This is a genomic window from Erythrobacter sanguineus, assembly GCF_900143235.1.
Classification (GTDB): Bacteria; Pseudomonadota; Alphaproteobacteria; order Sphingomonadales; family Sphingomonadaceae; genus Erythrobacter; species Erythrobacter sanguineus.
On sequence record NZ_FRDF01000005.1, the window covers coordinates 115,344 to 173,014 of the forward strand.

Here is a 57,671-nt window from a genome sequence, read left to right on the forward strand (position 1 = left end):
GGCAGCACATTGGTGACGCGCTCATCTTCGCCCAGCGGCAACAGGTTGACCATCGGGCGTCCCTTGGTCTGCGGGCCGCCGACGGGAAGCTTCCACACCTTCAGGCGATAGACGCGTCCGGTATTGGTGAAGAACAGCACCGGGTTGTGGGTGCTGGTGACGAACAGTTCGACCACCGCGTCCTCATCCTTGGTCGCCATGCCGCTGCGGCCCTTGCCGCCGCGTGCCTGCGCGCGGAAGGTGTTGAGATTGGTGCGTTTGATGTAACCGTCATGCGTGACCGTGACGACCATATCCTCGCGCTCGATCAGGTCCTCATCGTCCAGACCATCCCATGCAGGCGCAATTTCGGACAGGCGCGGCGTGGCATAGGTGGCACGGATTTCCGCCAGCTCGTCACGCATCACCCCATACAGCATGACCCGATCAGCCAGAATCGCGAGATATTCCGAAATGGCGGAGGCCAGTTCCTTCAGCTCCTCGCCGATTTCGTCGCGGCCCAGCGCGGTCAGGCGGTGGAGGCGCAATTCGAGGATCGCCCTCACTTGCCGTTCCGACAGGCGGTAGGTCCCGCCTTCTTGCTCGGCATCGGGCTCGATCGCTTCGACCAGGCGGATATATTGCGCGATTTCGCCAATCGGCCATTCCTTGGCCAGCAGGCGCGCGCGCGCTTCGGCGGGGTTGGGGGCGGTGCGGATCATCACCACCACCTCATCAAGGTTGGAGACCGCGACCACGAGACCCAGCAAGATATGCGCCCGTTCACGCGCCTTGGCGAGTTCGTACTTGGTGCGCCGGGTAATCACTTCTTCGCGGAAGGAAATGAAGGCCGCGATGAAATCGCGCAGCACCAGCGTTTCCGGGCGCCCGCCGCGGATCGCCAGCATGTTGGCCGGGAACGAGGATTGCGCCGGGGTGTGCCGCCAGATCTGGTTGAGCACCACCTCGGCCGTGGCATCACGCTTGAGATCGATGACCACGCGCACGCCTTCGCGCGAGGATTCGTCGCGGATGTCGGAAATACCCTCGATCCGCTTTTCCTTGGCGGCATCGGCGATTTTCTCGACGAGGTTCGATTTGCCCACCTGATAGGGAATCGAGGTGAAGACGATGCTTTCACGTCCTTCGCTCTTGGCGCCGCGGGTCGATTCGACCTCGTGGCGGCAACGCATCAGGATCGATCCGCGCCCGGTGGTATAGGCCGAGCGTGCGCCGTGCGTGCCGAGGATCAGGGGCGCCGTGGGGAAATCCGGGCCGGGGATGTATTCGATCAGCTCTTCCGAGGTGATCGCCGGGTTATCCATATAGGCAAAACAGGCGTCGATCACTTCGCCAAGGTTATGCGGCGGCACGTTGGTCGCCATGCCGACCGCGATCCCGCCCGCGCCGTTGACAAGCAGGTTGGGGAAGCGCGCCGGCAGCACCGTCGGCTCCTTGCGGCTGCCGTCATAGTTCTCGGTAAAATCGACCGTATCCTTGTCGAGATCGTCGAGCAGCGAATTCGCCACCCGCGCCAACCGCGCTTCGGTGTAACGCATCGATGCCGGGGGATCGGGGTCCATCGAGCCGAAATTGCCCTGACCATCGATCAGCGGCACCCGCATCGACCACGGCTGCGTCATCCGGGCGAGCGCATCATAGATCGCGCTGTCGCCGTGAGGGTGATAATTACCCATCACGTCGCCAACGATCTTGGCGCTCTTGCGGTAAGGCTTCCCGGCGACAAACCCGCCTTCCTGGCTGGCAAACAGGATGCGGCGGTGCACCGGCTTCAACCCGTCGCGCACATCGGGTAGCGCGCGGCTCACGATCACGCTCATGGCGTAATCGAGATAGCTCGTCTTCATCTCGTCCACGATGTCGATGCGGTCGAAGCCGCCCATCGGCGAAGGCGGAGGGGAATCGAGAATTTCGCTGTCGTCGCTCAAGGCTCGGGCCGTTTCTGTTAGTGTTTATCGGGCCCCGCGCGTGGGGGCGGCGACCATTATGGCCGATCGTTCCATGCATGTAGGCTTCCCGCTGGCGTTTCGCCACCTATGCAGGAGAACGCAGCATGAACAGCAGTGGTTTTTCCACATTTCACGCGCGGCCGTCGCAAGTCCGCCGGACGCCATTCAATAGCCGTTCAGCCCGGCTCGCCTAGCGACAATTGCAAATTCGTCGCAAGCCGTTCAAAGGCTGCAACACGTTTCATCCGCTCCCGGCATGCATGTGTCGCGGATTGCGGCAATTTCTGGAGGAAGAATTGACCGATCTGTCTTCGATCCGCCGGCGCTCGCTTGGCCTGACGCGCCAGCTTGCCCTGGCGCTGGCACTGGCTGGCGGGACTGCAATCCTTGCGGTGCCGGGCTTTGCCGATGCCGCCCACGCGCAGAAGCGCGACAAGAAGAAAGACAAGAAGGGCGAAGCCAAGCCGCAATATTCTTCGGAATTTGTTGCGGCCTATCAACCCGCCAACGAGGCGGTGCTCGCGGAGGGTGCGGATATCAATGCCGTAAAGCCCCAGCTGGCATCGCTTGCGGCAATGGCCGTATCGCCCGACGAACTGGCAGCCACTGGTGGGCTGATCCTGAATGCCGGGATCAAATCAAAGGACCCCGCACTGCAAATTCAGGGCGTGGAAATGGTGCTTTCGAGTGGCAAGCTCCAGCCTGAAGAAGTGGGCCGCTACAACTTCGTGGCCTATCAGATTTCCAACAATCTCGCCGATTATGGCAAGGCAGAGACCTATCTTCAGCGGGCGATTGATGGCGGCTTCACCACGGAAGGTGTGACCACCAACGACCTCAAACTGAATATGTCCGAACTGTTCTTTTCGCAGCAACAGTACCAGCGCGGTCTGGATTATCTGCTCGAAACGATCAGAGCCCGCAAGGCGGCGGGCGAAACCATCGAAGAGGCATGGTATCGCCGCGGGATCAGCTTCGGGTACAACTACGAGATTGTCCCGCAGACCTATGACTTCGCGATGAGTTGGGTGAACGATTATCCCTCGAGCGACAATTGGCGTGATGCGATCAACCTCACGCGCAATCTCAACGAGTTCGAGCCCGATGTGCTGATCGATGTGCTGCGGCTCAGCAAGCTTGTCGGAGGCTTGCGCGACAAGCAGGACTACGTTCAGTATGTCGAGGCCGCAGATCGCGGGATCGTTGGCAACGGGGCGCTGCTGATGCCGCAGGAACTGAAGGGCCTGATCGAGGAAGCCTACGACAGAGGCGTGATCGGCAAGGATGACACATTTATTGCCGACACTCTGGCTTCGGCCAAACGGCGCATCGCCGCCGACGTTGCGGAACTGCCTTCATTCGAAAAGGACGCCGATGCGGCAAACGCACGGGTGCGCACCGTCACTGCCGCAGCCAACACCTTCCTGAGCTATGGTGAATGGGCCAAGGCCGCGCGCTTTTACGAAAAGAGCCTCGGCATGGACGGCGTTGACCGTGATCAGGCGCTTGTGCGGCTTGGCATCGCCCAGACGAACATGGGCGATTACGCCGCTGCTGAGGCGACCTTTGCCAAGGTCACCGGCCAGCGTGCGCCGATTGCGCGGCTGTGGGCGACCTATGCCGCCCAGAAGGCGCAAGGCAGCGCGACTGCCGCCAGCTGATCTGTCAGGGTCGTTACAGGAGGGGCGGCGGATGATGATCCGCCGCCCCTTTTTTTTGTTTTCGGCCAGCGATGCATTCAGCGCAGACGCTTGACCCAGATCTGGTTGTCAGCGCGCCGTTCCAGCTTGAAATTGGCGAGCGATTCGAACAATTCCGACAGGCTCTTGAAGCCGTAATTGCGCACATCGAAACTCGATCGATTGCCTGCAATCTGACCGACCTGATGCAATCTGGCAAACCCCTCTTCGTCGCGCTTCGCCTCCCGGTAGGCGGCGAGGATCAGGTCTTCGAGGTCTGCCATTTGCGCTGTGGACTCCAGCTTGGCAGCCGGTGCCTCGTCCCTTGTGCTGGCGATCAGTTCGTCGATGTAGAGAAACCGGGTGCAGACAGCCTGAAACGCCTCCGGGGTCTTTTTCTCGCCGAACCCATAGACAAGGATCCCGTCCTGCCGCAGCCGGGTGACGAGCGGGGTGAAATCACTGTCCGAGGTCATGAGCCCGAATCCATCGACCTTGCCCTGATACAGCAGATCGATGGCATCGATCGTCATCGCCATGTCGGTGGCGTTCTTGCCCTTGGAGATGTCGAACTGCTGCTGCGGGCGGATACCGAACTTGTTGGTGATCTTGTCCCAGCGCGAAAGATTGTCCTTGGCAAAATTGCCATAGGCACGGCGGATATTGACCTGTCCAAGCTCTGCCATGACAGTCAGCACCGGGTCGATGGCCTGCGGTGAGGTGTTATCCGCATCGATCAGCAGGGCGATGTTGTTGAGCGTGGTTTCAGCCATGGGCATGTTATGCAGCGCGCTGCCGGCGCGGACAAGCGCGCTATTGATATGGTGATGCCCGACGTGCTTGCGGGAGCGGGTTTGCACCCCTAAATGGCAGGACATGAACGATCTCGCCAGCACGCCGCAACCCGACCAGCCCAAACAGCGCCCCGCTCGCCAGCGCAAGCCAGACTGGATCCGCGTGCGCGCGCCGGTGAGCGAGGGCTATCACGAAACCCGCCGCCTGATGCGCGAGCTCAATCTCAACACCGTGTGCGAGGAAGCTGCCTGCCCCAATATCGGCGAGTGCTGGACCAAGAAGCACGCGACGGTGATGATCCTCGGCGATGTCTGCACGCGGGCCTGTGCGTTCTGCAACGTCAAGACCGGGATGCCGCGCGCCGTCGATCCGATGGAGCCGGAAAACACCGCCATTGCCGCTGCCAAGATGGGGCTTGAACACATCGTTATTACCAGCGTCGATCGCGATGACTTGCCCGATGGCGGGGCGATGCAGTTCGTCAAGGTGATCGAGGCCCTGCGCCGCAACACGCCCAGCACCACCATCGAGATCCTCACGCCCGATTTTCGCGGCAAGATGCGCCGTGCGGTGGAAATGATCTGCGAAGCCGGGCCGGATGTTTACAACCACAATCTCGAAACCGTGCCGCGGCTCTATCCCACGATCCGCCCCGGCGCGCGGTACTATGCCTCGCTGCGGTTGCTCGAAGAAGTGAAGGCGCACAACCCGCTGATCTTCACCAAGTCGGGCATCATGCTGGGTCTGGGTGAACAGCGGCTCGAAGTGCATCAGGTGATGGACGACATGCGCTCGGCCGAGGTCGATTTCATCACCATGGGGCAATATCTGCAACCGACGCCCAAGCACGCGAATGTCGAGGAATTCGTCACCCCCAAGGCCTTTACAGCCTATGGCGCGATCGCGCGGGCCAAGGGCTTTCTGCAGGTCGCTTCCAGCCCGCTCACCCGTTCAAGTTACCACGCGGGCGATGATTTCGCGGTGATGCGCGCCGCCCGCGAGGAAAAGCTGGCACGCGTGAACAAAGCGTCGCGGGAGCGGGCGGGCGACTGATGCCGGGCATCCGCGAAACCCGGCGCCTGCCCTATAGTGCCGAACAGATGTATGATCTTGTTGCCGACGTGGGACGCTATGGCGAGTTTCTGCCATGGGTTATTGCCACCCGTGTTCGTTCCGACAGCGAAACCGAAATGATCGCCGACATGGTGGTGGGCTTCAAGTCCCTGCGTGAAAGCTTCACGTCGCGCGTCGCCAAGGAACGTCCGCGCATGATCGATGTCCACTATCTCGATGGCCCCTTGAGCGATCTCGACAATGTCTGGACCTTCCGGGCGATTGACGAGTCCACCTGTGAAATCGATTTCCTGGTCGAATTCACCTTCAAGAACCGCTTGTTCGAAAAGATCGCTGGCCAGTATTTCGACAAGGCCTTCCGCAAGATGGTCGAAGCCTTTGAAAAGCGCGCGGCGGATCTTTACGGCAGTAGCAATTCAAGCGCGCAGAGCGTCGCCTGACGCCGGATTTCGGCGCGGCCATCGGGGCCGTCGCCACCTTCGAAAAACTTGAGTTCGCCTTCTGGCTCAGCAGTGGCATCGCGCACCACCCGGGCAAATACCACCGTGCCGACCGGTTTCAATGCCGTACCGCCGCCCGGTCCGGCCACGCCGCTGATTGCCACTGCAACATCGGCCCCCGACCGTTCCAGCGCGCCCTTGGCCATCGACCATGCACAGGCAATCGATACCGCGCCGAAGGTTTCGACAATATCCTGTGCAACGCCAAGCATCTCCATCTTGGCTTCGTTGGAATAGCTCACGAACCCGCGGTCGAGGACAGCGGAAGATCCGGCAATCTCGGTCAGCGCGCCTGCCACAAGACCCCCGGTACAGCTTTCAGCGAGTGCGATCTTGCGCCCGGCTGCGACATTTTCGGCCACGACCCGGGCGGCGAGTGCTGTGATGTCATCGGGGAGGAGATATCCGGGCATGGGACAGCTAGTTCTTTGCCGCTGCCGGATCGGCGGAACAGATCGACGGGTTCTTGATATCGGCTATTTCGGCGATGAAGGCCATCAGACCGGCCAGATTATCGGCAGGCAAGGGGCTCAGCAATTCCATCCCGCGCTCGATCTTGCCGCAGCTGTCGGGTTTGATTTCCTTGGCGATCATCTGGCCGACCAACCCGTCGACAAAGGGACGCAGGTTTTCTTCCGGAAGCGCGGAAAGCAGGGCTGTCATATCAGCATCGCTCTTGCCTTTTTCGGCATTGTTCTGCGCCATGAAAGTCTTGAGCAGACGAAAGGCTCCGGGCCAGGCACTGTCCTGACGCGCGCGGAAATTGTTGATGAAGGCGCCACCATCGCGGGCGATGAAACCATCGGCCTTGAGCTGCCTTGCACAAGTCGTGCTGACCGCATCATAGGCAATCGGCATGGCATAAAGCACCGTATCGCCAAGATCGGCTGATCCCACGCAGTCCTGCTGCTGGGCATGGGCCGCGTTTGCAGTGGCAAGCGCAACGATGGCGAGGGCAGGGGCAACAACACGCTTGGTCATGGATGGCGTCCTTTCATGCAAGGATAAGCGCAATGATGGCTTGTGCGGCGATCCCTTCGCCGCGGCCGGTGAAACCGAGTCTTTCGGTGGTGGTGGCCTTGATGCTTACCGCGCTTTCGTCAAGTCCGGTGATCCGGGCCACTTCGGCGCGCATGGCCGGACGATGCGGGCCGATCTTCGGTGCCTCGCAGATCAGGGTGAGATCGATATTGGCGATCCCATAACCGGCCGCGCGGGCAAGGCCGACCGCATGTTCGAGAAACCGGCCCGAACGCGCGCCGCGCCACTGCGGATCGCTTGGCGGGAAATGGGTGCCGATATCCCCGGCGCCGATCGCACCAAGCACCGCGTCGGTAATGGCATGGAGCGCGACATCGGCATCCGAATGGCCTGAAAGCCCTTTGTCGTGCGGAATCTGCACGCCGCACAGCCACAATTCCTCGCCCGGTTCAAGCCGGTGGACATCATATCCCTGTCCGACCCGAAAGACGGGGGTTGGCCTGCTCTCCACCAAGTCCTCCGCAAAGGTGATCTTCTTCAATCGCTCGTCCCCATCGACCAGCGCGGCTGAACCTGAGCTTGCCATGAGCACTTGCGCATCGTCGCCAGCATCGCTCGCGCCCTGCCACGCCTGATGCGCGGCGAGGATATCGGCAAAGCGGAAAGCCTGCGGGGTCTGGACCCGGCGCAATGTCTCGCGCGCGGCCTTGCCGGTCATGATGCCCTGTTCGCCCGCGATGGCAATGCTGTCGACCACTGGCAGCACAGGTATCGCGCCGGGGTGGGCGGCGAGCGCGGCAAGCAGACGCGCGATCACGGCGCGGGGCAGATCCGGGCGGGCGGCATCGTGGATCAGCACCCGTGCCGGCGCATCATCGGCAAGCGATTGCAATCCGTTGCGGACTGAATCCTGTCGGCTGGCACCGCCGGTCACAAAACGGACCCCGCCAATCCCTTTGAGCGCTGTTTCGGCATCGGAGCGTGCATCAGCGCCGATCACGACCACCAGTGGATCGGCCCCGCCGTCAAGCAAAGCTTCCACCGAATGTCGCAGCAGCGGCTTGCCGCGCCAGTTGCGGAACTGCTTGGGCACCTCGCCGCCAACGCGCAGCCCCTTGCCTGCGGCAACCACAATCGCCGCAAAGGAGGGAAGGGGGAGCTCGCTCGCCATTGCGGGCAAGCGCTTAAGGTCTGGACGGGCTTTCGGCAATCCACTATGCGACTGCCCAATTATTAGGCACACCGGCACCATGAGCATGCTTCCCACCCCTCCGGCCCTTAAGCCGATCGCCATCGGCCCTGTCACAGTGGCCGAACCGGTGGTGCTTGCGCCAATGACCGGGGTGACCGACATGCCGTTCCGTACGCTGGTGCGGCGCTATGGCTCGGGCCTCAACGTCACCGAAATGGTGGCAAGCGAGGCGGCGATCCGTGAAACCCGCCAGTCGGTGCAGAAAACCGCGTGGGACCGGATCGAGGAGCCGGTTTCGATGCAGCTGGTCGGTTGCGATCCCGCCAGCATGGCTGAAGCCGCCAGATTGCAGGAAGGCAATGGCGCGGCGATCATCGATATCAATTTCGGCTGCCCGGTGCGCAAGGTCGTGGGCCAGCTCGCCGGCAGCGCGCTGATGCGCGAAGTGCCGCTGGCGGTGCGGCTGATGGAAGCGACCGTCAAGGCAGTGAAGGTGCCGGTTACGGTTAAGATGCGGATGGGCTGGTGTCACGATAGCCTCAACGCCCCGGAACTCGCCCGCATGGCCGAAGATATCGGGGTGCAGATGGTCACCGTCCACGGAAGGACCCGCAACCAGATGTACAAGGGCAGCGCCGACTGGAGTTTCGTGCGCAAGGTCAAGGATGCAGTGAACATTCCAGTGATCGTCAACGGCGATATCTGCGCCATCGAGGACGCAGCCAGGGCGCTCGCGCAATCGGGCGCAGACGGATTGATGATCGGGCGGGGCGCTTATGGCAAACCGTGGCTGCTGGGGCAGGTGATGCATTGGTGGCGCACCGGCGAGGCCTTACCCACGCCGGGCATGGACGAACAATACGCCGTATTGGTCGAACATTATAACCGGATGCTGGATCATTACGGGCGCGATACGGGGGTCAAGATGGCGCGAAAGCACCTTGGTTGGTATACTAAGGGGCTGCATGGATCGGCTGAATTCCGCAACCAGGCCAACTTCATCGACGATCCCGAACAGGTGCTGGGCGAGATTGAACGGTTCTATGAACCTTTTCGCCTGCAGCAGGCGGCCTGACCTGTGGCAGCCAGCATCCCCGCCCGGGAGGGCGGCCCTTCCGGACCTGCCGATCCGACCCTGATCGATGCTTATCCCGATGCGCGGGCGCAGATCGCCGGCATGATCTTTGCCGTTTTGCTGATCGACGGATCGGGACGGATCGTGGAAGTGAACCATGCAGCCGAAAACCTGCTCGGCACCAGCGCAAGCCGCCTTGTCGGCACTCTGCTTTCGGAGCGCATCGGCCCGCTTGATCCGCGGGTTGAAACGCGCCTTTCGCTTGTCGACGAGGCGCTTGTTGCACGTGAACTTGCGATCACGGTGGGTAACACGGTCATCCGGGCAAACCTGACGGTCTCGCCGCTTGGAAGTTTCCCCGGGTGGCGGGTGGTCACTCTGTCGGAGATGGGCCATGAGGATGTCGTGCAGAACCAGGGAGGGGAGACAATGCTTGCCGCTCCCGCGGTGCTGGCGCACGAGATCAAGAACCCGCTCTCCGCCATTCGCGGCGCTGGTCAGCTGATTGCGCGCAAGCTTCCTCCAGCCGACAAGAAGCTGGCCCGCATGATCACCGACGAGGTTGATCGGATCGCGCGGCTGATCGACCGGATGCAGGAACTCGGCAGCACCCGCACCGGGCCGGTCGATGCGTGCAACCCGCATGAAGCCATCCGTGCGGCAGTAGCAACCATACGCGTGGCCGGAGCGAACCGGGGCGGGGTTGATATCCGCGAGGAGTTTGATCCTTCGCTGCCGCCTGTCCTTGTTAACCGCGATGGGTTTGAGCAGGTGCTGATAAACCTGCTTTCGAATGCCGGTGATGCCGCGCGCGCAGGGGATAACGAGCCCAAGATCGTGGTCCAGACCCGCTTTGCCAGCGGCCTTGCTTTCAGCGCGGTTCGCCATGGGCGCCCGGTTCCTCTCCCGATCGAGATCACCATTACCGATAACGGGCCGGGCATTCCGCCTGATCTGCGCGATCACGTGTTCGAGCCGTTCGTCTCGTCCAAGCCATCAGGGCAGGGCCTCGGCCTGTCGCTGGTGCGCAAACTGGTGCGCGACATGGACGGCAATATCAGCCACGAGCGCGACCAGCGCAGCGGGCTCACGCACTTCCGCCTGCATCTCCCGCAAGCTCCGCGCGGGCGCTAGACCATGTCCGGAAACACCATGAAGACCGTTCTGCTGGTCGAAGATGACACCGCCATCGCCACGGTCATCATGGCCGCGCTGGAGGACGAAGGCTTTGCGATACAGCATTGCACCAGCATCGCCGCGCGCGATCGGCTGCTGGCTGAAAGGCGCTATGCGGTCATGCTGACCGATGTCATGCTTGAAGATGGCGATGGGCTGGCGAGCCTTGAGGCGGTGCGCGAACGCGCAGCCGACATGCCGATTATCGTGCTTTCAGCCCAGAACACGCTCGATACCGCAGTGCGCGCGAGCGAGAGCGAGGCTTTCGAATATTTTCCCAAGCCGTTCGATCTTGATGAACTGGTCCATGCCGTTCGTCAGGCGGCGGGCCAGAGGGCGGCCGGCGAACCGGGGACGGACAGCGGCCTGCCCGAAGGCGATAGCGACAGCGCGCGGATGCCGCTGGTCGGGCGCAGCCCCGCAATGCAGAGCGTCTATCGCATGATTACCCGCGTGCTGCGCAATGATCTAACGGTGCTCATCACCGGCGAAAGCGGTACGGGCAAGGAACTTGTCGCCGAGGCGATCCATCAGCTTGGCAGCCGCCGGACGGGGCCGTTCGTGGCGGTCAACACTGCGGCAATTCCGGCTGATCTTGTCGAAAGTGAACTGTTCGGCCACGAAAAGGGCGCCTTTACCGGGGCCATCGCCCAGGCAATGGGCAAGTTTGAACAGGCCAATGGCGGAACGCTTTTCCTCGACGAGATCGGCGACATGCCGGCTGAAGCCCAGACCCGGTTGCTGCGGGCGTTGCAATCGGGACGTATCCGGCGGGTCGGAGGCCGGCAGGAGATCGCGGTCGATGTCCGCATCATTGCCGCCACGAATCGCGACCTTGGGCCAATGATCACCGCTGGCACCTTCCGCGAAGACCTGTTCTATCGCCTCAATGTGGTGCCGATCGTGCTGCCGCCTTTGCGTGAGCGGCGCGAGGATATCGGCGCGCTTGCGCAGCATTTCCTGATCCTTGCTGCCGAGGATGGCTTGCCGCGGCGATCGCTTGCGCCCGAGGCGATTGGCCGGCTTGAACAACGCAATTGGCGCGGCAATGTCCGCGAACTGCGCAACGTCGTCTATCGCCTTGCGCTGATGGCGCGTGAGGATCGGATCGATGCCGAGAGCCTTGCCGACATCATTGGCGAAGAGATCGCACCCGGTGCTGGCCCAGGCCGTGACGCACAGGGTGGCTTTGCGCCCGCGTTGGCGGCGTGGCTGGCAAACGAGGTGCCGCCGCCGGGAACGCTCTATCATCGCGCGCTGGCGGCCTTCGAAAAGCCGTTGATTGAACATGCGCTCGGGCGGACCGGAGGCAATCAGCTGCGTGCGGCCCAGCTATTGGGGATAAACCGCAACACCTTGCGCAAGCGGATTGGTGAACTCGGGCTGGAGCCAGACCGCTTTTCGCAGCCTTCCTGACACGGTTGGGCGAACCTTCCGCAGTTTCGGCTTGCACATTTGCCACACCATTGTTGTAAAGGAGCAACGATGGATGTGCCCATGTCACGCTTGCCGAGCTTTTCACCGAGGCAATCCCCGCGTTGGTGGCGGCGTTTCATCGTCGCTTCGCGGCGTGCGAACATCTTCCTCTGGCTCGAAATCCTGTCGGCCCTCGCGCTGCTTGCGGCAATCGCAGCGACCTATCTTACCTATTCACGCGTAACTGCGCCGGACGATCTGCTGCCAACGATGAAGGTTTCGGTGTTACTGATGGCAACGCTCGTACCGGCGATGGCGCTGCTGGTGCTGATCGGTCGCCGGGTCGCGCTGCGCCGGGCGGCGGGCAGCACGGCGCGGCTGCACGTGCGGCTTGTGTTTTTCTTCTCGATGGTTGCTGCGCTGCCGACATTGCTGGTGGCAGGCTTTGCCGCCTTCCTGTTCCAGACCGGGGTCGATTTCTGGTTTTCCGACGATTCGCGCGGCCTGATGGAAAATGCCAATGCGCTGGCGCAGAACTACTACGATGCCAACCAGCGCGATGTGCAGCAGGAAACCCTCGCCATGGCCAGCGACATGCGCTTCATCCTTGAACGGGTCGCGATCACCGATGGCAATTTTCCCGATTTCTACGCGCTCCAGGCGCAGGGCCGGAAAATCTCGGAAAGCGCCATCCTCCAGCGCATGCCCGATGGGAGCCTGCGAACGGCTGCCATCCTCAACCTTACCGAGGACAACAGCCCGTCAGACTTTGTTGACGATGCGCTGCCGCGGCTCGAGCAAGGCGAATTCGTGGTCGTGTTCGGCAGCCCGGAGCGGATCGAGGCGCTTTCGCCGATCGATCCCGACAGCGGCATCTATCTCTACAACGCCCGCACCACCGAAGAAACGATGTTCAATTCGTGGGAGAAGGCGCAATCGATCGTCACCGCCTATGACCGGCTGACCGGCAGTGCGCGGATGTTGCAGCTGCGCTTTAATATTGCGCTGGTGGCGGCCAGCCTGCTGTTGGTGGGCGTGGCGATCTGGTTTGCGCTGCGGTTTGCCGATCGGCAGGTGAAGCCGCTGACCGATCTGGTCGGTGCGGCGCGCAAGGTGGGGCAGGGCAATTTTGCGCTGCGTCTCGAAGGGCGCACCGGCGCCGATGAAATCGGTCTGCTCAATCGTGCGTTCAACCGCATGACCGCCCAGCTTGAAAAACAGACCCGCGCTTTGGTGCGGGCCAACCGGCAAATCGATGACCGCCGCGCCTTCATGGAGGCAGTGCTCGAGTCGGTGACAGCGGGGGTGATCTCGGTTGACGAAAAGAACCACGTCACGCTGATGAATTCCTCTGCCCAGTCATTGCTGGCTCAGTCGAATGTCGAAGGCGCAAGCATGGCCGGCCACGCGCTTGAGGACATGGCACCTGAATTGTGCCGGATGATCGCGGAAGGCAAGGAGCGGGCGATCATCACCCATGCCAAGGGTGCCGAGTTGCTGACGCTCGCCGTCAAGGTGGCGCCGGGGACCAGCGGGCATGTCATCACCTTTGAGGATATCACCCGCCAACTGCTTGATCAGCGTCAGGCTGCATGGTCGGATGTCGCGCGCCGGATCGCGCACGAAATCAAGAATCCGCTAACCCCGATCCAGCTGGCGACCGAGCGGTTGAAGCGGCGCTACCGCACGCAGGTCGGGGACGAGGATCGTGTGCTGTTTGACGAGCTTACCAGCACGATCGTTCGGCAGGTGGGTGACCTCAGGAAAATGGTCGACGAGTTTTCGTCCTTCGCGCGCCTGCCCAAGCCGGTTTTCCGTGATGAGGATGCACTCGATCTTGTGCGGCAATCGGTGTTCCTGCAGGAAGTCGCGCATTCCGGCATTGCCTTCAGCGTTTCATCCGTTGACCTGCTGGACCGCGAGGTGCGCTGCGACCGGCATCAGTTCGGCCAGGCAATGACCAACGTGCTGAAGAATGCTGTCGAGGCGGTCGAGGCCCGTGCCAGCGAGGGCCGCGGCGAATATGCGGGAGAGATCGCCGTTGCCATCAAGGATGCCGGCGAGGCCATCATGGTCACGATCGAGGATAATGGGGTCGGGCTTCCTGCCGACCGCGAGCGTCTGGCCGAACCCTATGTCACCACCCGCGACAAAGGCACCGGGCTTGGCCTTGCCATCGTCAACAAGATCGTCGACGAACACGGCGGCGACATGAGCTTTGCCAGCACATCCAGCGGGGGAACCCGCGTCAACTTGCGATTTGCCCGTAATCCGCAACCGGTCGGGGGCAATCCTGTCTGATGCCCCGCACGCCACGCCACATCATGAACCGTAAGCCAAGGGACTCTGCCGATGGCGCTTGAAATCCTGATCGTCGATGACGAACGCGATATCCGCGAACTGGTTGCGGGGGTGTTGGGTGATGAGGGCTATCTCTGCCGCACCGCTGCCGACAGCACCGAGGCGCTGGCCGCCATTGACGAGCGCCGCCCGAGCCTTGTGCTGCTGGACGTGTGGCTGCACGGCAGCCAGATGGACGGGCTTGAACTCCTCGATGCGATCAAGGCGCGCGAGCCGGGCCTTCCGGTGATCATCTTTTCGGGCCACGGCAATATCGATACTGCAGTGGCTGCCGTGGGCCGCGGGGCGATGGACTTCATCGAAAAGCCGTTCGAGGCCGAGCGCCTGCTGCTGCTGGTCGAGCGCGCGACCGAGACCGAACGGCTGCGGCGCGAGAATTCGCGCCTGCGCGAAGGCAGTTGGGGCAGCGCCGAATTTACCGGCAATTCCCCGGCCATCAATGCGGTGCGCGCCACACTCAAACGCGTGGCCAATACGGGGAGCAGGGTGCTTATCTCCGGCCCTCCGGGCGCGGGGAAGGAAGTGGCGGCGCGATTGCTGCACGCGTGGAGCGGCCGGGCAGAAGGCGCTTTTGTACTGGTCAATTCGGCCCGGATCACGCCCGAACGCTTTGAGCAGGAACTGTTCGGCGAGGAAGCCAATGGCAAGCAGGTGCGTCCGGGCCTGCTCGAACTTGCCGATGGCGGCACGCTCTATCTCGATGAGATCGCCGACATGCCCCTGTCCACGCAGGCGCGCATTCTGCGGGTGCTGACCGAGCAGAGCTTCGTGCGGGTGGGCGGCACGCGGCAGATCGGGGTGGACGTAAGGGTCGTTTCGTCAACCACGCGCGATCTGACCGTCGAGATGGCGGAAAAACGGTTCCGCGAGGATCTGTTCTACCGCCTCAACGTGGTGCCGGTGGTGCTCCCGTCGCTGGCCCAGCGGCGCGAAGACATCCCGGTTCTGGCCGAGCACTTTTTCACGCGTTACTCGAATGATCAGGGCGTGCTTCCACCGGAGCTTTCGTCGGAAGCCATGGCTGCGTTGCAGGCCTATGACTGGCCCGGCAACGTCCGCCAGCTCAGGAACGTGGTCGAACGCACCATCATCATGACGCCGCGGGAAAGGCTGAATACGGTCGAAACGGACATGCTGCCGCCCGAAATCACCGGGGGACAGCTGGGCGCGGCGGGGGAAAACCTGTCGGCGATCATGGGCGTGCCCCTGCGCGAGGCGCGTGAAAGCTTCGAACGCGAATATCTCTCGATCCAGATCCGCCGGTTCTCGGGCAATATCTCGAAGACCGCGAGCTTTATCGGGATGGAACGATCAGCCCTGCATCGCAAGCTCAAGCTGCTTGGCATGGCGGATCGGCGCGACGAAGCGGATAAGGAATAGCGAACCGAAACCCGGGCCAAATCAGCCCTTGTCGCTTCGGGCAGCAATCGCCATTATGTACCAAGGAAGCAAGTCGCTCGGTGAAGTGGCGGGCCTACCGACCCTGCGGACCGCAATATCGGCCGCCAATAACAGGAGCCAAGACCATGTCGAACGGGCGAACGCTCTCACCCCGTCCTGTAACACGCGCCGCCGCGTCCGCAGATCAGCCCGGCGTCGACGCGGCCCCTTCCGCAGTACGTCAGGGCAACCTGCAGGATGCGTTCCTCAACCTGCTGCGCAAAAGCAAGATTCCCGTCACCATGTTTCTGGTCAAGGGCGTGAAGTTGCAGGGGATTGTTACCTGGTTCGACAATTTCTCGATCCTGCTGCGCCGCGATGGTCAATCGCAGCTGGTCTACAAGCACGCGATTTCCACCATCATGCCCGGCCAGTCGCTCGATGCGGCACAGTTTCACAGCCGGCCTGGCGGCAAGAAGCAGAAACTGCTTCAGGACGTGTTTCTGAGCCGCGTGACCGAGGCAGAGGTGCAAGTGACGATGTTTCTCGTCAACGGGGTGATGCTGCAGGGCCGCATTGCTGCCTATGACCTGTTCTGCATGCTGCTTGAACGCGATGGCGCGGTGCAGCTCGCCTATAAGCATGCGGTCTCGACGATCCAGCCTGCAGGCGCGGTCGATCTGAGCGTCGGCGATGACGATGATGACGACAGCCTTGCTGACAATGGGACGGTAGACTGAGCTTCGATAGCCAATTTGACGAGGAAGTGACCCGCGGAGCGCGGGCGCTGGTGCTGTGTCCGGATATCAGGGCGCTGCGCTATGATCTCGATGCGGCCGAGCGGCTTGCCGAGGCCGAAGGGCTTGCGGCCGCGATCGGACTGGCGATTGTCCACTCCGCGATCCTGCCAGTCAGGCAGATGCAGCCCAACACCCTGTTCGGATCAGGTCAGGTCGAAAACATCGCGGTCTGGTGCGAGCAATACGAGGCCGAACTGGTCATCGTCGACGGAGCGTTGACGCCGATTCAGCAGCGCAACCTTGAAGACCGGCTCAGGCGCAAGGTGATCGACCGCACCGGATTGATCCTTGAAATCTTTGGCGAACGCGCGGCGACCGCCGAAGGGCGCTTGCAGGTCGAGCTGGCCCATCTCGATTACCAGCAGAGCCGTCTGGTGCGCAGTTGGACCCACCTTGAACGTCAGCGCGGCGGTTTCGGCTTTCTTGGCGGTCCGGGCGAAACCCAGATCGAGGCTGACCGGCGGATGATCCGCCAGCGCATGGCACGCTTGCGGCGTGAACTTGAACAGGTGCGCAAGACCCGCACGCTCCATCGTGAGCGGCGGGGCAGGGCGCCATGGCCGGTTATCGCGCTGGTGGGTTACACCAATGCCGGCAAATCAACCCTGTTCAATCGTCTGACCGGGGCCGAGGTGATGGCCGAGGATCTGCTGTTCGCCACCCTTGATCCGACCATGCGGGCAATCAGTCTGCCCGGGGTCGAAAAAGCCATCTTGTCGGACACCGTGGGTTTCATTTCCGACCTGCCGACGCAGCTTGTCGCCGCTTTCCGTGCAACGCTTGAAGAAGTGACCGGCGCTGACCTTATCTGCCATGTCCGCGACATGGCCAACCCGAGCCACGCGGCACAGAAAAAGCAGGTGATGGATGTGCTCGGCGATCTCGGCGTGGTCGACCCTGATACGGGTGAAAGCAGCATTCCGATACTTGAAGTCTGGAACAAGTGTGATCTTCTGGCGCCTGAAATGCTTGAGGAAATGCGCGAGTCTGCCGATGTCCAGGGTGCAGCCATCCTGTCTGCCGTAACCGGCGCAGGCGTTGCGGCTCTGGAGGATCGGATTGCCGCGCTTCTCACCGGCACTGCGCGCGAGGTCAGCTTTGTGCTGCCGCTGAGTGATGGACGCCGGATGGCGTGGCTGCATGCGCATGGCGATGTTCTGGCAGAGGAAGACGCGGGCGAGGGGGATGAAGGGCCGCTGCGCCGTGTGACCGTGCGGCTCAACCCCAAGGAATTGGGGCAGTTTGTCACACTCGGTCAATAAAACAGCACGTTACTCGGTATTTTTGACCTTTTGCCAGAGCTTTTCCTGATCGGCGAGAGAAAGGTCGGGGAAGGTGCCTTCGGCCATTTCTTCCATGGCGCGAAAACGCCGTTCGAATTTTGCATTGGCGGCGCGTAAGGCATCTTCTGCGCTTATGCCGTGAGCACGAACGAAGTTGACGGCAGCAAACAGCAGGTCGCCAGCCTCCTCGATTTGGGCGTCTTCTGAAGGTGCCGTATTGAGTTCTTCTATTTCCTCGATAATTTTCGCCTCTGATCCGGACGGGTCCGGCCAGTCAAAGCCCGTGCGAGCGGCGCGTTTCTGAAGTTTCTGCGCGCGCATCAACGCTGGTAACGCCAGCGCCACGCCATCGAGAGCGCTGGTAACGCCCTTGGCTTCGCGCTCGGTTTCCTTCAGGTCTTCCCAGCGTTTCTCGTCCATGATGCCGCCAGCGTCCGAGAATATGTGCGGATGGCGCGTTTCCATCTTGTCGCTGATGGCGTTGGCAATGTCGTTGAAATCGAAGTGACCGGCTTCTTCGGCCATGCGCGCGTGGAAGACGACCTGGAGCAGGAGGTCGCCGAGTTCGTCCTTGAGTTCCGCCATATTGCCGCGCGCGATTGCATCGGCGACTTCGTAGGCTTCCTCGATGGTATAGGGGGCAATGCTGGCGAAGTCCTGTGCCAGATCCCAGTCGCACCCATGATCAGGATCGCGCAATCGCGCCATGATTGCCAGCAAATGGGAAACAGGGGACTGTCGGGGGCCTTCGGGCATGCCATACCTTAAGATGGATAATATATATTATGTAAAATCTAGACCAGTGTTCCAGCGGTGTCCTGCGCCATCATGAACCACAGCACCAAAACATAAAGCCCGACAAAAATCGCCAGCCAGACCAGTGCCATTCTGGCCATCTGACCCCATTCAAGCCGGTAAGAGGCCAAGGCTGCGCCAACCACAACCAGCCACCCAATGCTGCTGATGATCGGAATGAGCATTTCCGGGCTCATGCGATGATCTCCAACCCGTCATAACCGACTGTCACGAAATCTGGCACCTCGTCGCAAAGCTCGCGATAATCCATGCTCTTGTCGAGATGGCTCAGGACCACACGCTGCGCGCCGCAACGTTCACCCAGTTCGATTGCCATGGCAAGATGCGCATGGGTCGGGTGCGGTTCACGGCGAAGGCAGTCCGATACAAGAATATCAATATTGTCGAACAGATCGATCATTTCGTCAGAAATATCACTGAAATCTGTAGCATATCCGATGGACTTCCCGTCAGCATCGAACCTGTACCCGGTGGTTTCGCCGGGACCATGCGCCATCTGGCACCATTCGACCCCGAAACCCGCAATCATCCGCAACCGGTCAAGCGTATCTATGGTACAGATCGTGGGATAGCCATCCTGCCCCGCAAACACATAGCCGAAGCGCTGCCGCAAGCGTCGCACGGTTTCGGTCGATGCAAAAGCCGGGATCGGCCCGGCACGTCCGTAACGCAGCACGCGAAGATCATCGATACCATGACAATGATCGGCATGGTCATGGGTCCAGAACACCGCATCAATGCTGCCGATCCGGTTGGCGAGCAACTGGGCGCGACAATCGGACGAAGTGTCTACCAGCAAGCGCCGACCATCATCGCTCTCGACCAGAATGGAAACGCGGGTGCGGCGGTTTCTCGGCTCATCCGGATCGCAATCGCCCCAGTCGCCGGTGCCGTCCGGCCCGCCCAGTCTGGGAACACCGGTCGAGGTGCCAGAGCCAAGCATGACCAGTTTCACAGAGCAGCCTTGTTGAAAAGCCGGAAGAAATTGGTGGTTGTCTGTTCTTTCAGTCGTTCGACATCCGTTCCGCGCAGGCCCGCGACGAAGGCAGCCGTATCGGCGACATAGGCGGGTTCACACACCCTGCCCCGATGCGGGACCGGGGCGAGGAACGGACTGTCGGTTTCCACCAGCAGGCGATTGTCAGGAATGATCTTTGCAACCTCCTGCAAGTCCTTGGCATTCTTGAACGTCACGATCCCGGACAGCGAGATCATCAACCCCAGTTCCAGCACCTTTGAGGCAAAATCGGCAGACGCCGTGAAGCAGTGGATCAGCGCCGGAAACGCCCCCTTCCCCATTTCTTCGGCCAGGATGGCGTGGGTATCATCCTCGGCGTCGCGGGTGTGGATGATGAGCGGCAACTGCGTCTCGCGCGCAACATCAATGTGCATCCGGAACAGCTTTTGTTGAGCGCCCCGGTCAGAATGGTCGTAAAAGTAATCGAGCCCCGTCTCGCCAATCGCGATCACCCGGTCATGCCGTGTCGCATCGAGCAGCGCCGCACGGCCCAGATCCTGATGCGCGTCGGCCTCGTGCGGGTGGATTCCCACGCTGGCGAACACATCGGGTTCGCGCGCAGCGGTGCCGACGACCTGCGCCCATTCGCTTGCCCGCGTCGAAATGTTGAGAAACGCCCCAACGCCGGCTGCTCGTGCACGAGCCAGCACCTCGGCCTGATCCTCGACCAGACCTTTGTATTCGAGGTGACAGTGGCTATCGACCAGCATCAGGCACCCTCGCCCTCGGCAGGCAGTTCAAGCCGCGGGAACAGCGGAGTGGGCGGAGCAACGGTGAAGCCGCTGGCGACGAGGCGGTCGAACCACGTGTCGTTGTCAATGGCAGCATAGGTGCGTTCATTTTCGGGGATGCCAAGCTGATCGAGCAAGGCGGCTGCCTTTTCCGGCGTAACCGGTTGAATGGCGATGGCCAAGGTCCTGAGTTGCTGGAAAAGGATAGTTAGAACCACCCTCATACGATCGGGATCGGACTTCTTTAGCGCCCATGGGGCCTGCTCATCGACATATTGGTTGCAGGCATAGACCGCGCGCAACCAGTCCTCGATTCCGGTAGAAAAGGAAAGCTGCTCGAAGGCTTTTGGAAGCAGGGTCCGTGAAGCATCATTGACCGTATTCCTAAGTTCCAGATCAGCCTCGGCAGGGGAAAAATTCACTTCAAGCCGCCCGTCCATGTTCTTGGCAATCATCGACAGGGTGCGTTGCGCAAGGTTGCCAAAGCTGTTTGCCAGCTCGGCATTGGCTCGCAAAACAATCGCTTCGGGCGAATAGCTGCCATCCTGTCCGAAGGCGACTTCGCGCATCAGGAAGTATCGCAAGGCATCGACCCCGAACCGCTCAGCCAGTTCCAGCGGATCGGTGACATTGCCGAGCGACTTCGATTCCTTCTGTCCGCGGTTGAGCAGGAAGCCGTGACCGAACACCTTTTGTGGCACCGGCAGTTTCGCGCTCATCAGGAAGGCGGGCCAATAGATCGTGTGAAAGCGAACGATATCCTTGCCGATCAGGTGCAGGCTGGCAGGCCAGAAGGTGTTCATTCCCTCTGATATTTCATCGGGATAGCCAAGACCCGTAAGGTAATTTGTGAGTGCATCGACCCACACATACATCACATGATTGTCCGAGCCGGGCACCTTGACCCCCCAGTCAAAACTGGTTCGGCTGACCGAAAGATCGCGCAGACCCTGTTCGACAAAGGCGATCATCTCGTTGCGGCGGCTCGCCGGTTCTAGGAAACCGGGAGTGCGCAACAATTCGAGCAAGGGTTGCTCGTACTTCGAAAGGCGGAAAAACCAGCTTTCCTCGATCGTCCATTCAACCGGCGTGCCCTGCGGAGAAAGCTTTTCGTCGCCCTCGCCTTCGACCAGCTCGCTTGCGTCGTAATAGGCCTCGTCACGGACAGAATACCACCCCTCATAGCGATCAAGATAGAGATCGCCGGCTGCTTCCATCGCTTGCCAGATGGCCTGGCTGGCGCGGTGATGATCAGGCTCTGATGTGCGAATGAAACGATCATAGGACACATTCAGAGCATCGCACATGTCACGGAAATAGGAGGACATTTCGTCCGCCAGATCACTGGGCGTACGGCCCTGTTCCTCGGCCTTGCGCGCCATTTTCAGGCCGTGTTCGTCGGTGCCGGTCTGAAACCGCACGCGGCGGCCCTGCAGCCGCTGGAAACGGGCGATCACATCAGCTGCGATCGCTTCATAGGCGTGGCCGATATGCGGGCGCCCATTGGGGTAGCTGATCGCGGTGGTTATGTAGAAGGGGGAGGTATCGGTCTCAGCCATGGGCGGGTTCGCTAGCGGGCGCGGCGGCGACAAGCAAGCTGCCGATCTCGAAGGGGAGCATCCCGGGATCGTAATTCGCAGTCGGCGCTTCGGCGGCGAGCGCAACCAGCGCGGCATAGGCATCAATCAGACCCGCACGGCGGCCTGCATCATCCGTGTTGCGTGCAGCGCGGGCCGTGAGTGCCTGAGCGAGATCGAATACCGCCTGCATCCGGTCGCGATCAGCGCGTGGGCCGATCAACCGGGCGAGTTCGCCGCGCAAGGCAAAGCCTTCCTCTCCGCCGGAAAGCAGCGTTTCGATCTCCCGGGCCAAGGGCGCCAAATCCTGCTCGGCAAAGCGCAGTGCCGCGCCGAATGACCCTTCGGCAGCGGCAATCGCGGCCGGATCCACCGGCAATCCGGACTCCTCCAGCATCGCTGCAAGCTGGCTGTCGGACAGCACCGGAAAGCGCAATGTCCGGCAGCGCGAACGGATGGTCGGCAGCAGCCGCGCCGGGCGGTGCGTCACCAGCAGGAAAAACGTGCCCTGCGGCGGTTCCTCAAGGCTTTTCAGCAGCGCGTTGGCGGCCGCTTTCTCCATGTCGTCGGCCGGATCGATGATGACGACGCGACGTGCACCCAGTGTCGGGCGGGTGGTAAGCCGTTTCTGCATCGCCCGGATCTGTTTGATGCGGATGCTGCGCGCGAGTTCGAACGGCTTGCCATCGGCTGCCGCGCGTTCGGCCTTGTCATCCTTTGGGCCATAGGTGAGGACAAGGATGTCAGGGTGATTGCCTTGCGGTTGCGGCACACCGGCTTGCGCAACCAGTTCGCGCGCGGCAGCCATGGCGAAGTCGCGTTTGCCGAGGCCGCTTTTGCCAGCCAGCAGCCAGCCGTGGTGCATCCGCTCACTGCCGATTGCATCGCGCCATTGCCGCCATGCGTCAGTGTGATTGGGCCAGCGGATCATGCGGCTTCGCCTGCGGTCAGATCGGCGATCGCGGTCATGATCCGGCGATGGACATCTTCGGGCGCGCCGATGCCGTCGATGGGGACAAAGCCGGAAGGGTCGGCCTGGGCAATGTTGCCGAAGGCGTCGGCCACCGCACGGTGATAGCTGGCTGGACGACCTTCGATCGCGTCGCTGATCGCGCCGCGGGTCGCAAGACGCTGTGCCAGAGATGCCTCGTCACCCTCGATCAGGATCACCCGATCAGGGCGCATGCCATCGCTGCCAAAAGCATGAAGCGAAAGGATTGCGTCGTCACCAAGTCCCCCTGCCCCACCCTGATAGGCACGGCTTGAATCGACAAAGCGGTCGCATATGACCCAATCCCCGCGGGCGAGGGCTGGCCGGATAAGCTGCGCGACATGGTCCGCGCGGGCCGCTGCAAACAGCAGGGCTTCGGCCTCCGCGGTCCATTCGCCCCCGGGTGGGTTCAGCAACAGGTTGCGGATGGCTTCCGCACCCGGGGTGCCGCCGGGCTCACGGGTCATCACGACCGAAAACCCCAGAGCGCGCAGCGCCTCGGCCAGCAGCTTTGCCTGGGTGGACTTGCCTGCCCCCTCCCCGCCCTCAAAGGCGATAAAGCGACCGCGCGCGGTGCTCATGCGAAAAGGCCCGCAATGGCGTTGATGATCCGGTCGAAAGGGCCAGCAGCTGCCACCGCTTCAGCCGCGAACAGCGGAATGCGCGCCGGGGCAACGCCGGGTGCGGTCACTTCGAGCACGGCGACCTCCTGTCCGGCGACGATGGGCGCGCGCAGCGGGCCTTCATAGCGGATGGTCGCGGTAGGCTTGCCCTTGCTTCCGCGCGGCAGGTTGATGGCCACAGGCCCTTTTGCCACCAGATCAAGACGGCGCGTATCGCCGTTCTGCACTCGCGCTTCGCCGATAACGGCCTTTGCCGGGAACAACCGGCGTCGATCCAGGGCGGTAAAACCCCATTCCATATAGGCCCGCGCCAAGCGTCCGCGCAGCCGGCCATTCTCCACGCCTGCCAGAACCAGAACGAGCCGCTGCCGATTGCGCCGGGCAGTTCCGAGATAGGAGAAGCCGGATTCGTTGGTGAAGCCGGTCTTGATCCCATCTGCCCCCGGTGTCCGACCGATCAGCGGATCGTGATTGATCTGCGCAATGCCTTTGTAATCAAAGCCGGTACGGCCGACGTAGTAACCGAACTTGTCGGGATGGCGTGTCACCATGGCCCGGGCGAGCTTCACCAGATCATTGGCGGTGGCGAAGGTGCGCCCTTCATCGGGAAAGCCGTTGGGCGTTCCGAAATGGCTTCCGCTCATGCCCAGCCCGCGCGCGGTATCGTTCATCGCCGCCGTCCATGCGGCAACCGAGCCCGCCTGCCCGGCCGCCAGCACCGCCGCCCCGTCATTGGCCGAGACATTGGCGATCCCCAGCAAGAGGTCGTGGACCGTCACCTGCTCACCCGCATCAAGGAACATGGTCGAGCCTTTGCGCCGCCATTCGCGCGCCAATTCGGGGCTCATTGCGAAAACCTGTGCCGGATCGAGCCTGCCTGCCTCGATCAACTCGAACGCAAGGTAAAGGGTCATCACCTTGGTCACCGAGGCCGGCATGAACCGCCGGTCGGGATTGCGGGCGTGCAGCACCTGCCCGCTGGTGATGTCCACCAGCAGCGCCACTGGCGCCTCGTCAGCAGACGGGACCGCGGGGGCGATCTGGTCATCGGCTGACTGGGCGCGCAGGGGCGCTGCGACCATGCACAGCAGCAAGATCAGGGCAAGGCGGTTTCGCAAAGAGGCAATCACGCCGCTAGCCATAGCCCCGCCCCGCGCGCTTGGCGAGGCTCGCCCCATGCTCAGTTCACGATTTCGTCGGCCAGCAGCCCCACGCTCATGGCGTAGTAGTTGGAGCAGTTATATTCCAGAATGGCGCGGTAATTGCCGGTCAGCAGCCAGGCCGGTGCCCCGGGGCCGTCGGGCTGGAACAGCGAGGCCATCACCTCGTCAGCCAGCCCGCCCTGCGCCACCACTCCCAGCGCGCGCCATTCGGCGACAGTCCTCCAGACGCTGTGGCGTTCATGCACCCGTGGGCAGAGCGGTGCGACAAGGCGGGTCTTGTGGGCATCGAATTCGAAACCCGAAGGAACATAGGCCCGCACACCCCAAGGCTGCCCGGGGCGCCATCCGGCATCGCGGAAATAATTGGCGATCGAGGCGAAGGTATCGGCCCGGTTGGAGAATATGTCTGCTCGCCCGTCCCCGTCACCATCGGTGGCAAGACGCAGATAGACGCTCGGCAGGAACTGCGGATTGCCGAAGGCGCCGGCGTAGCTGCCAACCAGTTGCGACCGGGCATAGCCCTTGTCCGCAATCTTCATCAGCGCGATGAATTCGCCCGCGAACAGCTCGCGCCGGCGTCCTTCCCACGCCAGCGTGGCCAGGCTGCGAGCGAGATCGAAATCGCCTTTGATCCGGCCATAGCTGGTTTCGTGCCCGAAGATCGCGATGATGATCGCCCCCGGCACGCCGGTTTCGCGCTCGATCCGGGCAAGCAGCTCGCGGTGCTCGGAATAGACGCGCCGCCCGCTGCCGATCCGTTCGCCGTTGACGTGAGTCGCGATATAGGGCGCGATCGGCGGATAGCCCTGCGTCGTGGCGCTGCCGGGTTGGTTGCGGTCGAGCCGGATAACGCGTTCATTGGGGGTGAGACCGGCGGTCATCCGGTCGATCGTCGCGCTGGTCACGCCTTCAGCCCGCGCCCGCGCCTTGAGCAACTCCAGATAGGCATCAAACGGCAGCGCCGCCTGATCGGGCGCCTGTGCGGTGGCAGGAGCGATCGCAGGCGTTGTGCCGAACAGCGCAGTTGCGGCAAGGGCAAGACAGGCGACAGGAAGAAGGCGGGGAATCATCTGGACAGGGATGTCACACCTTGGGCAAATTCCCAACAACCGAAGTATGGTGACTTGGCAAAGCAGCCCCGCTAGAGGGCGAATTGCAGCGGACAGGTGGCCGAGTGGTTTAAGGCAGCGGTCTTGAAAACCGCCGTAGGTGCAAGCCTACCGTGGGTTCGAATCCCACCCTGTCCGCCACCTTCCCTTTGGTGGTCATTCAACCACATACCGGACTGTGACCGCCACAGAACGCCCACCTGCAAAGGCGCCGCGCGGGCGCAGGCGGAAATCCGTGATGGCCGGATCGCAGCCGGAGCCATCGGCAACCGGAGTGTAATTCCAGCTTAATCCGTCGTCGTTCGAGAATTCGAGATCATCAGTCGCTGAACCCAGCGCGCTGAAGCCGTAAATCAGGCCGGAAACGCCGCCCGGATCGTTCCAGACCACCGGCCCGCCCGCTCTGCCCAGCAGGCACAGCTTTGCATCGGCCGGTCCCTGATCCCACACCACCACGCTATCTGCATCCGTTGCCGAGGTGCCGGTGTTGGCCACGGTGATGAGGTATTCCACCAGCGCGCCGGGGATCGCCTTGGGGTTGTTGGTGCCGTTGACCGGATCGGAAATCAGCGAGCTGACCTTGGTCACGGAAAGGCGGGTAAACGGGTTGCAAACCTTCAGATCGTGGATCGCGATCGCTTGCTGGCCGGGATCGGTCGGTGCATTCGAATTGTTGCCGTAACGGACCACGATACGGTCAATGCCCTCGGTAAAGGTAACAACGACATTGCCAAACGGTTCGGCATCGGCGGACAGGCCATCACCGATCACCACATTCCCGGTGACCTGGTTGACATTGCCGTTGGTCAGCACAGGCAGCACGGTGGTGCCGTTACGGGTGCCGAACACCTCGACCCGATCGGTAAACTGGCCAGCAAAGAAATCGACGTCAAAGATCGAGAACTGCAAACCTGTAAAAACACGCGGCAAGGTGACGTCGATCTCGACATCGCCCGAAAGATTGGCCTGATCGGCCAGCAGTGTCAGACTGTTTTCAGGGCTTACAAAGCCACCTGTCAGCCCGTTGAACACGGTCGGCGATTGTCCGCCGAACTGGGCACTGTTCAGGAACGCGCCGTCATTGCCGATCTGGAAGCGGATGTTGCCGAAGCTGGCAAAGGCATAGGTATTGTCGGTTGAACCGGGACTCCATCCCGGAATCAGATCCCAGTCGAACACCGAAATGCCCGCCGGACAGGCCAGCACCGGGACAATGCCGGGCGCCCGCCCGCTCTGAACGATCAGCGCGGAAACAGCATGGTCATCCTCGCTAGTGATGCCGTTGTCCGGGGTGGAATCAAGGTCGATCGCGCTGCTGCTGATGATCTCGGCGATGTTTGTCACCGTGGTTCCGGCGCTGGACGAGACCGTTCCGGTCAATGTGATCGCCGCGCTTTCGCCCGGGTCAAGCGCGCCGACGTTCCACACACCGGTTGCCGCATTGAAGGTGCCGGTGCCGGTTGCTGCGGAGAAGTTGAAACCTGCGGGCAAGTTGTCACGCACGGCAATGTCGGTGGCGGTAATGGTCGATGCCGTGCTGCTTGTCACGGTCAGCCGCCAGGTTGCAACGCCGCCCGAAACAGGAGGCGACCCGATAAGTTGCTTGGTCAGGGAAAGATCGGCGAAATCCGAGGGCAAGGCGGTGAGGTAGAGTTCGGCATGGCGGAACTCGCCATCATCTGAGCTCGGAAAAAGATCGCACATTTCCAGCCGCCATGTTCCGGCAGAGTTCTGCCCGTTGAAGGCCGACAGGGCGTTGTTCGGGCGGAAGCGGTTCTGGAAGGGTGGAGCCGTGCTCGCATGGTTTCCCGTCGGACTGTCGGTATTGACAAGCTGCGCCGCCGCGTCGTCCAGCACGACGTTGAAGTTGTCCCCGCTGGTGGACTGAGTGTCCCCATTGGTCACCTGTACCCGTGTACCATCGGGCGAGACCAGCGTGATCTGTAGGTCACCGCGCCACCTGTGGGTAATCAGCACCCCAAGGTCGACATCGGCAATGGTAAAGCTGTCGGTGACATTGAAGTTGCGCACCAGCGGATTGGTGCAGGTCCGCGTCCCGTCGATAACGCCGTCATTGGTTACGACATAGGTGCTGACCGCTTGCGCCATGACAGGCTGCGCAAAGGCAAGGCCGAGCGCGGCAAGCAACAGCCGCAGCAGCACTGCCACAGCCTTTTCAAAGCGTCCTGTCCACTCAGCCGCATCCATGCCCGCGCGATAAGGCAACATGGTTAATGCGGTGTTGATCTTGCGCTGTTTTCCCGTCGCCATGGCCTACCGCCCCAGCCCGAGGAAAGAGAATGTGTCGGTGTCGAACTTCATCCGCACGCTGGCAAAGACGCCCTGATCAGTATTGCGCGCAGCGGCAAAGTCACCGTCGCGAAAACCGCTGACGTTGTAGCCCAGTGTGACCAGCATGCCTTCGGCCGGGACAAAGCCGATGGTCGGGCCATAGGCGAAGCTGGTCACCTCGTCCTCAAGGCTGGCGCGCACGGTCACGCTCCCCCCGACTTCAACCCGTTCCGACAGGCCGATGCGGGCATCAAGCCCGGCAAGCACCATGGTTCCGGAAAACTCGGTGCCTTCGAATTCGTCGAAATTGTAGCGTGCTCCGAGGAACAAGGTGTATTCATCGCGCCGGGTTTCTGCCCCATTATTGCTTCCGCGCGGTGAGAAATTGGTCGAAAGGCTGGCGACCAAGCGGCGGGCAATCGCATCGCCATCAACGATCAGCGCGGTGCGCCCGGCCCCGCCTGCCTGCCCGGCAATTGCATCCTCGACCCGGTCGCTGCGATATTCGAGCCGTCCCAGCATCGCCAGCGGCGAGTTGTCGGGACGGTGGGCAAAGGCAATGCTCGCATCCATGATCTCGGTGGCTGCGCCATTGCCGCTTTCGGCCAGCGTCCAGGTCAGGCCCGATCCGACGAGGCTGCCCTCGCCCAACTGACGGATCGCGCCGAAGGTCACGCCCTTGCGGTCAGCCTGTTCGCCGTCGCGATATTCGCCGCGTGCGGTCAGGCTCCAGCGATCCTTGCGCCAGGCTGCACCAAAGGTAAGCGCGGTGAAATCCTCGAACAACAGCCCACCGGTCAACTGTCCGCCGCTCGCGGCAGGCTGGGCCGGGTTGATGATCTGCGCGGGATCAGGCGTACCGCCAAGGGTGCGGTTGCCGTCGATGGTTGCGTCGATCATCAGTGTGGGCGTGACCTGCAGGGTCTGCGACAGGCCGAAGGCGGCAAAGCTGCGGGTGCCGTTTTCGCCGATGGTTTCCTCGCCCAGTGAGGTGACCACCTGACCGCCGCGCCATGGCGCAACCTCGATCCCGCCGCGCAGCTGGCGCGCGTCGAGCGTCTCGCCATCGGCAATCTCGTAAGTGCCGACCAACCGCACATCGGGGGTGACGGCATAGCGCACGCCCAGACGGTGGCGCGCGGGCAGATCGAAGCTCTCCGCCTGGCCCAGCGCGACGGCGGTGCTGCCGGAAAGTTCAAGCTTGTTATCGAACATTCGCTGGGTCGCCCCGGCTTCGAGCACGGTCGAAGATGCAGCCGAACCATCGCCCAGCCGGTCCGTGAAATGGGCAATGCCGATCCGCATGTCGGTGCGCTGGCGGGTCAGCACCATCTGCGCCTGCGCAGCACGGCGGCGCGTGGCATCGATCAGGCTTTCATCCTGCCACAGACTGCCGACGAGGTTCAGTTCCTGGCTGAGCAGAACCCGGCCATCGACCCCGAGCTTGCGCCGCCCGACTTCGGCGGCGTTCTGCTGGCCGATGCCGTACTCGCCATCGATCTGGCGGGCATAGGCGAGCACATCAAGCATGCCGGTCTGATGCTGGGCTTCGACCAGCCAGCCGGTCGCAGTCTCGCCCTCACGGCGGCTGACACCCAGCTCGGCGCGCAGTTCGGTAGCATCGCCGATCCGCGCCAGCAGATCGACCGCGCCAATAGCGGTGCGGGTCGCTTCGCCGCCGGGGCCGGTGATGCCCGCATCGGTAATCGCGCTTGCCCCGACCCGCAGCTTGCCATCATCGCTGGTCCAGTCGGCGCGCACCCCGGCATTCATCTCGCCTTCGGCCGCGCCATCGGTTTCGAACTCGATGACGATGAATTGCGGGTTGAGGTTTTCGTCACGGCTCAGCACCGGCGCGGCAAAGCTGATGGTGCCCGCCAGCAGATCGAGATCATAATCGGCAAACCGCGTCAGCTCGCGCACCGACACGATCAGTTCGGGGCGAAAACGGTCACGCACCTCGATGGTGACCCGCTCGCTGTTGGGCAGGATGCGGCGGCTTGAAAGGTCGTAAGGCCCGGTGATGCCCTGCCCCTGAATTTCCTGGCGGCGGAACCGGCTCGCGATTTCGGCGGCAAAGCCTTGCGCCTTGAATTGTCCGATCCGCGCCTCGGCCTTCACCCCGGTGGCGGTGCGGTTGTAATTGGCAAGGCGCGTCTGGTTGAAGGCGGTCTGGAAATCGCCATAGAGCGCATAGAAGGTCGAGCTTTCGATCCGGACATAAAGCTTTTCGCGGCTCGCGGCATCAAAGCGCCGGGCCGACGCATCGCCGAACACGGTGTAATAGGCCTGCGGATCAAGCGCGCCGAGCACCCGCTGGTCCTCGCGCTGCTTGGCGCTGTCATAGGCCAGCGTCAGCAGATATTTGCCCAGCACCCGGCCCTTGGCATAAAGCGCGACACGCGCATCATCGCCAAGGTCGCTGTCGAACCGTCCGGCGCGCTCCATGTTATCGGCTACCGAACGCGCCCCTGCCGTGCCTTCGACAAGACCGACGATCGTCCATTCGATATCGCCCGGCTCAACCCACGCCTCAAGCTCCTGACGGCGGGTGATCTGGCCATCGTCAAAGGCGAAATCGAGCCGCAGCGAACCGCTGACCATGGTCGGCGCAAGTTCGATCCGGGCAATGCCATCCTCGCCCTCGACCACCCAGCGCGCAGCCACCGGCGCGGTGCCGGTCAGCTGATCGAGCTGCTGGCGATCGATCTGCTCGGCGCTTTCATAGGGCGCGTTGAGCGTGAAGTTGCCCGAGATGCCCTCGCGCAAGGGGCGATTATTGCGGTCCAGCACCCGGATCGCCACCGTCGGCCTTGTCCGGCCGTCAGCGATGAGGTTGGACAATTCCGGCACCAGTTCGACCCGGGCGGGCGTGCGGGTAAAGAACACTTCGCGCGTGAAGGTCCTTGAGACTTCGCCAAAGGAATTGATGATCCGCGCTTCGAGCATGCTGCGCTCGTTGATCAGCGGCACACCGCGCCACTGGCTGATCGCATATTTGCCGCGTTCGGGGTTCTGGGTGCCATCGAAGGCGAGCGGATCGACCGGTTTGCCGTCGATCAGCAATTCGACCTTCTGCCCGCGGCGGTGACGGATCACCACCCGCACTGCCGGGGCGCGGGGATTGGCATCTTCGGCAGGTGCAAGAAAGCCGTCCTCGCCATCACCCAGCGCAATCCAGCCGGTGGTCGGCTTGACCGGCTCAGGCGCCGCCTTGTCCGCTTCGACGGCAAGCGGGCTGGCTTCGGGCTGAACCTGAACCACGCCTTCGGGCAGAACCGCATGGAAATCGGCCACCACCAGGCTGCCGCCCTGCCCGATCGCAAAGCGCGAAAATGCGCTCCCGGCGTTGCGTGTCGACGTGTGGCAATCGACCATGCGCGCGCCTTCGGGCAGGGTCATGCGCGACACCTGCACCACATGGGTGCCGGGCACCACGCCTTCAAAATGATAACGCCCATCGGCATCGGTGACGGCGAAGCTGCCATCCTCCAGCATCACCCTGACGCCCGCAAGCCCACTACGCGCGGCTTCGTCGATCGTGCAGTCGCCGGCCGTGATCCGGCCGATGATGGTCATCCTGTCGGCAATGCCTTCGCGCTCGATATCCACCGCCACAGAGGCACGCGAGATCCGGCCAAGCGCGTCGGTCACGCTTGCATCATTGATAACCCGGCCCGGCGGGGCGTCGGGGCGAACATTCATTGCATAGGTCACACGGGCGCTCGCGCCGCCCGGAAGATCGCCCAGCGCGATGTTCAGCGATCGGCCATCGGGCGCGATGGTAACCGCTTCCGGGGCGGGCGCGCCATTGATCCGCACGCTGTCGGGCCGCAGCCGCAGCCAGCGTGAAGGCGTATCGGCAATCGTCACCTCTCGTTTGATGCGCGACGGATCGGCGTTGCGCGCGATCAGGGTATAGAACACGATATCGCCCGGCGCAGCGCTGGCACGCGAAGCGGTCTTGGTCAGCCCCACCGCAAGGCTTGGCCGATCAAGCGGAATATCAACCTCAAATGGTTCGGGATTGTCGAGCACGAAGGCCCGGCCAAAGGATCCATCATTGATGGCAAAGGGCAGCCCGTCTGGCCGGGTCAGACCGGACAGCGCCGCGGGCGACACGACCGAGGGCGCGCCATAGGGTTCGGGCGGCAGGACTTCGAGCCTGTAGCTACCCGTCGCGGTCAGCGGAAACCAGAACCGGCCGGGTCCCATCGGTATAATCCGGCCCGCACCATCCGTGATGGACTGGCCCGAAATCACGCTGGAGGGCCACGATGTAACCCCGTCCTCGGCAAAGACCGTGGCAGGCGCACCGGTAGCGGCATCGACCAGGGTGACCCGGGCACCATCGACAGGCTCACCGGTTTCGCTGTCGAACACCATCCCGAACGGATCGACCAGCACATCGAGCGTGGTTTCGACCAGCACAGTTTCGCTGCCGGGATTCATTGCCGCGACCGTGATCCGCGAGCCGTCACCGGCGCTGAGTACGCAATCCCCGGTCACGAGGGCGGGCGGGATCCGGCTGGTGCTGATCCGTCCGGTGAAGATCCCGCTGTCGGGGGCTGTTTCAAAAATCGTCAGGGTTTCGCGATCACCATCGGTTGTGGTGAGAACCACGGTCAGGCTGTCGATCGCCGCCGAATCGCGGTTGGCACCCTGCGCATCAATCTCGAAGAACAGCGGTTCCCCGCCGCGCAGTTGCTCAGCAGGAACGACACTTGCGGTGCTGATGCCGGCGGTTTCGGTTGCGGCGGTCGCGTTCTGGCCCGCAAGGCTGCTGGTGCGCTGCACCGGATCGGGGCGCGTGCCGCAGCTTGGCGGGCGAAAGGTCAGTTCCAGGCCTTCTCCCGGCGCGCGGCGAAACACCCGTATCGCAGGTGGCGGCGGCGGAGCGAGGCTGACATCGAAGCGGACCGGATTGCTTTGGGTCCCGCCGCGTTCGCCATCGAATTCCCAGCTGGCTTCGGCAATATTGGTGATCGTCCGGAGGCCAGTGGATGAATCAGTGTCCTGTGCGGCCACCCCTCCTTGCGGCACGCCGAAAGGCAGCAGCACTGCAAGGAGTGCTGCTGCCATGGGCCGCAAGGAGGGGGGAACACGCAAGGTCAATTACCGCGAGCGACTTAGTCGATCGTCACGCGGAAATAGAGCGAGCGGGTAATGCCCTCTGCAATGTCGCTGAGGTCGCCCAGCACCTGATCTTCGGTGTTGGGTCCGGTCCCGGCGCTGAAGTTGCCTCCGGCAAGACCATTGGCGCAATTCGCATCGCCATCGACGAAGATGCCGAAGTCGCCATCGTAGGTGACATCGAACGGCAGATCATCGACCACATCGACATTGGTCGCCAATGCCCCGCCCGAAGCGTTGGCCACGGTGATGCAATATTCGACCGTTGCACCCGGAATCGCCTTTGCATTCGGGTTGGCAGCGCCGCCGGCAAGGAAATCATTGACCGGATCCGCGAGCACCCGGCTCGACTTAGCGACAGTCACCAGCGCACCGGCCACGACGAATTCGCCGGTGTCGGAGAACGCGCCGTCATTGGCTGCATCGGTCGCGCCTGCTCCGTCAAACAGCACGGTGTCGACGCCGGCCGTGTTGGCCCCGCTGGTTGCGACCAGCTCTGCCCCGAGCGCACCCGCACCGCCGCCGGCATGGGCATTGGCGGTCAGCGTCACATCGAACGCATCGCCGTTGACCGCATCGATGCCGATATCGGCGATCACGATCACGGCAATCGTACCATCTTCGGCCACTTCGTCGAGATAGGAGATCGGGCCGGCGGCCAGTTCCGCCGCGCTCAGTATCCGGTCGCCGTCGCTGTCGAGATAGATCTCGAAGCCGCCGATATTGGCAGGCGTGCCGTCGGTCAGCGCCGCGGCAAGATCAAGGTCGATCGTGTCGTTCGACAGGTTGGTCACGTCAAATGCGATCACCTGGTCCGGCGCGCCGGGAGCCACTGATGTCGCCGTGCCGACCCATTCGACATTCACGTTGACCCTGCGGTCGACGGTGAATTCGTCGCTGTCCGTTACGGCTGTCTGGGTGACACCGCCAACATCGAAGGTGACGCTGACGTTGTTGGTAATGGTTGATCCTGCGCTGGTCCCTTCGGCCAGAGCAGGGGCGCTGGACATGGCGACAAGCGCAAGCGCGCTTACCGCACCCAGCAACTGCTTGGTGGTCTTCATAGGTCTGGTCCTGTGCGTGTGCCCCGCGTCAAGAAATCCGCCCGCAGGACGTGGCGGTTATTGTCCGCTGGTCAGCGGATAATTGCTGGATAGGTAAGCCGCCCCTTCTCGCCCGGTGCGATGCTGGCGAGCATCCATCGGACATGGGTGACATCTTCATGCGTGGCAGCGCGTCCACTGCCGTCAGCAGCGGTTACCGAAAGGTCTGCAAGCCGGCCCCAGGTCTTGCCGCCATCGACCGAAACGGTCAGCGCCGGATCGGCGTCAGGGGCAAGGCGGACAGCTGCCGGCAGCGGATTGGTGACGTTGAAGTTCGTCACCGCTTCGCCGCCAGTATTGGCATAGTCGGTGCCGAAAATCAGGCGATCGCCCGGAATAATGGTGCCCGGCTCGACCAGATCGATGCGTTCGCTGCCGTCGGCTTCGGTGATGACCTTGACGGCCTTCACATCGCCCGACAGCGAAACCGGGCTGGCTTGCTGCTGCGCCTGAACAGGCATGGTGACAAGCGCCATTGCGGCGAAGGCGATGGTAAGTTTTGCAAAGGGAATCATGACTTTGGTCTCTTTTCCTGGGCTATTGCAATCAGTCGATGGCGACGTCGAAGGTGATGGTGTGGACAGTTCCGCCGGGCACGGGCCCGAACTCGACCCGGATCCCGTCGGCATTGCTGGCGACCCCGGCATCGGCATCAGCTGCATCGGTGAGCGGCGCGCCGTCGAGGGCAAGGGTGCCCTCGGTATAGGTGGTGCCTTCGGGGATCGCGTCGGTCACCACGAGATCGGTGACCGAGCCGCTGCCCGAGACGGTGGCGGTAATCGTGAAGGTGGCGATGGTGCCCGGAACCGCGCTGTCCCCGCCGAACGGATCGCGCAGGCTCACCGCCTTGGTCAGGCCGACCGAGGTTATGCCAACCACGAGGCTGCCGCGCGCGATGGCGCGTGCTTCGGTCGTCCCGACAATCGCATCGCCGCCATCCACCCCGGCAGCAGCGAACACGGTGCCCGGCGCGCCGTTGCCGGTAACGGCTTCGGCGGCAAGTTCGACATTGCTGGTCTGGGTGTCGCTGACACCATCGGGCACAGCCACCAGAACGAACAGTGTTACCACGGCATCAGGCGCGAGTTCCGCGGTGGTCTGCGGCTCGGCCAGGATCTCGTCGACCCCCGCATCATAGACGCCGTTGCCGTTGCTATCGATCGCGATGGCCGTCACGGTGACGTCGAAGTCATTGCCCGCCACCGACGGGTTGGCAAACAGACGAAAGGCTTCGGGCCCATTGCCCTGATTGGTCAGTTCGAAACTCAGCACCGCTTCGCCCGGTCTGGTCGGCACCGGGCCCGGATCGAGTGAGGTCAGCGTCACATCAAGCAGTTCGTCGACCCTGACCGTGACGGTGTTGGAGTTGATCGTTCGCGGACCGGCCCCATCATCATAGCTGGCGACCGCCGTGTTCTCGATCAGCGTCCCTGCTGAAACCCCTGCGGCAAGCGCGACAGTTGGTGCGAGGAGCGCCAAGCCTGCCGTTACGGTAACCGACGCGGCAATGGCGCGGTGAAGAAGTGTCTGCGTGTTCATACGCAGCGGGGTTAGGGGTTAATGGTAAATAATTAGATAATTTCCCTAGGGTTTTGCCGCCAGGGAGGTTGATTGCGCGGCGCAAAACGGTCGCAATGCTAATGCGCAGCAACCTGCGGCACTAACCATCTTGCGGATGCCCCAATGGCTATCGCATCGCTGTGACCAGCCACGCCTTGCAGCCCATCATCACCCCTTCGCCTGCGACATGGCGCCGGGTGAACAGGTCGACCAGATCAGCCCGCGCCGCTTTGCGCACGTCTGATCCCGCCTCATCGAGCACCCGACCCACTGCCATCGAGGCGAGCACGAAATCGACCGCCTCGGCAGGCGCAGCGCCCGGCCCGCCGACCGGCTGAAGTCCCGTGTAAGGCACCGCCTCCATCCCGCTGAAACCTGCGCCCGTCAGCACCTCTTCAAGATAGGCAAGATCCTCGAACGCAAACGGCCCCGGCGCGCGCGGCACGGCGGGCGGAATTTCGATATGCTCGCGCACCACCCCCATGACCTCCATCATCCACAGGTTGTCGCGCGGATTGGCCCAGACGGCGAGATCGATCCGCGCTCCGGGCTTCAGCATCGCTTTCAGGTTGGCAAAGGCGGGCCCCGGCGCTTCGAAGAACATCGAACCAAAGCGTGAGAACAACCGGTCGAAGGGCGGCTCGTCCAGCGTTGCGGTGGCGGCATCGGCGCAGATGAAGCGCGCATGGCTGCCCGCCGCTGCCGCCCGCTCCTGCGCCCGCGCGACCAGCATCGGCGCCACATCAAGGCCGAGCGCCGCGCCATCAGGCCCTACCGCATCGGCAATCGCCAGCGTCGTCGCCCCGCCCCCGCAGCCCAGATCAAGCACGCGTTCGCCCGCCTGATAATCGGCCTGTGCCAGCAGTGCCGCGCCAATCGGAGCAATCATGCCTTCAAAGCGGTCGAGACTGGCAAGCCAGCGCGCGCCCATCTCCCCTGCCCAGTCTTCGCCCTTCAATGCTTCGGGTGCGGCGTCGGTCATGGTCTGTGTCCTCAGAAGTGGATCGCCCGGCCATAGGCGTCGAGCACGCTTTCGTGCATCATCTCGCTCAAGGTCGGGTGGGGGAAGACGGTCTGCAACAGTTCCGCCTCGGTCGTTTCCAGCACCTTGCCCACGGTGTAGCCCTGGATCAGTTCGGTCACTTCCGCGCCGACCATGTGTGCGCCCAGCAATTCCCCGGTTTTGGCGTCGAAAATGGTCTTGATGAAGCCTTCCGCCTCACCCAGCGCAATCGCCTTGCCATTGCCGATGAAGGGGAAGTTGCCAACTTTGATCTCGCGGCCCGCTTCCTTCGCCTTGGCTTCGGTCAGACCCACGGATGCGACCTGCGGGTGGCAATAGGTGCAGCCGGGAATGGCGTTGCGGTTCAGCGGGTGCGGATGCGCATCCTTGTTGCCCAGTTCCTGTGCGATGGCTTCGGCGCAGGTCACGCCTTCGTGGCTCGCCTTGTGCGCCAGCCAGGGGCCGGGGGTGCAATCGCCGATCGCCCACAGCCCCTTGGTCTTGGTGCGGCCATAGGGATCGATCTGGATGAAGCCGCGATCCATCTCTGCAAGGCTTTCCAGACCGATATCCTCGGTGTTGGGCACGATGCCGATGGCGACGATCACATGGGTGAAATCGGTTGCGGCGCTGCTGCCGCTCTTGTCCTTGATGGTGGCGGTGATGCCTTTTGGCGTGACCTTCACATCCTCCACCCCGGCGCCGGTCATGATGTTGATACCCTGCTTCCTCAGCGACTTTTCGAGGAAGGTCGAGACATCGGCATCTTCCACCGGCACGATCCGGTCGAGCATTTCGACCACGGTAACTTCGCTTCCCAAATCATTGTAGAAGCTGGCAAATTCTATGCCGATGGCGCCCGATCCGATCACCAGTAGCTTTTCCGGCAGTTCGGTCGGGGTCATGGCATGGCGATAGGTCCACACGCGCTTGCCGTCGGCGGGTGCGAAAGGCAGGTCGCGGGCGCGGGCGCCGGTCGCGACGATGATGTGCTTGGCGGTCAGGGCTTCCTCGCCCTTGCCTGCCCCGGACCCCGATCCGGGGTCGCTCTTCACAGTGAGGCTGTTTGCGCCCGTCACCCGCCCCTCGCCCATGTGGACGGTGATCTTGTTCTTCTTCATCAGGTGGCTGATGCCCTGATTAAGCTGCTTCGCCACCCCCCGGCTGCGCTTCACGATAGCATCAAGATCAGCCTCTATCCCCTTGGCAACAAGGCCATAATCGCCCGCGTGCTGCATGTAGTGGAAGATCTCGGCCGAGCGCAGCATCGCCTTGGTCGGAATGCAGCCCCAGTTGAGGCAGATGCCGCCGAGGTTCTCGCGTTCCACGATCGCGGTCTTCAACCCCAACTGCGCACAGCGAATCGCCGCTACATAGCCGCCGGGGCCAGAACCGAGCACGATCACATCATAGGAGGCAGACATTCAGGTTATTCCTCGTTTGGCTGAACTGTTGGAGACACAGGTTACACTGTCCAGGAAGTGAAAACCGGCCCCGGCTGAAGCGGGCGGACAGGGGGCGGCAGGAAGGGCACGAAATGGCAGACATGGCGCGAGTATGTTAGGCGGCGCGTGTGTAGGACAGGCGTCACTTGTTGGCCTCGGTTGGTTCCCGCCGCATCCGTTTGGCTAGGGGGAGAAGGTCACGCTGGCCCCCTCTCCTCCCCACCGCTGCGCGGCGACCCCCTTCCTCTCCCGCGAGGGAAAAGGAGGTTTTTTCGTAAAAAATCAAACCACCAGCCCCATCGGGTTCTCGCACAGCTGTTTTATCGCCTCCATCAACTGCGCGCCGTCGGCGCCGTCGATGGCGCGGTGGTCGAAGCTGCCGCTGGCGTGGAGCACGGTTGCCACCTTGACCTCGCCATCGACCACATAGGGCGCCTGCTGCCCCGCCCCGACCGCGAGGATCATGCCCTGCGGCGGGTTGATCACCGCGTCGAACTGCTTGATCCCGAACATCCCGAGGTTCGAAAGACTCGCCGTGCCGCCTTGGTATTCGTGCGGCATCAGCTTGCCATCGCGCGCCTTGCCCGCGAGCGTCTTCATCTCGGTCGAGATCGCGGCGAGGCCCTTGGTATCGGCGCTGGTGATCACCGGCGTGATCAGGCCTGAAGGCGCGGCCACCGCCACCGAAATATCGGCGCGGCTGTAACGGCGCAGGGTGTCGCCGTGGTAGCTGACATTGCACTGCGGCACGCGGATCAGCGCGCGGGCGAGCGCCTTGATCAGCAGATCATTGACCGACAGCTTCACGCCATCGGGTTCGAGCGATTTGTTCAGTTCAGCGCGCAGCTTCAGCAGCGGATCGAGCCGGATGTCGATGGTGAGATAGAAGTGCGGAACGGTCTGCTTGCTCTCGGTCAGGCGGCGGGCGATGACCTTGCGCACTCCGGAGAGTTTCTCCTCGGCAAACGGCGCGCCGCCTTCGACAGCCGGATCCGAAGCTGGTGCGGGTGCGGGTGCGGCAGCCGGCGGAGCAGGGGCGGCGGCGGACGGCGTGAAGCCTTCCACATCCTCCTTGACGATCCGGCCATTAGGGCCGCTGCCCTTGACCTGCGCCAGATCAATCCCCTTGTCCGCCGCAATCCGCTTGGCCAGCGGCGAAGCTATGATGCGTTCCCCCGATGGCTCAACCGGAGCGGGTGTGGGCGCTGGTGACGGTGCAGGCTGGGGTGGGCGCGCGCCGGTTACCGAAGCAGCGCCGCCGCCGCCCATTGCCGCTTCGATATCGTCCTTGGTGATCTTGCCCTTGGGCCCGGTGCCTTCGATCTGGGCGAGATCGATCCCGTTCGCCTCGGCCAGCTTGCGCGCGGTCGGAGTTGCCGCCGGGCCATCGGCAGCGGGTGCCGGTGCGGGTGCAGGTGCGGGCTCAGGCGCGGGGGTCGGCGAGGACGTCTCCTCCTCGCCCTCAACCGTAAGCCGCGCGATCACCGCGCCGACCTTCACGTTCTCGGTTCCGGCTTCGATCAGGATTTCCGCGATCACGCCTTCATCGACCGCTTCGAATTCCATCGTCGCCTTGTCGGTTTCGATCTCGGCCATGATGTCGCCCGATTGCACCGTGTCGCCAACGCTCACCAGCCACTTCGCCAGCGTGCCTTCTTCCATGGTCGGCGACAAAGCCGGCATCTTGATATCCAGAGCCATGATCCGCTGTAACTCCCGTAATCGATCCTTGGGGTGTTCTCTGGCCAATTCCCTAGCGTCGGGCAAGTGCCTGAATGGGGGTGAGAGCGGGGGACTTGCCAATCCATACGAATGCATTGATACCTTTGCTCCTGACGGGGCACGAGACATGCGGACATTTCTGGTCATCATCGACGAGAGCGAAGAGGCGCTGGCCGCCTTGCGCTATGCCGCGCGCCGGGCTGCGGCGGTGGGCGGCGCGGTGCATCTGCTGGCGCTGGTGCCGCAGCAGAACTTCAGCGCGTTCGGCGCGGTGCAGGCCACGATCGAAGCCGAGGCGCGCGACCGGGCGGAGATGCTCGCTCATGGGGTCGCAGGCAATCTGCTGGCGGAAAGCGGGATCATGCCGACCATCTCGGTCAAGATCGGCAACGGGCAGAAGATCGTCGGCGAATTCCTGGCTGACCACGATGAAGTCGCCGCGCTGGTGCTGGGCGCGGCCAAGGGCGCCGTTCCCGGCCCGCTGGTGACGCACTTTTCTGCCGCGGCGGGATCCCTGCCCTGCCCGCTCTACATCGTCCCCGGCGATTATGACGAGGCAAAGAGCGACCATCAGGTTTAAGCGTTACTTCTTGCGCCCCTGATGCCGGATATTCCCCGGCCGACCGCGCTTGCCGACGGTGAACTTGCCCGCTTTTCGGGGTGCCCCACCCCGCCTGCCATCAGGCCGCATTCCGCGCGGATCGATCACGCCTGTATCACTGTCGGGCAGGACGAACTTGAGCGCCCCTGTCAGCGGATTGGCCTCTGCCAGCTTCAGCTTCAGCCGGTCGCCGCTGGCATAGGCGGTGCCGCTGTCCGTGCCCACCAGCGCCTGGGCGGCTTCGTCATGGCGGAAATACTCGCCCCCCAACGTCGAGATCGGCACCAGCCCGTCACCCCCCAGCCCGACGATGGTCGCAAAGAACCCGAAGCCCTGCACCCCGGTGATGCGGGTATCGAACACCTCGCCCACCCGCGCCGATAGCCACGCCGCGACATAGCGATCAATCGTGTCGCGCTCGGCCTCCATCGCGCGCCGCTCGGTCTGGCTGATCGCGTCGCTGACCTGCTGCAAGCTGGCGCGGTCGCGGTCTGACAGGCCGGATGTCGGCGGGAGCGATCCCGGCGGGGCGGGCTGTTCGAGCTTGTAGGCGTCCACCAGCGCGCGGTGGACCAGCAGATCGGAATAGCGGCGGATCGGCGAGGTGAAGTGGGCATAGGAACCCAGGCTCAACCCGAAATGCCCGGCATTCGCAGGCCCGTAATAGGCCTGCGTCTGGCTGCGCAGCACCGCCTCCATCACCAGCGCCTTTTCCGTCTCGTCGGTGACGTCCTTCAGCATCCGGTTGAACAGGCCCGGCGTCACCACCTGCCCCAAGGCCAGCTTTTTGCCCATCGTGGCGAGGTAATCGCGCAGGGCGATCAGCTTTTCGCGGCTCGGCGGTTCGTGGACGCGGTAGACCACCGGGGCGGTTTTCGCCTCCAGCGCCTTGGCCGCGGCGACATTGGCGGCGATCATGAAATCCTCGACTACCCGGTGCGCATCGAGCCGTTCGCGGATCGCGATTTCGGCGATGCGCCCCTGTTGATCGAGCACCACCCGGCGTTCGGGCAGTTCCAGTTCGAGCGGATCGCGGGCATGGCGCGCGGCGGACAGCGCCTTCCAAGCGTCCCACAGGTTGGCGAGGTATTCTGGTGGCGTGCCGCTATCGACCGCCTTCTGCGCATCCTCGTAAGCGATGTTGTGCGCAATCCGCACAGATGCACGGGTGAAGCGGAAGCTCGACACCTTGCCGTCGCCATTGATGTGCAGGTGGCAGGCCATCGCTGCACGGTCTTCGCCCTCTTTGAGCGAACACACATCGGCGCTCAGCACTTCGGGCAGCATCGGCACGACGCGGTCGGGGAAATAGACCGAATTGCCGCGTTTCCTTGCCTCGCGGTCGAGCGCGCTTCCGGGGCGGACGTAGAATGACACATCGGCAATCGCGACCAGCGCATTGAACCCGCCCTGCCCGTCCGGCTCGGCCCAGATCGCGTCATCATGATCGCGCGCGTCGGCAGGATCGATGGCGACAATGGGCAGGTGGCGCAGATCTTCGCGGGTCTTTTCCGACAGTTTCAACTTGGCCGCGCGCGGGGCTTCTTCCAGCACCTCTTCGGGGAAGATGTGCGGGATGCCATGCTTGGCGATGGCAATCATGCTGAAGCTTTTGGGCGCGAGCGGATCGCCGATCACTTCGACCACCTTCACGCCTGCGCGGTCTGATCGGCCGAGACGTTCTGCGATCACCAGCTGCCCGGCCTCTGCCTCGCCCACATCGGCTATGGGGGCGGACTGGCGCACGCGCTTGTCGACCGGGGCGAGCCACGCCTTGCCGGTCTTGTCGATCTCGACCACGCCCATCAGCCCTTCGGTGCGCGATGGCAGCTTCTTCATCGGATGGGCGATCCAGCCCGCCTCGGTTTCTTCGGTGCGGGCAAGGATGCGGTCACCGCGTTTCAAGGCAGGCGGGCGCTTGATGCCGGGGCGCGGACGCGGTTCGCGGATGGTAAGGCGCGGCGGCTTGCCGGGGGCTTCGGGGTCCCAATTGTCGGGCTCGGCGATCAGGTCACCATCTTCAAGGGCGACGATTTTAAGGGTCGTGACCTTGGGCACCCCGCCCATGCGGTGGAAGGCGCTCTTCTTCCCGTCGATCAGGCCCTCTTCGGCCATGTCCTTGAGCAAGGCCTTGAGCTTGATCTTCTCCTGCCCCTTCAACCCGAAGGCCTTGGCAATCTCGCGCTTGCCGGCGGGAATATCGGATGACTGGATGAAGTCGAGCACCTGTTGCGGCGTCGGCATTCCTTGAGGGAGTTTGGGGGGTTTGGGCATTTCAATCTTTCTGGTTCGCGCCAAGTCGCGAAGAGGCCAAGAGGGTGTCACTGTTTATCAAGCGGCGAATGCCATCTTTGAACATGGCAGTTCCGAAATTGATGACAAAACCAAGCGGGAAACCACCGAGGCGAAGGTAGGTCAGGAGCTGTTTGGAATGGATGGGAAGCGTTCTTTCAATCGAATTGACCTCGATAATGATCGACCGATTGACGAGCAGATCGAGACGAAACGCCGAAGCAAGCTGAATATCATCGACGACCACATCCATCGCAACCTGCCGTTCGACAGATAATCCGATTGCCGTCAGCTTCGCTGACAACAAGGTTTCATAGGCCGACTCCAGCAACCCGGGCCCCACGTCGCGATGCAGGCGAAAGGCAACATCGACGATCTGCCGCGCAATGGCGTCCAACTGCGCGTCAGGCTCTTCCATCTTGGCCCCTTGGCGACTTGGCGCGAACCAATATCATCGCGCCACCGGCTCGAACGCGCCGCCGGGAACGGCACTGGAAACCGGCGAGCAATATGGCCCTGCACAGGCCGCTACGCCGAAAATCCAGTCATCGCCTCGGATGCCCGGGAAGTCTTTTCCGGTTATTACAACATGGGGATCGGGGCTTTCCAGCCGTTCAGCAGGATTTTCCCCCCATGAGGATTGATCAGTCGGACGCTTCCACGCCTCGAAGGCCGTTGCGCCATTACTGGGCGTCCAACGCAGCTCCGTATAGGTCTTCACCGCAGCATCCACCGTCACCTTGGGCGGCATCGGCGCGCGGGCGAGTGCATCGAGGGCGCGCACGTTGAGCTTGGTCACCCCGGCGAGATAGGCAAAGTCCATCTCGTCGATGGTGTCGCCATAGAACACCCCGTCCTCGGTGCGCAGGTCCTGATGCTGGTGATCGTAATCCTCGACCCCCACGGAGAACCGGATCGCGGGGTAGCCCTTCTGCAGGAACGGCACCTGATCGCCGCCCCGCCCCATGCGGTCGGTGCGCCAGATCTGGCGAACCTGCATTTCGTCTGCGTGCTGGCCTGCCAGCCCTGCCACCCAGCGCGACAAGTTGCGCGAAGGGGTGTCATTCTCGCCGCCAAAGCGGGTTTGCGCGGCGCGCAGCCGGTCGGTGAGGTCAGCACGCGGGCCTTCGGAGAAGACGCGCACCACCTTGGGCTCGCAATATCCGTCCTTGCCGCAGGAATTGCCGACGATGTCGTTGTTGAGCACCGCCTTGACGGTAAATCCCTGCGCCTCTGCCCAGTCTGCGAGGATGCGCCCGCCGTGGAGCCCCTGTTCCTCGCCCGACAGCAGCGCGTAGATAATGGTGGAGGGGTATGTCTCGCCCGACAGCGCCCGCGCCGCTTCGATCACCAATGCGGTGCCCGACCCATCGTCGTTCGCCCCCGGTGCGTCGCTGGTGAAATCCAGCGCGCCGGACACGCGGCTGTCGATATGGCCCTGCACGATCACGACTTCATTGGGCCGCTCGGTGCCACGCTGGATGGCGACGGCGTTGCGCACCAATGTTGGCGTGGGGATTCGCGGGGCGGCGGTGATGGTGTCGCTGACGGGCAGCACTTCAAGGCAATCGCCGCACTTCGCGCCAATGCGTTTGAACTCCGCCAGCCCCCAATCCACCGCCGCGCCGATGCCGCGCTCGGGATCGGTCTGCGATGACAGCGTGTGGCGCGTGCCGAAGCTCACCAGCTTTTCGACATCGCCGCGCAGGCGCTCTGCAGAAACGCTGTCGGCGGGGTGCGTTTGCGCTCCGAGCGGGGCGGCGAGGAAAGCGGCGAGCAGAAGGGCGCGTTTGATCATGCGCACCATCTGCCCTTCCCGCCGCGTGGGCGCAAGCCCGGGGGCCTCGTCTCAATAGGCGCGGGCGATCAGGATGCGTTCGGCCGCAGGCTCCCCGGTGAAGATACAGGTGCCGGTTGCCGGTTCACCGCCGCGCGGCACGTTGCGGATGGTGAGTTTCAGCGCCTTGAGTTTCTCGACCACGGCATCAAGCGCCGCGCCGGTGGGCTTCGACCATTCGACCTCGACCCAGCCCGGATACTTGCCGCCGTTTTCGAAATTTGCCACGACCGCTGCCCAATCGGTCACGCCGCGGGTGATATTGGCATCGCGGCGATTGCGCGCTTCATCGAACAGGCTTTGCTGGATCGCTTCGAGCAGCGCCCCGGCTTCTGCCGTAAAATCGGCATGGGCGGGATAGGTAAAGGCGGGCTTGCCGTTATCGGCGTTCCACAGCGCGTCGCGGCGCAGCACGGCCAGCTTGCCTTCTGCCATGTCACGCGGGCCGACTTCGACGATGACAGGCGCGCCCTTGCGCACCCAGTCCCAGCGTTTCGCCGCCGCCTTGCCGGGTTTGGTATCGAGCAGCACGCGCACCTTTTCCCCAAGCGCGGTCTGCGCCGTCAGCGCCGCGCGCACGGCTTCGCAATAGGCCAGCAGCGCGGCATCCTCGGGCGCTTCACGCAGCATCGGGATGATGACGATCTGTTGCGGCGCGATGGCGGGAGGCACGCGCAATCCGTCATCATCGCCGTGGGTCATGATCACCCCTCCGATCAGCCGCGTTGAGGTGCCCCAGCTGGTGGTGTGGCAATATTGCTGGGCACCCTCGCGATCCTGATACTGGATGCCGGCAGCATGCGCGAAATTGGTGCCGAGATAATGGCTGGTGCCCGCCTGCAGCGCCTTGCCGTCCTGCATCATCGCCTCGATCGACCATGTCTCGACCGCGCCGGGGAAACGTTCGTTCTCGGGTTTTTCTCCGGCAATCACCGGCACGGCGAGGTCTTCTTCAACGCAGGCGCGGTACATTTCCAGCGCGCGGTGGGTTTCCGCAATCGCCTGATCGCGGTTCTCATGCGCGGTGTGGCCTTCCTGCCAGAGGAATTCGCTGGTGCGCAGGAACATACGGGTGCGCATTTCCCAGCGCACCACATTGGCCCACTGGTTGGTCAGCAGCGGCAGATCGCGCCACGACTGCACCCAGCGCGCCATCGCATCACCGATGATGGTTTCGGACGTCGGGCGCACCACCAGCGGTTCTTCCAGCTTGGCGGCGGGATCAGGGATCAGCCCGCCCTTGCCATCGGAAATCAGCCGATGGTGGGTGACGACCGCCATTTCCTTGGCGAAGCCTTCAACGTGCTCCGCCTCACGCGTGAAATTGGCGAGCGGGATGAACAGCGGGAAATAGCAGTTCTGTACTCCTGCCGCCTTGATCCGGTCATCCATCAAGCGCTGGATGCGTTCCCAGATGCCGTAGCCCCACGGCTTTATCACCATGCAGCCGCGCACACCTGATTCTTCTGCGAGATCGGCGGCGTTGATGACTTCCTGATACCACTTGGCGAAATCATCGGAGCGCTTCACCGAGAGGGCGTGGCGGATCTGGGACACGAAAACAGCTTCCTCAATCATTGCATGGGCGCGCGGACAAACCGCAGGCGCGCCCCGATTGCGCTATTTGCTCAAGTCGTCCAGCTTCTTTTGCATCGCGGCCATCTGTTCGCGCAACAAGGCGATCTCGTCCCTCGCCTCGGTCACGGGGGCTGCGGGCTTATCCTTGCCCTTGGTCACGCCGGGCATGAAGGCATCGGCGGCAGCGCGCATCATTGCCATGTTGGTTTCATGGATCGCGGCAAAGGGATTCGCGCTGATCCCCTTTTCAAAGGCGTCGCGGATCTTTGACTGGTTGTCGCGGAAATTGGCCATGCTGGCTTCAAGGTATGATGGCATCAATGCCTGCATCGAATTGCCATACATGCCGATTAGCTGGCGCAGAAAGCTCACCGGCAGCATTTTCCCGCCATTGGCCTCTTCGTCCATGATGATCTGGGTCAGGATCGAATGGGTGATGTCATCGCCGGTCTTGGCGTCAAGCACCTGAAATTCGACATTCTCGCGCACCATCCGGGCCAGGTCTTCCAGCGTGATGTAGCTCGATGACGCGGTGTTATAGAGCCGCCGGTTGGCGTATTTCTTGATGATCACCTCATCGCGCGCTTCACCTGATGCCGCTTTCGACCTGCTGACCATGTTGGTTTCCTGTAAGTTGACCCTGCAACGCCTTAGCACCTGCACAAGCTGCAGCGCAATATCGCGCCCACGATTGCTTTATCCTCGGCGCAGGCGCTGCCCGAGGGTCGTCAGCAATTCATATTGCGACAGAATATTTTGCTGCGCACAATCAGTAATGTCCGTGGAACCAATATCCCAGGGCACCCCAAGCCAGTCTCCGGCGGCAAGTTCCGGCGCGGAGGCAAGATCGACCACCACCATGTCCATCGACACCTTGCCGAGGATCGGCAGCCGGCGCCCGCAATGGTGCAAGGCGTTGCCGGGCCCGCGCAGGCGCAGGAAGCCGTCGGCATAGCCGATCGAGACCGTGCCGACCCGCATCGCGCGATCGGCGGTGAAGCCCGCGTTGTAGCCCACGCTCTCGCCCGCTGTAATGCTGCGGCACTGGAGCAGCGCGGCCTCGACCGCGATGACCGGGCGGATCAGCCCGGCAAGTTCTGCCCGCGGCACGCCGCCATACAGCGCAAGGCCGGGCCGGGTAAGATCGAAGGCGTAATCACGGCCAAGCGCGATCCCTGCGCTATTGGCAAGGCTGGCGCGGCGATGGGCAATCTTGGCCGTGACCGCGACAAAGGCCCTGCGCTGGCGATCATTCATCGGACTGTCCTCGTCCGCGCTGGCGAGGTGGCTCATCAGGATGTCGACATCAAGCGCGGCGATGCGCGGATCGCTGGCCTCTGCCGGGGCAATGCCCAGCCGGTTGATGCCGGTATCGATCATCAGGTGGCACGCCCCGCCGCCCGATGCATTCCACAGCGCGGCCTGCTGCAACGAATTGATCACCGGCACGGCGCCGATGGCGCGGGCATAGGCGCAATCAGCATCGGTCAATGGGCCATGCAGCACCGCGATCTGCGCTGGCGGAACATGCCGCGCCACCGCCGCGACTTCGCACCAGTGGGCTACGAAAAAAGCCTCGCAACCCGCATCGCGAAGCACCGGCACGCAGGTATCGACACCCAATCCATAGCAATCCGCCTTCACCGCCGCGCCCGCCCTGCCCGCAGCCGGTAGGCTGTCCAGCGCGTGCCAGTTGGCAGCAAGTGCTTGCGCGTCGACCGTCAGCCGCAAGCTGGGCGACGGCATGACGTCAGTCATCGGCAAAGTCTTTCGGCGGCCCTCCGGGAATGCCCCACCAAGCCACCACCAGCCCGAAAGCAACCACGGCCCATGTGTACCACAGGCCCGAATAGATATCCCCGGTGCTGGCCACGATCACCCCGGCAATCAACGGCAGGAACCCGCCGAGATAGCCCGCGCCGATATGATAGGGGATCGACATCGAGGAATAGCGGATGCGCGGCGGGAACATTTCCGACAACAGGGCCGCAACCGAACCATAGGTCAACGCCGAAAGCATCCCCAGCGCCAGCAGGATGCCGACAATGCCGATGATGTTGGCCATATCCGGCTGCTGTTTGGAAAAATCGAAGCCATATTGCCCCAGCGCGGCATGAATGCCCGCACGCCGCGCGGCGCTGTCGCTGAACCATGCCGGATCAATCGCAACTGGCTGTCCGCCCGCCATCAGCGCCAGCCTGTCGCCCTGCGTCAGCGTATAAGGCACGCCCGACGCAGTCAGCGTTTCCAGCACCTTGCCGCAATCGGTCTGCTCGCGCTTGAACAGTTCGGCAAAGGGATCGGTCACGCATTCCGGGCCGCTGATGGTTATCGGCGTTTGTTCAGCCGCTTTCGCAAGCCCCGGATTGGCCAGACTGCCCATCATCCAGAACAGCGGGAACAGCAATGCCAGCGTCAGCGCTGCGCCAATGATGATCGGCTTCTTGCGCCCCACCCTGTCAGACCATTTGCCAACGATCAGATAGAAGCTCATCGCGATGATGCCGGAAATCAGCAGGACAATCTCGACCGTCTGATCATCGACATGCATCGGCCCGCGCAGGAAGCTCATCCCCGAAAAGAACGCAGTGTACCAGATTGTCGTCAGGATGCCGGTAACCCCGAACAGCGCGACGAAGATGCGCTTGCCATTGCCGGGATAGGTAAAGCTTTCAATGAAGGGATTGCCCGATGTCTCACCCGCTTCCTTCATCGCCTGGAACACCGGGCTTTCCGACAGTTTCAACCGCATCCACAGCGAAATGATCAGCAGCACGATCGACAGCAGGAACGGCACGCGCCAGCCCCACGCGGCAAATGCGTCTGCCGGGATCAGGAAACGGCAGGCCAGCACCACGATGATCGACAGCACAAACCCGCCCGCGACGCTGGCCTGAATGAAGCTGGTGTAGAAGCCGCGCTTTTCCGGAGGGGCGTGTTCCGCAACATAAATCGCCGCCCCGCCATATTCGCCGCCCAGTGCAAGGCCCTGTATCACCCGCAGCAATATGACGATCACCGGCGCGGCCATGCCGATCGTGTCGACGGTGGGGATCAGGCCCACCCCGGCGGTGGCAATGCCCATCAGCGTTACCGTGACAAGAAAGGTATACTTGCGCCCCAGCCTGTCGCCCAAAAAGCCGAACAGGATCGCTCCCAGCGGCCGGAACGCGAAGCCTACCGCGAAGGTGGACCACACCAGCAACAGGCCCAGCGTTTCGTTATCCGTGGCGTAGAACGCATCTTTCAGGATGTAGGCGAGCGTGCCGTAGATGAAGAAATCATACCATTCGAAAATGGTCCCGGCGCTGGACGCGCCGATGACCAGACGGATTTCATTCTCGCTCGGCTCGCGGTCCGCAAGCGCCTGCGCTTCAGCCATGTTGCTCTATCCCCTTGTGCGCGGCCGCGCTGGCGGCATCTTCGCCCAACCCCTAGCCCGCGTCGGCGCGGCTTGAAAGCGCCTTGGTGGCGGCCTTCCACGGCAACAGCAGGGCACCGTGCCGGCCGGGATGATCGCGCGCCGGCGCCAGCAGGTTAAGATCGGGCCAGTCAGGCAGTGCGGATGTTCCTGCCAGCCATGCCTCGATCCCACTCAGGGTCGCGGCGATGGCGCCCGCGTTCCGGTCTGCTGCCCCTTGCGCAAGCAGCGCTGCCGAAGCCTGTCCGATCGCGCAGGCCCTGACCTGCATTCCGATCCGGGCGATACCCCCATCCCCGGCGATATCCAGCCCCAGCACGATCTCGCTCCCACAGGTGCGCGAACGGGCCTCTGCCCGCAAGGCAAGGCGATCATCGAGCGGATAGGCCGCCAGTGCCACGGCTTGTGCCAGCAGTTTGGGCGAATAGAGTTTGGGCGGACGCGGCACGGCCATGGCCTGTCAGCCGGCGGCTTTGGCGGCCGCGGCTTCCTGCTTTTCGGATTCGCGGCGTAGCCGGTCGCGGCGGACGGAAATCATCGGGATCAGCTGGCGCGAGAAGCTGTCGGCGGCAGGATAGGTGCGGGCCGTGGTAATCCAGGTCGGCCCGCCCTTGTAACCCCACGAATCGTCGAACCCGAGCACCAGCACGGAAAAGGCGAACACCGCAATCAGCGCGCCCTTAATGGCGCCGAAACCAAAGCCGAGCACGCGATCAATCGGCCCGAGGATCGCGCCTTCGGATGCTTCGCTGAAATTGCCCGCAATGACCTTCATCGCCGCATAGGGGATCAGCAGCAGAAGGACGAAGGCAAAGACCGGCGTCACCGCATCGGACCGGTAGAAGTCGCTCAACGCAGGCGTCAGCCGGGGGTGCAGGTAATGCACTGCAAAGGCTGCAAATATCCACGCCGCCAGCGACAGGACTTCCTGCACAAGTCCGCGCATGAAGCCGCCGATTGCGGCGATGGTAACGATGATGAGGATGAGGATGTCGAGCCCGGCCATAAGGTCGAGGGTCTATGCGCTGCCCATCACCTGGTCAACGAGGTTCGCAAGCGCGGCAAGCCCGCGATATCCGTTTCCGGAATCGCCGCCCGCTCCGCCGGTCGGGCCATATGAACGGGTAAAGCCGAGCTTGGCCGCCTCGCGCAGGCGCAGCGGGGCATGCGCAACCGGGCGAATCTCGCCCGCCAGCGACACCTCGCCAAACCACGCCGCCTTGTCGGGCAGCGGTTTGTCCGCCAGCGCCGATACCAGCGCGGCGGCCACCGCCAGATCGGCTGCCGGATCGGTCAGCCGGTAACCGCCTGCAATGTTGAGATAGACCTCGGCCGAGGAGAAATTGAGCCCGCAGCGCGATTCGAGCACCGCCAGCAGCATGGCGAGCCGGCCATTGTCCCAGCCCACCACCGCGCGGCGCGGGGTCGCGCCCGATTGCAGCCGCACGATCAGCGCCTGAATTTCGACCAGCACCGGCCGCGTGCCTTCCAGCGCGGGGAACACCGCGCTGCCCGCCAGCGGTGTCTCGCGCCCCGACAGGAACAGCAAGGAGGGATTGGCAACCTCCTCCAACCCTTCAGCCGCCATCGCGAACACGCCGATTTCATCGACCGCGCCAAACCGGTTCTTGAGCGCGCGCAGGATGCGGTACTGGTGGCTGCGCTCGCCCTCGAAACTCATGACCACATCGACCATGTGTTCCAGCACGCGCGGCCCGGCAATGCTGCCATCCTTGGTGACATGGCCCACCAGCACCACCGCGCAGCCGGTTTCCTTGGCGTAACGGATCAGTTCCAGCGCGCAGCCGCGCACCTGCGAAACCGTGCCGGGCGCACCTTCGATCGTGTCGGAATGCATTGTCTGGATCGAATCGATCACCAGCAGCGCAGGCGGCGTTCCCTGCCCCAGCGTTGTCAGGATATCGCGCACCGAAGTTTCCGAAGCGAGCCGGATCGGCGCATCGGCCACCCCCATGCGGGCGGCGCGCAGCCGCACCTGCCCGGCGGCCTCTTCTCCGCTGACATAGACCACATCATTGCCGCCGCGCGCGATGGTCGCTGCGGTCTGGAGCAGCAGGGTCGATTTGCCGATCCCCGGATCACCACCCATCAGCACCGCCGAACCCGGCACCAGCCCGCCGCCCAGCGCGCGGTCAAACTCAGCAAGCCCGGTCGACTTCCTGACCGGCAGCTGCGTGGGAGCATTGAGCGGCTCGAAAGCGACTGCACGCCCCCCGCGCGACAGATCATGCTTTTGCGAGAACACCGTCGCCGGTACATCCTCGACCAGCGTGTTCCACTCACCACAATCGGCGCATTGCCCCTGCCAGCGCGGTGATACCGAACCACAGGCCTGACACACATAACGGCGTTTCGTCTTTGCCATGCAATGCGCCCATAATAGGAACAGAATTAGAACGCAATTGCATTGCCGCGATCATCCACGCTAGGAACGCACCATGCGGCATAAAGAACTGCGCCTTGCCCTTGTCTGCTATGGCGGCGTCAGCCTTGCGGTCTACATGCATGGCATCACCAAGGAAATCTGGCATCTGGCGCGGGCCAGCCGGGGGTTTCATCAGCCCGGCCCGGTGCCGCTTGACGGGGTGGCAGCAGCCTATCACGAATTTCTGGCAGAAATTGAGCGCGAGGATGGCATCAGGCTGCGGGTCCTGCCCGATATCCTCACCGGTGCGAGCGCGGGGGGGATCAATGCGGTGTTCCTCGCCCAGGCAATCCATTCGGGCCATAGCCTCGAACCGCTGACCGACCTGTGGCTGGAAAATGCCGATGTCAGCCAACTGACCGATCCCGAGGCCGAGCCGATGTGGCGCTATGCCAAGCTGTGGGCGCAGCCGATTGCCGAATGGTTCCTGACCCGTCCGGGCAATGTGGTGAGCGAAACCGTCGCCCCCGGAACCCGAACCGAAGTGCGGCACAAGGTTTCGCGCTTCGTGCGCGGGCGCTGGTTCAGCCCGCCCTTTTCGGGAACCCGCTTTTCGGCGATGCTGCACGAAGCGTTGGAAAAAATGGCCGACGATGGCGACGGCATCACCTTGCTGCCGCCGGGACATCCGATCGACCTTGCCGTGACAGCCACCGATTTCCGCGGCTATCCGCAGACCTTGCGGCTCAATTCGCCGCCGCAGGTGGACGAGACCGAACATCGCGTGCCGATCGCTTTCCGGGCGCGGGTGGGAAGCGATCCGCCGCAACCACTGGCCGATCCGCTCGAACTGGTGCTGGCGGCGCGCGCCACCGCAAGCTTTCCCGGTGCCTTCCCGCCCCTGCGGATCAATGAGATTGATCAGCTTGCCCAGACCGAAGGGCTGGACTGGGCGACGCGCGACACCTTCCTGCGGCGGATCATGCCCGTGCATGTCCGCGACGACACAATCGCAGAGGTCGCGCTGATCGATGGTTCGGTGCTGGTCAATGCGCCCTTTGGCGCCGCGCTTGGCGCGCTGCATGGCCGCCCGGCCCAGCGCGAGGTTGACCGCCGCTTCGTCTATATTGATCCGCGCCCCGATACCCGCGGGTTGCTGCCGTCCGACCCGCCCGACAATATCGGGTTTTTCGGCGCGATCTTCGGTTCGCTGTCCACGATCCCGCGCGAACAGCCAATCCGCGACGATCTGGAACGCATCGAGCAGCAATCGCGCGATGCTTCGCGTTTGAAGCGCATCGTGATGGATCTGGAGCCCGATATTGATCACGCGGTGGAAAAGCTGTTTGGCTACACCTTCCTGCTCGACCGCCCGACCCCCAAACGGCTGGCAAGCTGGCGAGCCAAGGCGCAGCAGGCCGCGGCCGAAGGGGTGGGCTATGCCTTTGGTGCCTATGCCCTTGCCAAGTTCGATGCCATCCTCAGCCAGCTTGCGCGCCTGACCTTGCGCGCCGCGGGTGACGGGCGGGCTGATCCGACCGCTATTGCCATGGCGCTGCGGGGCGAGCTTGCGGCACGCGGGCTGGAACGACTGACCGAAAGGGGCGGCGGGGCCACCCCTGCCGCAATCGGATTTTTCCGCACGCATGACACCGGGTTTCGCATTCGCCGCCTGCAGATGCTGGCGCGCAAGCTATCGCGCGACTGGGAGCTTGATCCCGACATCTCCGATGATGCGCTGGATCGCGCGCGCGACCGATTATACGGCATCCTTGCGCTTTATTACCGCGCCGATGAAGGCCTATTGCAGTCCGAACGTTTCGCTGTGCTGGCCGAAAGGGCGCTGGAGGCGCCCGGTTCGGTGATCGATTTCCTCGCCACCGAACGCCTGCTGCCAACCACCGACCTTGCGGCCGAGGAACTGCTGATCGACGCGCTTGAGGACATGCCGAAAAACCTCAAGCGGCGGATGCTGCTGACCTATCTCGGCTTTCCGTTCTATGATGTGGCCACCCTGCCGCTGAGCCGGCGCGAGGGGCAGGATGAATTCAATCCGGTCAAGATCGACCGCATATCCCCCGATGATGCGCGCTCGATCCGTGAAGGCGGAACCATGGCGACGCTGCGCGGGATCGAATTCTACAATTTCGGCGCCTTCTTCAGCCGCGATTACCGCGAGAATGATTACCTGTGGGGACGGCTGCACGGGGCTGAGCGGATGATCGATCTGGTCGCCTCCACCGTGGGCGGAAGCATCCCCAAAGCCCGCATCCGGAACGCCAAGCGCGCCGCGTTTCTTGCCGTGCTGGAGGAGGAGGAGATCACCGGAAGATGTCAGCGCGGGCTGATCGAACAGATCCGCCTCGAAGTGGGTGAGCGGATGGGTTAGCTCCGGGCCGGGGCAAAGAACAACAGCATGACCAGACGCGCATCCTCGTGCGTGGTGCCAAACCCCGGCGCGGCGTTGTGGAATTGCCAGGGCGAGAACAACAGCAGCCGGTTGAACCGCGCCGGAACGCGCAGCACCCGCTCCCATCTGGCCGGGGCAAGCGTGTCCTTGTTGACCACATCCTCGATCAGCGCGTTGGCATCGGCATAGCCCGAAGCGGCGATCTGCGCCGGGTCCTGCGGCACGGCTTCCAGCCCGGTGCGCTTGTGACGGAAGAAATCGGTGCCGCCGGCATCGGGCTTGGCGCAATCCTCGGGGCGTGAAAGGTAGAGGATGCCGGAATAGCTGGCCGGGTCGATATGCACCCCGCTTTTGCCCCTGTCGCCCTTGCGGGTCAGGCGGCAATGCCCGTGCTGAGAGCCGGGCGCTGCGCCAAGCCCGGACCCGAGCTGGCGCGAAACTGCGCTGTCCAGCGCTACGGTATCCAACGGCGCGGTGGAATTGCGCCCGGGAAAATTGCCATGCTGCGCTGCCGGATCATAGTCCAGCGCCAGCGCTGCACGGCGGGCCGCCCATGGGTCCTTGAGAAAATTGTCGAGGATGATGAGCGATGGCAGCACCGCGCATCAACCGCCGAACACGTCCTTGAGCTTGTCGAAGAAACCGCGGGTTTCAGGGCATTCGTCGCCGGTCTCGGTCTCGCGGAATTCCTCAAGCAGCTCTTTCTGCCGGCGCGAGAGTTTTGTCGGGGTTTCGACCATGATCTCGACCACCAGATCGCCGCGCCCGCGCCCTTGCAACACCGGCATCCCCGCGCCGCGGATGCGCAGCTGCTTGCCGGACTGGATCCCGACCGGGATTTCAAGCCGGTTGGTCGAACCATCAAGATCGGGGATCTCCACGCAGCCGCCCAGCGCCGCCGTGGTGAAGGACACCGGCACGCGCGTCATCAGCGTGGTGCCTTCGCGTTCGAACACGCGGTGCTGCTGGACATGCAGGAAGATATAAAGGTCGCCCGCCGGCGCGCCGCGCTGCCCGGCCTCGCCCTTTCCGGACAGGCGGATGCGCGTGCCGGTATCGACCCCGGCGGGAATATCCACCTTGAGCGCCTGCGGAAGGTCCACCCGGCCCTCGCCCCGGCATTCGCGGCAGGGGTTTTCGATCACGCTGCCGCGCCCGTTGCAGGTGGGGCACGGGCGCTCGATCACGAACAGCCCCTGCTTGGCGCGCACGGAACCCATGCCATTGCACAGGTTGCAGGTGCGCTCGCTGGTGCCGGGGGTTGCGCCGCTGCCGTCGCAGGTATCGCAGGACTGGCTGACCTCGATTTCGACTTCGGTGGTCTTGCCGTGGAACGCCTCTTCGAGGGTGACCTGCATGTCATAACGCAGATCCGCGCCGCGCCGGTTCTGCTGGCGCTGTGTCCCGCCGCCGCCAAAGGCGCTGCCGAAAATGGTTTCGAAAATGTCGCCGATATCGGCGAAATCGCCGCGCCCGCCCCCGGAACCACCGCCGCCAAACGGCCCGCCGCCGCCGTTCATGCCCTGGGTGAAAGCCTCGTGACCAAAACGATCATAGGCCGCGCGTTTCTGCGGGTCCTTGAGGCAATCATAGGCCTCGTTGATTGCCTTGAACTTCGCCTCGCACGAGGCATCGCCCGGATTGCGGTCCGGGTGATATTTCATCGCAAGCTTGCGATAGGCGCTCTTGAGCACTGCCCTGTCGGCATCGCGCGAGACTTCGAGCGTCTGGTAGTAATCTATCTGGGCGCTGGACATGATTGTGACCTATTCCCCGTGACCAACCGCCAGCGATGCGCCGGGTGCAAGATCCGGACGCATCGCCAGCAAGCTGGGTGGCATCGGGGCCTTAGCCCTTCTTGTCTTCGTCGACCTCGGAGAATTCGGCGTCGACGACATCTTCGTCGGCTTCCGGTTCCGCTGCAGCTTCGGCGGCAGCATCGGGCCCTGCGGCCTGCTCCTGTTCGTAGATCTGCTGGCCCATCTTCATCGCCGCCTCGGTCAGGCCTTGCGCCTTGGCGTTGATGTCATCGGCGTCCCCGCCTTCAAGCGCGGTCTTGGTCGCGGCAAGCGCTTCCTCGACGGCGGCCTTGGTGGCGGAGTCGATCTTGTCGCCATGCTCGGCCAGTTGCTTTTCAGTCGCATGGACGAGGCTGTCGGCCTGGTTGCGCGCTTCGGCAGCGGCGCGGCGCTTCTTGTCTTCCTCGGCGAACTTTTCGGCATCCTTGACCATCTGGTCGATGTCGTTGTCGGTCAGACCGCCCGACGCCTGGATCTTGATCGTCTGTTCCTTGCCGGTGCCCTTGTCCTTGGCCGCGACCGAAACGATGCCGTTGGCGTCGATATCGAAGGTGACTTCGATCTGCGGCACGCCGCGCGGTGCGGGCGGAATGCCGATCAGGTCGAAATTGCCGAGCAGCTTGTTGTCTGCGGCCATCTCGCGTTCGCCCTGATAGACCTTGATCGTCACGGCGTTCTGATTGTCTTCGGCGGTCGAATAGGTCTGGGTCTTCTTGGTGGGGATGGTGGTGTTGCGGTCGATCATGCGGGTGAACACGCCGCCCAGCGTTTCAATGCCGAGCGAAAGCGGCGTCACGTCCAGCAGCAGCACATCCTTGACATCGCCCTGCAACACGCCAGCCTGAATGGCCGCGCCCATGGCGACGACTTCATCCGGGTTCACGCCGGTGTGCGGCTTTGCACCGAAGAACTGCTCCACCACTTCGCGCACGCGCGGCATACGGGTCATGCCGCCGACAAGAATTACCTCGTCGACCTGGTCTTTGGAAATGCCAGCATCGGCCAGCGCCTTCTTGCACGGGTCAAGCGTGCGCTTGATCAGCCCTTCGACCATCTTTTCCAGATCGGCGCGGGTGATGGTTTCCACCAGATGCAGCGGGGTGGTGCTGCCACCTTCCATGCGCGCGGTGATGAAAGGCAGATTGATTTCGGTGCTGGCCGCGCTCGACAGTTCGATCTTGGCCTTTTCGGCAGCTTCCTTCAGCCGCTGAAGCGCAAGCTTGTCGGTCTTCAGGTCCATGCCTTCTTTTTTCTTGAAGGCATCGGCGAGGAATTCGACAATCGCGTTGTCGAAATCTTCACCGCCGAGGAAGGTATCGCCATTGGTCGACTTCACTTCGAACACGCCGTCACCGATTTCGAGGATCGACACGTCAAAGGTGCCGCCGCCAAGGTCATAG

47 protein-coding genes and 1 tRNA gene (2 of these 48 cut by a window edge) are annotated in these 57,671 nt (G+C 63.0%); 13 read left to right on the forward strand and 35 right to left on the reverse strand.

The window, feature by feature from the left end; translation table 11 throughout:
• Positions 1-1,928: the 5' portion of a DNA gyrase subunit A gene (gyrA, locus tag BUA05_RS05290; RefSeq protein WP_072673620.1), read on the reverse strand. Its footprint begins 874 nt before the window's first position; 1,928 of the gene's 2,802 nt are visible here — the first part of the coding sequence; the start codon lies at positions 1,926-1,928; its stop codon lies beyond the left edge, outside the window.
• A 317-nt stretch (positions 1,929-2,245) separates the two neighbouring features.
• Between gyrA and BUA05_RS05295 the strand changes: the two genes are divergently transcribed.
• Positions 2,246-3,610, forward strand: a complete 1,365-nt coding sequence (locus BUA05_RS05295; RefSeq protein ID WP_143150262.1) for a tetratricopeptide repeat protein — start codon at positions 2,246-2,248, stop codon at positions 3,608-3,610.
• Positions 3,611-3,687: 77 nt separating this feature from the next.
• On the opposite strand, the gene BUA05_RS05300 is transcribed toward BUA05_RS05295, so the two are convergent.
• Positions 3,688-4,401 (reverse strand): NYN domain-containing protein, encoded by a 714-nt coding sequence (locus BUA05_RS05300; protein ID WP_072673721.1) that lies wholly within the window; start codon positions 4,399-4,401, stop codon positions 3,688-3,690.
• Between the two features lie 103 nt (positions 4,402-4,504).
• Here BUA05_RS05300 and lipA point away from each other — a divergent pair, with 103 nt between their 5' ends.
• Positions 4,505-5,476, forward strand: coding sequence for a lipoyl synthase (gene lipA, locus BUA05_RS05305; RefSeq protein WP_072673622.1), 972 nt, complete (start codon positions 4,505-4,507; stop codon positions 5,474-5,476).
• On the forward strand, positions 5,476-5,937 hold the full coding sequence (locus BUA05_RS05310) for a type II toxin-antitoxin system RatA family toxin (protein ID WP_072673623.1): 462 nt from the start codon (positions 5,476-5,478) through the stop codon (positions 5,935-5,937). Before lipA ends, BUA05_RS05310 begins: the two co-directional genes overlap by 1 nt.
• On the opposite strand, the gene BUA05_RS05315 is transcribed toward BUA05_RS05310, so the two are convergent.
• The 3 genes from BUA05_RS05315 to BUA05_RS05325 are packed head-to-tail and all read right to left on the reverse strand — an operon-like array spanning position 5,898 to position 8,149.
• Positions 5,898-6,410: a CinA family protein gene (locus BUA05_RS05315; RefSeq protein ID WP_072673624.1), complete on the reverse strand. Its 513-nt coding sequence runs from the start codon at positions 6,408-6,410 to the stop codon at positions 5,898-5,900. The genes BUA05_RS05310 and BUA05_RS05315 overlap by 40 nt on opposite strands.
• A gap of 7 nt (positions 6,411-6,417) precedes the next feature.
• Positions 6,418-6,978 carry a hypothetical protein gene (locus tag BUA05_RS05320; protein WP_072673625.1) on the reverse strand — a complete coding sequence of 187 codons (561 nt, stop codon included), beginning with the start codon at positions 6,976-6,978 and terminating at the stop codon, positions 6,418-6,420.
• A 13-nt stretch (positions 6,979-6,991) separates the two neighbouring features.
• A complete protein-coding gene (locus tag BUA05_RS05325) occupies positions 6,992-8,149 on the reverse strand; it encodes a bifunctional 2-C-methyl-D-erythritol 4-phosphate cytidylyltransferase/2-C-methyl-D-erythritol 2,4-cyclodiphosphate synthase (RefSeq protein WP_072673626.1) in 1,158 nt (385 codons plus the stop codon).
• Between the two features lie 79 nt (positions 8,150-8,228).
• On the opposite strand from BUA05_RS05325, the gene dusB reads away from it, so the two are divergent.
• The 7 genes from dusB (at position 8,229) to hflX (ending at position 17,640) form a co-directional block, all read left to right on the forward strand.
• A complete protein-coding gene (dusB, locus tag BUA05_RS05330; protein ID WP_072673627.1) occupies positions 8,229-9,245 on the forward strand; it encodes a tRNA dihydrouridine synthase DusB in 1,017 nt (338 codons plus the stop codon).
• 3 nt (positions 9,246-9,248) lie between these two features.
• Positions 9,249-10,379, forward strand: coding sequence for a two-component system sensor histidine kinase NtrB (locus BUA05_RS05335; protein WP_245790094.1), 1,131 nt, complete (start codon positions 9,249-9,251; stop codon positions 10,377-10,379).
• An 18-nt stretch (positions 10,380-10,397) separates the two neighbouring features.
• Positions 10,398-11,837, forward strand: a complete 1,440-nt coding sequence (locus BUA05_RS05340; protein WP_245790095.1) for a sigma-54-dependent transcriptional regulator — start codon at positions 10,398-10,400, stop codon at positions 11,835-11,837.
• Between the two features lie 69 nt (positions 11,838-11,906).
• Positions 11,907-14,138 carry a sensor histidine kinase gene (locus tag BUA05_RS05345; RefSeq protein WP_084662483.1) on the forward strand — a complete coding sequence of 744 codons (2,232 nt, stop codon included), beginning with the start codon at positions 11,907-11,909 and terminating at the stop codon, positions 14,136-14,138.
• 51 nt (positions 14,139-14,189) lie between these two features.
• The gene (gene ntrX, locus BUA05_RS05350) at positions 14,190-15,578 is read left to right on the forward strand and encodes a nitrogen assimilation response regulator NtrX (protein WP_072673629.1); all 1,389 of its coding nucleotides are present in this window, start codon (positions 14,190-14,192) and stop codon (positions 15,576-15,578) included.
• 146 nt (positions 15,579-15,724) lie between these two features.
• Positions 15,725-16,318 (forward strand): RNA chaperone Hfq, encoded by a 594-nt coding sequence (hfq, locus tag BUA05_RS05355; protein ID WP_072673630.1) that lies wholly within the window; start codon positions 15,725-15,727, stop codon positions 16,316-16,318.
• Positions 16,319-16,344: 26 nt separating this feature from the next.
• Positions 16,345-17,640, forward strand: a complete 1,296-nt coding sequence (gene hflX / locus BUA05_RS05360) for a GTPase HflX (protein WP_084662484.1) — start codon at positions 16,345-16,347, stop codon at positions 17,638-17,640.
• Between the two features lie 9 nt (positions 17,641-17,649).
• Here hflX and mazG read toward each other — a convergent pair whose 3' ends face one another.
• The 9 genes from mazG to BUA05_RS05405 all read right to left on the reverse strand — a co-directional run bounded on the left by mazG (position 17,650) and on the right by BUA05_RS05405 (position 25,650).
• Positions 17,650-18,417 (reverse strand): nucleoside triphosphate pyrophosphohydrolase, encoded by a 768-nt coding sequence (mazG, locus tag BUA05_RS05365; protein ID WP_072673632.1) that lies wholly within the window; start codon positions 18,415-18,417, stop codon positions 17,650-17,652.
• 38 nt (positions 18,418-18,455) lie between these two features.
• Complete coding sequence (locus BUA05_RS05370; protein WP_072673633.1) at positions 18,456-18,653, reverse strand: hypothetical protein; 198 nt, start codon at positions 18,651-18,653, stop codon at positions 18,456-18,458.
• The gene (locus BUA05_RS05375; RefSeq protein ID WP_072673634.1) at positions 18,650-19,432 is read right to left on the reverse strand and encodes an MBL fold metallo-hydrolase; all 783 of its coding nucleotides are present in this window, start codon (positions 19,430-19,432) and stop codon (positions 18,650-18,652) included. The genes BUA05_RS05370 and BUA05_RS05375 overlap by 4 nt, the downstream gene beginning before the upstream one ends.
• Positions 19,429-20,205, reverse strand: a complete 777-nt coding sequence (locus tag BUA05_RS05380) for a TatD family hydrolase (RefSeq protein ID WP_072673635.1) — start codon at positions 20,203-20,205, stop codon at positions 19,429-19,431. The genes BUA05_RS05375 and BUA05_RS05380 overlap by 4 nt, the downstream gene beginning before the upstream one ends.
• Positions 20,205-21,785, reverse strand: coding sequence for a methionine--tRNA ligase (gene metG / locus BUA05_RS05385; RefSeq protein ID WP_072673636.1), 1,581 nt, complete (start codon positions 21,783-21,785; stop codon positions 20,205-20,207). The genes BUA05_RS05380 and metG overlap by 1 nt, the downstream gene beginning before the upstream one ends.
• The gene (locus BUA05_RS05390) at positions 21,778-22,734 is read right to left on the reverse strand and encodes a DNA polymerase III subunit (RefSeq protein ID WP_072673637.1); all 957 of its coding nucleotides are present in this window, start codon (positions 22,732-22,734) and stop codon (positions 21,778-21,780) included. Before BUA05_RS05390 ends, metG begins: the two co-directional genes overlap by 8 nt.
• Positions 22,731-23,375, reverse strand: coding sequence for a dTMP kinase (gene tmk / locus BUA05_RS05395; RefSeq protein WP_072673638.1), 645 nt, complete (start codon positions 23,373-23,375; stop codon positions 22,731-22,733). The genes BUA05_RS05390 and tmk overlap by 4 nt, the downstream gene beginning before the upstream one ends.
• On the reverse strand, positions 23,372-24,499 hold the full coding sequence (locus tag BUA05_RS05400; protein ID WP_245790096.1) for a D-alanyl-D-alanine carboxypeptidase family protein: 1,128 nt from the start codon (positions 24,497-24,499) through the stop codon (positions 23,372-23,374). Before BUA05_RS05400 ends, tmk begins: the two co-directional genes overlap by 4 nt.
• Before the next feature lie 98 nt (positions 24,500-24,597).
• Positions 24,598-25,650: a lytic murein transglycosylase gene (locus BUA05_RS05405; RefSeq protein WP_072673640.1), complete on the reverse strand. Its 1,053-nt coding sequence runs from the start codon at positions 25,648-25,650 to the stop codon at positions 24,598-24,600.
• Between the two features lie 90 nt (positions 25,651-25,740).
• On the opposite strand from BUA05_RS05405, the gene BUA05_RS05410 reads away from it, so the two are divergent.
• Positions 25,741-25,830, forward strand: a tRNA-Ser gene (locus BUA05_RS05410).
• 15 nt (positions 25,831-25,845) lie between these two features.
• Here BUA05_RS05410 and BUA05_RS05415 read toward each other — a convergent pair.
• From BUA05_RS05415 to BUA05_RS05450, 8 genes are all read right to left on the reverse strand, one after another.
• A complete protein-coding gene (locus BUA05_RS05415) occupies positions 25,846-27,960 on the reverse strand; it encodes a proprotein convertase P-domain-containing protein (RefSeq protein ID WP_072673641.1) in 2,115 nt (704 codons plus the stop codon).
• Positions 27,961-27,963: 3 nt separating this feature from the next.
• Positions 27,964-33,063, reverse strand: a complete 5,100-nt coding sequence (locus BUA05_RS05420; RefSeq protein WP_072673642.1) for a DUF11 domain-containing protein — start codon at positions 33,061-33,063, stop codon at positions 27,964-27,966.
• 47 nt (positions 33,064-33,110) lie between these two features.
• Positions 33,111-34,178: a hypothetical protein gene (locus BUA05_RS05425; protein ID WP_072673643.1), complete on the reverse strand. Its 1,068-nt coding sequence runs from the start codon at positions 34,176-34,178 to the stop codon at positions 33,111-33,113.
• A gap of 71 nt (positions 34,179-34,249) precedes the next feature.
• Positions 34,250-34,732 carry a hypothetical protein gene (locus tag BUA05_RS05430; RefSeq protein ID WP_072673644.1) on the reverse strand — a complete coding sequence of 161 codons (483 nt, stop codon included), beginning with the start codon at positions 34,730-34,732 and terminating at the stop codon, positions 34,250-34,252.
• Between the two features lie 31 nt (positions 34,733-34,763).
• Positions 34,764-35,756 carry a DUF11 domain-containing protein gene (locus tag BUA05_RS05435; RefSeq protein ID WP_072673645.1) on the reverse strand — a complete coding sequence of 331 codons (993 nt, stop codon included), beginning with the start codon at positions 35,754-35,756 and terminating at the stop codon, positions 34,764-34,766.
• 148 nt (positions 35,757-35,904) lie between these two features.
• Positions 35,905-36,759: a class I SAM-dependent methyltransferase gene (locus tag BUA05_RS05440; protein ID WP_072673646.1), complete on the reverse strand. Its 855-nt coding sequence runs from the start codon at positions 36,757-36,759 to the stop codon at positions 35,905-35,907.
• Between the two features lie 11 nt (positions 36,760-36,770).
• Entirely contained in the window at positions 36,771-38,204 is a 1,434-nt protein-coding gene (lpdA, locus tag BUA05_RS05445) for a dihydrolipoyl dehydrogenase (protein WP_072673647.1), read from the reverse strand.
• Between the two features lie 303 nt (positions 38,205-38,507).
• Positions 38,508-39,926 carry a 2-oxo acid dehydrogenase subunit E2 gene (locus tag BUA05_RS05450; protein ID WP_072673648.1) on the reverse strand — a complete coding sequence of 473 codons (1,419 nt, stop codon included), beginning with the start codon at positions 39,924-39,926 and terminating at the stop codon, positions 38,508-38,510.
• A 148-nt stretch (positions 39,927-40,074) separates the two neighbouring features.
• On the opposite strand from BUA05_RS05450, the gene BUA05_RS05455 reads away from it, so the two are divergent.
• On the forward strand, positions 40,075-40,527 hold the full coding sequence (locus BUA05_RS05455) for a universal stress protein (RefSeq protein ID WP_072673649.1): 453 nt from the start codon (positions 40,075-40,077) through the stop codon (positions 40,525-40,527).
• Positions 40,528-40,530: 3 nt separating this feature from the next.
• Here the strand turns inward: BUA05_RS05455 and rnr are convergent, their stop codons facing one another.
• From rnr to radA, 10 genes are all read right to left on the reverse strand, one after another.
• Positions 40,531-42,792, reverse strand: coding sequence for a ribonuclease R (gene rnr / locus BUA05_RS05460; protein WP_143150263.1), 2,262 nt, complete (start codon positions 42,790-42,792; stop codon positions 40,531-40,533).
• Positions 42,793-42,823: 31 nt separating this feature from the next.
• Complete coding sequence (locus tag BUA05_RS05465) at positions 42,824-43,258, reverse strand: GxxExxY protein (RefSeq protein WP_072673651.1); 435 nt, start codon at positions 43,256-43,258, stop codon at positions 42,824-42,826.
• 33 nt (positions 43,259-43,291) lie between these two features.
• Positions 43,292-44,638, reverse strand: coding sequence for a M20/M25/M40 family metallo-hydrolase (locus BUA05_RS05470; protein ID WP_178139144.1), 1,347 nt, complete (start codon positions 44,636-44,638; stop codon positions 43,292-43,294).
• 51 nt (positions 44,639-44,689) lie between these two features.
• The gene (locus BUA05_RS05475) at positions 44,690-46,234 is read right to left on the reverse strand and encodes an aminoacyl--tRNA ligase-related protein (RefSeq protein WP_072673725.1); all 1,545 of its coding nucleotides are present in this window, start codon (positions 46,232-46,234) and stop codon (positions 44,690-44,692) included.
• 63 nt (positions 46,235-46,297) lie between these two features.
• On the reverse strand, positions 46,298-46,873 hold the full coding sequence (gene phaR / locus BUA05_RS05480) for a polyhydroxyalkanoate synthesis repressor PhaR (RefSeq protein ID WP_072673652.1): 576 nt from the start codon (positions 46,871-46,873) through the stop codon (positions 46,298-46,300).
• Between the two features lie 78 nt (positions 46,874-46,951).
• Positions 46,952-48,013, reverse strand: a complete 1,062-nt coding sequence (alr, locus tag BUA05_RS05485) for an alanine racemase (protein ID WP_072673653.1) — start codon at positions 48,011-48,013, stop codon at positions 46,952-46,954.
• Positions 48,006-49,637 carry an MFS transporter gene (locus BUA05_RS05490; RefSeq protein WP_072673654.1) on the reverse strand — a complete coding sequence of 544 codons (1,632 nt, stop codon included), beginning with the start codon at positions 49,635-49,637 and terminating at the stop codon, positions 48,006-48,008. The genes alr and BUA05_RS05490 overlap by 8 nt, the downstream gene beginning before the upstream one ends.
• 52 nt (positions 49,638-49,689) lie before the next feature.
• A complete protein-coding gene (locus BUA05_RS05495; protein WP_178139145.1) occupies positions 49,690-50,130 on the reverse strand; it encodes an iron-sulfur cluster assembly scaffold protein in 441 nt (146 codons plus the stop codon).
• A 6-nt stretch (positions 50,131-50,136) separates the two neighbouring features.
• Complete coding sequence (locus BUA05_RS05500; RefSeq protein WP_072673655.1) at positions 50,137-50,682, reverse strand: CvpA family protein; 546 nt, start codon at positions 50,680-50,682, stop codon at positions 50,137-50,139.
• Positions 50,683-50,694: 12 nt separating this feature from the next.
• Positions 50,695-52,062, reverse strand: coding sequence for a DNA repair protein RadA (radA, locus tag BUA05_RS05505; RefSeq protein ID WP_072673656.1), 1,368 nt, complete (start codon positions 52,060-52,062; stop codon positions 50,695-50,697).
• Positions 52,063-52,135: 73 nt separating this feature from the next.
• Between radA and BUA05_RS05510 the strand changes: the two genes are divergently transcribed.
• On the forward strand, positions 52,136-54,451 hold the full coding sequence (locus BUA05_RS05510; protein WP_072673657.1) for a patatin-like protein: 2,316 nt from the start codon (positions 52,136-52,138) through the stop codon (positions 54,449-54,451).
• Here the strand turns inward: BUA05_RS05510 and BUA05_RS05515 are convergent.
• The 3 genes from BUA05_RS05515 to dnaK all read right to left on the reverse strand — a co-directional run.
• Complete coding sequence (locus tag BUA05_RS05515) at positions 54,448-55,071, reverse strand: DUF6445 family protein (RefSeq protein ID WP_084662485.1); 624 nt, start codon at positions 55,069-55,071, stop codon at positions 54,448-54,450. The genes BUA05_RS05510 and BUA05_RS05515 overlap by 4 nt on opposite strands.
• A gap of 6 nt (positions 55,072-55,077) precedes the next feature.
• On the reverse strand, positions 55,078-56,229 hold the full coding sequence (gene dnaJ / locus BUA05_RS05520) for a molecular chaperone DnaJ (RefSeq protein WP_072673658.1): 1,152 nt from the start codon (positions 56,227-56,229) through the stop codon (positions 55,078-55,080).
• Positions 56,230-56,320: 91 nt separating this feature from the next.
• Positions 56,321-57,671: the 3' portion of a molecular chaperone DnaK gene (gene dnaK, locus BUA05_RS05525; protein ID WP_072673728.1), read on the reverse strand. 572 nt of this gene lie beyond the right edge of the window; 1,351 of the gene's 1,923 nt are visible here — the last part of the coding sequence; its start codon lies off the right edge, out of view; the stop codon is at positions 56,321-56,323.

Coding starts and splice junctions, on each gene's coding strand:
- BUA05_RS05315 (WP_072673624.1), bottom strand. CDS start 6,410: ATGCCCGGATATCTCCTCCCCGATGACATCACAGCACTCGCCGCCCGG.
- BUA05_RS05440 (WP_072673646.1), bottom strand. CDS start 36,759: ATGACCGACGCCGCACCCGAAGCATTGAAGGGCGAAGACTGGGCAGGG.
- BUA05_RS05405 (WP_072673640.1), bottom strand. CDS start 25,650: ATGATTCCCCGCCTTCTTCCTGTCGCCTGTCTTGCCCTTGCCGCAACT.
- BUA05_RS05390 (WP_072673637.1), bottom strand. CDS start 22,734: ATGATCCGCTGGCCCAATCACACTGACGCATGGCGGCAATGGCGCGAT.
- dusB (WP_072673627.1), top strand. CDS start 8,229: ATGAGCATGCTTCCCACCCCTCCGGCCCTTAAGCCGATCGCCATCGGC.
- BUA05_RS05465 (WP_072673651.1), bottom strand. CDS start 43,258: ATGGAAGAGCCTGACGCGCAGTTGGACGCCATTGCGCGGCAGATCGTC.
- radA (WP_072673656.1), bottom strand. CDS start 52,062: ATGGCAAAGACGAAACGCCGTTATGTGTGTCAGGCCTGTGGTTCGGTA.
- BUA05_RS05380 (WP_072673635.1), bottom strand. CDS start 20,205: ATGCTGGTCGATAGCCACTGTCACCTCGAATACAAAGGTCTGGTCGAG.
- lpdA (WP_072673647.1), bottom strand. CDS start 38,204: ATGTCTGCCTCCTATGATGTGATCGTGCTCGGTTCTGGCCCCGGCGGC.
- BUA05_RS05320 (WP_072673625.1), bottom strand. CDS start 6,978: ATGACCAAGCGTGTTGTTGCCCCTGCCCTCGCCATCGTTGCGCTTGCC.
- ntrX (WP_072673629.1), top strand. CDS start 14,190: ATGGCGCTTGAAATCCTGATCGTCGATGACGAACGCGATATCCGCGAA.
- BUA05_RS05415 (WP_072673641.1), bottom strand. CDS start 27,960: ATGGCGACGGGAAAACAGCGCAAGATCAACACCGCATTAACCATGTTG.
- BUA05_RS05340 (WP_245790095.1), top strand. CDS start 10,398: ATGAAGACCGTTCTGCTGGTCGAAGATGACACCGCCATCGCCACGGTC.
- rnr (WP_143150263.1), bottom strand. CDS start 42,792: ATGCCGACGCCGCAACAGGTGCTCGACTTCATCCAGTCATCCGATATT.
- BUA05_RS05430 (WP_072673644.1), bottom strand. CDS start 34,732: ATGATTCCCTTTGCAAAACTTACCATCGCCTTCGCCGCAATGGCGCTT.
- BUA05_RS05400 (WP_245790096.1), bottom strand. CDS start 24,499: ATGGTCGCAGCGCCCCTGCGCGCCCAGTCAGCCGATGACCAGATCGCC.
- BUA05_RS05425 (WP_072673643.1), bottom strand. CDS start 34,178: ATGAAGACCACCAAGCAGTTGCTGGGTGCGGTAAGCGCGCTTGCGCTT.
- hfq (WP_072673630.1), top strand. CDS start 15,725: ATGTCGAACGGGCGAACGCTCTCACCCCGTCCTGTAACACGCGCCGCC.
- BUA05_RS05325 (WP_072673626.1), bottom strand. CDS start 8,149: ATGGCGAGCGAGCTCCCCCTTCCCTCCTTTGCGGCGATTGTGGTTGCC.
- BUA05_RS05495 (WP_178139145.1), bottom strand. CDS start 50,130: ATGGCCGTGCCGCGTCCGCCCAAACTCTATTCGCCCAAACTGCTGGCA.
- dnaJ (WP_072673658.1), bottom strand. CDS start 56,229: ATGTCCAGCGCCCAGATAGATTACTACCAGACGCTCGAAGTCTCGCGC.
- BUA05_RS05370 (WP_072673633.1), bottom strand. CDS start 18,653: ATGAGCCCGGAAATGCTCATTCCGATCATCAGCAGCATTGGGTGGCTG.
- BUA05_RS05435 (WP_072673645.1), bottom strand. CDS start 35,756: ATGAACACGCAGACACTTCTTCACCGCGCCATTGCCGCGTCGGTTACC.
- BUA05_RS05510 (WP_072673657.1), top strand. CDS start 52,136: ATGCGGCATAAAGAACTGCGCCTTGCCCTTGTCTGCTATGGCGGCGTC.
- BUA05_RS05455 (WP_072673649.1), top strand. CDS start 40,075: ATGCGGACATTTCTGGTCATCATCGACGAGAGCGAAGAGGCGCTGGCC.
- BUA05_RS05450 (WP_072673648.1), bottom strand. CDS start 39,926: ATGGCTCTGGATATCAAGATGCCGGCTTTGTCGCCGACCATGGAAGAA.
- BUA05_RS05310 (WP_072673623.1), top strand. CDS start 5,476: ATGCCGGGCATCCGCGAAACCCGGCGCCTGCCCTATAGTGCCGAACAG.
- BUA05_RS05420 (WP_072673642.1), bottom strand. CDS start 33,063: ATGGCAGCAGCACTCCTTGCAGTGCTGCTGCCTTTCGGCGTGCCGCAA.
- metG (WP_072673636.1), bottom strand. CDS start 21,785: ATGGCTGAGACCGATACCTCCCCCTTCTACATAACCACCGCGATCAGC.
- BUA05_RS05345 (WP_084662483.1), top strand. CDS start 11,907: ATGGATGTGCCCATGTCACGCTTGCCGAGCTTTTCACCGAGGCAATCC.
- lipA (WP_072673622.1), top strand. CDS start 4,505: ATGAACGATCTCGCCAGCACGCCGCAACCCGACCAGCCCAAACAGCGC.
- phaR (WP_072673652.1), bottom strand. CDS start 46,873: ATGGTCAGCAGGTCGAAAGCGGCATCAGGTGAAGCGCGCGATGAGGTG.
- tmk (WP_072673638.1), bottom strand. CDS start 23,375: ATGAGCACCGCGCGCGGTCGCTTTATCGCCTTTGAGGGCGGGGAGGGG.
- alr (WP_072673653.1), bottom strand. CDS start 48,013: ATGACTGACGTCATGCCGTCGCCCAGCTTGCGGCTGACGGTCGACGCG.
- mazG (WP_072673632.1), bottom strand. CDS start 18,417: ATGCCCGAAGGCCCCCGACAGTCCCCTGTTTCCCATTTGCTGGCAATC.
- BUA05_RS05500 (WP_072673655.1), bottom strand. CDS start 50,682: ATGGCCGGGCTCGACATCCTCATCCTCATCATCGTTACCATCGCCGCA.
- BUA05_RS05470 (WP_178139144.1), bottom strand. CDS start 44,638: ATGATCAAACGCGCCCTTCTGCTCGCCGCTTTCCTCGCCGCCCCGCTC.
- BUA05_RS05490 (WP_072673654.1), bottom strand. CDS start 49,637: ATGGCTGAAGCGCAGGCGCTTGCGGACCGCGAGCCGAGCGAGAATGAA.
- BUA05_RS05300 (WP_072673721.1), bottom strand. CDS start 4,401: ATGGCTGAAACCACGCTCAACAACATCGCCCTGCTGATCGATGCGGAT.